The organism is Huintestinicola sp., assembly GCF_050874005.1.
GTDB lineage: Bacteria > Bacillota > Clostridia > Oscillospirales > Ruminococcaceae > Huintestinicola.
Window position 1 is genome coordinate 1 of sequence record NZ_JBNMJV010000026.1, and the last position, 41,791, is coordinate 41,791.

Sequence of the window (41,791 nt, forward strand, 5' to 3'; positions counted from 1 at the left end):
ATATTCTTTTACCGCTTTCAGCTTTAGTTCTGTTGAATACTTCTTGTTCTTATGACTTCTTCTTGGCATAAAATTACCCCCTTAGTGTAGTCTCGAAATTTTTGTTTTTTCGAGTGTCTACTCTAAGGGGATTATATCAAAATTCATCGGGCACTGCGCATTTTGTTGTTTGGGATAATGTGCGGGATAATAAAATAAATCCACGCAAATAACAAATTTGCGTGGATTTATCTGGCGCAGAAGGAGGGATTTGAACCCTCGCGCCGGTTTCCCGACCTACGCCCTTAGCAGGGGCGCCTCGTCACCACTTGAGTACTTCTGCATAATGGTAACAAATTTAAATATTATGTTGGTTATGTTGGCGGAGAGGGTGGGATTCGAACCCACGGTCCCTCTCGGGATCACCGGTTTTCAAGACCGGCTCCTTAAACCACTCGGACACCTCTCCGGATGACGATATTCATAAGCAACAAATTTATTCTATCATAAAATTTTGATTTTGTCAAGCTTTTTTTTGAAAAAACAGAAATTATTTTTATGACGTTTTTTTATTGCGCTTCTGCCTTGCAATTTGCGGAATGATGTGGTATAATATAAATTAGATAATTGTCCGCTTATGCGGTTTGTATTATATGAATTGGAATTGGATGTGAGCATACTTTGGATATCAGTATTCCCGTTAATGTGAAAGATGTCCTTGAACGTCTGGAACAGGGCGGTTTCGAGGCATATATCGTGGGCGGCTGCGTCAGAGATTCTATTCTCGGTGTGAAGCCTAAGGATTATGATATTACCACAAATGCGCTCCCCGACGAGATCATTGCCTGTATGGACGGGCTGAGAGTTATTGAAACGGGGCTTAAACACGGTACTGTTACTGTAGTTAGCAATGGGGAAAATGTGGAGGTCACCACCTATCGGGTGGACGGTAAATACAGCGATCACCGACGTCCCGATTCGGTCAAGTTCGCTTCTTCTCTTGAGCAGGATCTTGCTCGCAGGGATTTTACCGTAAACGCTATGGCTTATTCCGATAAGACCGGGATCATTGACGTTTTCGGCGGACAGCAGGATCTGTTCAGCGGCAGGATAAGATGCGTGGGGGAGCCTGCGGTAAGATTTGAGGAGGACGCTCTGAGAATTATGAGGGCGCTTCGCTTTGCTTCAACTCTGGGCTTTCGCATTGACCCCCTGACTGCTTCGGCGGTTCACGAGAAAAAGCAGCTCCTAAAGGAAATTTCCGCCGAGAGGATAATGAGCGAGCTTACAGGCTTTGTTATGGGCTCGGCTCCCTGCGACCTTATGATAGAGTTTGACGATGTTTTCTGCACCATAATCCCCGAGTTTGCCAAGTGCATCGGCTTCGACCAGCGCAGCAGATATCACGTTTACGATGTATGGGAGCACACCGCTCACGCTCTGGAAAACTCCAAGGCTGACAAGGAAGTGCGGCTCGCCATATTCTTTCACGACATTGAAAAGCCCACAAGCTGCCGCATTGATGAGGAGGGTCACGGTCATTTCCCCGGACACGAAAAGCGAAGTGCTGAGACTGCCGAACGAATTATGCGCCGCCTGAAATTCGACAACGAGACCATTAAAAACACCTGCGAGCTTATAAAATATCACTACATCACTCCCGTTGACGACAAGAGAGTGGTCAAGCACCTTATATCCGCTATGGGTCTGGGAATGTTCGACAAGCTGGCGGAGGTCATGAAGGGGGACAGCCGTGCAAAGCAGAGCTTCTGTCTTGAGAGGGTGAACACCCTTGACGCTATGAAATATCTTGCTCACGAGATAGTAAGCAATGGCGAATGCTGCACCCTTCACGGACTTGCAGTACGTGGCAGCGACCTTGAGGAAATAGGCTTCGAGGGCAAAGAGATAGGCACCGCTCTTGACGAGCTTCTTGTGATGGTAATTGACGAAAAGATACCCAATGACAGGGAAATTCTTATCGAAACGGCGAGAGGGTTCGGTCAGAGAGGCAAAAAGAGAGTTTTTGAACTGTGATATGTAAATATTTTCCGTTTTGCGGAATATAATAAAAAAACAGGGGCGGATGATTTCCGCTCCTGTCAGAACTATTTTTAAGTTTCGTCTCCGTTCTTTCTAAGCTCGGAGATTATGTCAAGAAAGCAGTCTACGTCGTTGAAGTCCTTATTTACCGAGGCAAAGCGGACGTATGCTACCTCATCGAGCTTCTTAAGCTGCTCAAGCACCATATCGCTTATTTCACGTGTGGATATCTGGGTTATCATATTGTTGGCGCAGTAGGTCTCGATACTGTCGGCAATGGCTATTATGGCAGAGCCCGGAACGGGGCGCTTCTTTACCGCAAAGGATAGCCCTCTGATAAGCTTGTTGCGGTCGAAGGGCTCATAGGTATTGTCCTTTTTATTTACCAGCAGGTCGGGTATCTCAATGCTCTCATAGGTGGTGAAGCGCTTGTCGCAGTTTGTACAGCGGCGTCTGCGCCGTTTCTTTCCGTCGATAAGACGGGAGTCGATGACCTTGGTATCTTCAAATCCGCAGTAGGGGCATTTCATAGGCAGACCGCCTTTCCAAATTCGTTGTTCAGCTTTATTATAACCTATTTTTCCGCCGATGTCAAGCGGAGGACAGTTAATTTCAAAGGAATGAAAACAGTGAAGAAGAAAAGAAAACAAAACGGCGTTAAGCTGTTTATCATATCTACGGCTATCTTATTTACGGCGGTGTTTTTTATGTCAGGACCTGTTTCTAATAAGGACGATGAAAAAAACATCTCAAAGCCTGCCGAGTCTGAGACAAAGGTCTCCGAAAGTGCTGTTTCCGAGCCTTCGGAAACGGATATCACATCGGGTGAGGAAGGCGTTTCCGATACACTCACCGAGACCACCGAGGCTCCGAAAGATCCTAAGCCCGATCCTACCGACGCAGATAACACCTGGGCGATGTTTCTTGTAAACTCCAAAAATCAGGTCCCTGCGGAGTATTGTGACGGTATTGAGACAGACCTTGTTTACGAGAGCTGGCGTGAATATTATCTTGATTCCCGTGCGGCAGAGTATCTCAAGCAGATGATTAAGGCTGCCGAGGAGGACGATATACATCTCGTGGTTATGTCCGCATATCGTTCTGTGGAGTATCAGCAGAACAACTTCGACAAGAGTGTTCAGGACAGGATAGACAACAGGGGAATGACTTACGAAGAGGCTTATGCGGACACTCTCAAAGAGGTCCAGCTTCCCGGATACAGCGAGCATAATGCAGGCGTGGCGGCAGATATTATGTCCAACGAGGAAACAAGTATGGAGGACGACCGCTTCAAAGACACAAAGGCATATGCGTGGCTTCAGGAAAATGCGGCGGATTACGGCTTCATTCTCCGTTATCCTGAGGGCAAGGAGGATGTCACGGGAATAATCTATGAGCCTTGGCATTACCGCTTTGTGGGAGTTTACTATGCAAAGCTCCTTTCCGACAAGGGTGTTACTCTTGAGGAATATTTTGAGGAAATGAACTGGGTGGACGAGGACGGCAAGGCTGTTTATCATCTTCCCGAGCTTGGATAATTTCTATTTGAAAGGAAGTTTTAAAATGAACAAAATGATCAATATGCCCGAGATAAAGCTTGGTATTGCTGCTGTGAGCAGAAGCTGCTTCCCTAAAAGTCTTTCCGAGGGAAGATGTGATGAGGTTTGCAGGGAATGCGAAAAGAGGGGCATTGAGATTTTCCGCTGTCCTACCGTTTCCGAGAATGAAAAGGATATGCAGAAAGCCGTTTCAGAGCTTAAAGAGGCAGGGGTAAACGCTCTTGTGGTGTATCTGGGAAACTTCGGACCCGAGACAACAGAGACTTTGCTTGCAAAGAATTTCGGTCTGCCTGTGATGTTTGCCGCTGCTGCCGAGGAGAGCGGAAAGGACCTTATTGACGGCAGAGGAGATGCATTCTGCGGAATGCTCAATGCAAGCTATAACTTAGGTCTCAGAGGCGTTAAGGCGTACATACCCGAATATCCCGTAGGCACCCCCGATAAGGTCGCTGATATGATAGGGGAGTTTATCCCTGTTGCAAGGGCTATTCTCGGGCTTTCAAAGCTGAAGGTCATTTCCTTCGGCCCCCGTCCTCAGGATTTCCTTGCCTGCAACGCTCCTATTGCACGTCTTTACGATATGGGAGTGGAAATTGAAGAAAATTCCGAGCTTGACCTTTTTGCGGCATTCAATGCTCACGCAGGTGACAAGAGAATTGAAGGCGTTGTGGCGGATATGGTTTCCGAGCTGGGTGTGGGCAACAAAATGCCCGGTATCCTTCCCAAGCTTGCTCAGTATGAGCTTACTCTCCTTGACTGGGCGGAGGAGCACAAGGGCGAAAGGGAATATGTGGTATTTGCAAACAAGTGCTGGCCTTCCTTCCAGACACAGTTCGGCTTCGTTCCCTGCTATGTGAACAGCCGCCTTACGGGCAGAGGAATACCCGTTTCCTGCGAGGTGGATATATGGGGTGCTGTCAGCGAGTACATCGGTCAGTGCGTTTCCGACGACTGCGTTACTCTCCTTGATATCAACAACACCGTTCCCGAAGATATCTACAGCGAGGAGATAAAGGGCAGGTTCGATTACAGCCTGACAGATACATTTATGGGCTTCCATTGCGGAAATACTGCTTCGGGTAAGCTTTCCTCCTGCGAGATGAAGTTCCAGAGAATTATGCGCAGAGACCTTGAGCCTGACAGAGAGCCTGATATCACAAGAGGCACTCTTGAGGGTGATATTGCTCCATCAAAGATAACCTTCTTCCGTCTCCAGTCCACGGCAGACGCTGAGCTTGCGGCTTATGCGGCTGAGGGTGAGGTGCTTCCTGTGGCAACACGTTCCTTTGGTGCTATAGGTGTATTTGCCATCAAGGAAATGGGCAGATTTTACCGCCACGTTCTAATTGAGGGACGTTTCCCTCATCACGGTGCTGTGGTTTTCTCCCACAAGGGCAAGGCGCTTTATAGTGTGTTCAGATATCTGGGCGTTAAGAAAATTGGATTTAATCAGCCTGCGGGTATGCTTTATCCCACTGAAAATCCTTTTGCGTAATATATGTGTTAAGGTGATTTTAATATGAAAAAGTTTTTAGGTGTTCTTTTTTCCGTTTTCGGATTTGTTTTAAATGCTATTGTTCTCTGCGGTCTGATGATCGTGGGCATTGATCTTGTTAACCGACATTCTGAGGAGAAAAAGGCTCGCTCGGGGGAAAAGTGAAATATTCTCTGTTTATAAGTTAAAGGAGATTTAAATTTATGGTAATTCTTGCTTCGGCTTCTCCCAGACGTCAGGAGCTTTTAAAGCTTGTTGTAAAGGAATTTTCCGTATGTCCTGCCGATGTGGACGAGACTTTGCCCGAGGGAATTTCAGCAGAAAATGCCGCCGAATTTCTTGCGGTGAAAAAAGCAAGGGCGGTTGCGGACAGCCCCGAGCATATGTACGACTCTGTTATCGGCTGTGATACGGTGGTGATACTTGACGGCGAAATTATGGGCAAGCCCCGTGATATAAACTGTGCTCGTGAAATGCTTACAAAGCTTTCGGGTCGGGTGCATAAGGTCATTACGGGGGTATGCATATGCAGCAGAGGAAAGCAGCAGAGCTTTTCCGAGGTCACCGAGGTGGAGTTTTATCCTCTTACCGATAATGAGATAGAGGATTACATCATAACGGGCGACCCTATGGACAAGGCAGGCGCTTACGGCATTCAGTCAGAGGGCTGTATGCTTGTCAAGGGCATTAAGGGCGACTTTTTTAATGTTGTGGGACTCCCTGTGTCAAGACTCAAGAGAGAGCTTGAGAAAATGGTGCTGTAATAAAAATGCAAGTCTGTCTCCGTGGGTCACAGGGACAGACTTGCATTTTTTATTCGGCGGTTTCCTCATTGTTAAACAGCTTTTCGATAAGCTCAGCAATATAAAGCCTTGCTTCATAATCGGATTCCTCGGAGAGCATAAGGATATCCTCCTCGGTAAGTTCACCGCCGTATTTTTCCATTATTTCCTCGTCTGTGAGGGCGGCTCCTGCACAGGGAACGCAGAGGGGCGGATACATCACGCACCACCAGTTATGTCCCTCGCCGCTGCCGATGGTCACACGCAGGGCGGTGTAATTCCCGGCGGGAACGGCAAAATCATTGTAGATACGTCTGTCAAAGGCCATTTCACGAAGTTCGCAGGTGACGGTATCTTCCGAGCCGTTGGCGGCAAGGGTATTGTCGGCTATTTCTTTTATCCTGTCAAGCTGCTCCGAAAGTGCCTGTTCCGCTTCTTCTGAGGTGGAGTATGGCTCAAAAAGCTCATCGGAGGAGGCAAGTATGGCATCACGGACAAGCAGCTTTAAGCGCTGATCTTCTTCGCTGTCCGAGTCTGCAAGAATGTGCAGGCGGATAAGGCTGTTTTCAAGGCTTTTTTCCGTTTGGGCGGCTGAATATATTCCCGTTACAAGCAGGGAAAATGCCATTGCGGCGGCGATGAGAGTTGTATCGGATATGTATCTTTTTTTCATAGGGATAAGTTCCTTTCGTTTTTTATTTATCCCTATTATTGGCAAATCTTCGGCGGTTAATCGGATCTTTGAAAATTTTTGTTTTTAATATGACATACAGCTGTCATATTAAAGGTGCTATTATTATTTCAGACACCGAAATTCATAATTAAAGTGAGGTAAGAGTATGAACGTTTATGAAAAATGCCCTGTGCTTGAAAATGAAAATTTCCTTCTGAGATTTGTGGAAGAAAACGATGCACAGGATTTGCTGTCTGTTTATTCCGATGAAAAGGCGATCCCGCTCTTTAACAGCGACAATTGTGATGGCGATGATTTTCATTACACCACTGCGGAGCAAATGAAAAAGGCTGTTGATTTCTGGTTTTATTCATACAGAGAAAAGTTTTTTGTGCGCTGGTCGGTGGTTGACAAAAAAACGGGTACTGTGGTGGGAACTATTGAACTTTTTAACCGCAGAGCAGATGACCATTTCAATAACTGCGGTCTGCTCAGGCTCGACCTGCGGAGCGAATATGAAAAGGCGGATATTATTTCGGATATTCTCGGGATAATCATTCCGCCTGCGTATGAGCTGTTTGAATGTGATATGATCGCATCAAAGGCAATTCCCGCCGCAAATGAGAGGATAGCCGCATTTGAGCGGTACGGATTTGCGCACACCGATGAAAAGCTTATCGGTCACGACGGGACGGCATACGGTGATTATTTTATACTGAGTAAATAACAAATGCCTCGGGAAGAAGCCTTTTCCCGGGGCATTTATCATCTTATTTAAGAAGTTCTTTAAATCTTCTCATAGCCTCTACCGTATTTTCGTATGTTCCGAAAGCGGTGAGCCTGAACCAGCCTGCGCCGTTTTTGCCGAAGCCCTCTCCGGGAGTGCCGACCACCTGAATGTTGTTCAGAAGATAGTCGAAAAATTCCCAGCTGCCCATTCCATTCGGGCACTTGAGCCAGATGTAAGGCGAGTTAATGCCGCCTGTGAACTTGATGCCAAGCTCGGTGAGGGCATCTGCCATAACCTTTGCGTTTCTTCTGTAATAATCAATTGCTTCGTGGGTCTGCTTCTGTCCCTCGGGGGTGAAGACCGCTTCTGCGCCACGCTGAATGGGGTAGGAAACGCCGTTGAACTTGCTGCCCTGTCTGCGTCCCCATATCTGTGCAAGGCTTACGTCCGAGCCGTCGGAGGCTTTAACGATAAGCTCCTCGGGGATTATGGTATATCCGCAGCGTGTTCCCGTAAAGCCTGCGGTCTTGGACAGAGAACACATCTCAATGGCACACTTTTTCGCACCCTCAACCGCATAAATGCTCCTGGGAAGGTCAGGGTCGGAGATGAATGCTTCATAAGCGGAGTCAAAGATTATCACCGCTTCGTTTTTTAATGCATAGTCCACCCATTCTTTAAGCTGAGCCTTGGTATAGACAGAGCCTGTGGGGTTGTTGGGGGAGCAGAGGTAGATTATATCTGCGTGAACGCTGTCATCGGGCATTGCCGCAAAGCCGTTTTCCTCGTTGGAGTCGGCATAGATGACCTCTCTGCCTGCCATAACGTTTGAGTCAACATAAACGGGATATGCGGGGTCGGTGACGAGAATTGTATTGCCGTCTCCGAAAATATCAACGATATTGCCGCAGTCTGCCTTTGCACCGTCGTTTACACGTATATCCGACAGATTAAGGGAAACTCCGAAGCTTTTGTAATAGCCTGCAATGGCTTCTTTCAGAAAATCATAGCCCGAGCCGCTGTCCTCATAGCCACGGAATGTTTCCTTGACGCCCATTTCGTCCGCAGCCTTCTTGATAGCTTCAACCACAACGGGAGCAAGGGGCAATGTAACGTCGCCGATGCCCATTTTGATAAGGGGCTTGTCGGGATTTGCGGCGGTAAATGCCTTGAGCCTTTTGGCAATATCTATAAAAAGATAATTTTTCTTCATTGTAAGGAAATTTTCATTGATCTTAACCATTGGTATTCGTCCTTTCGGGTTTGTTTATTAAGTGATTTATTATACGTCAATTTCGCCTGTGAATACGGTCTTTGCAGGACCTCGCATAAGGACTGTTCCGTCCTCTTTATAGGTGATGAAAAGGTCGCCGCCTCTGAGCTTTACGGTTATTTCCTCGCCACGCTTAAAATAGCCGTTTTCCACCGATGCCACCGCCGCAGCGCAGGCTCCCGTTCCGCACGCCCAGGTCTCTCCCGAGCCACGTTCCCATACTCTCATCTGAATGGTGTGGGAGTCAAGCACCTTTATAAATTCGGTATTAACTCTCTCGGGGAAGAGGGGGTGATTTTCATATTCCGGACCTATCTTTTCAAGCTCAAGCCCGTCCACGTCCTCCACATAGGTGACGGCATGGGGGTTGCCCATTGAAACGGCGGTTATGAAAACCTCTTTGCCCGAAACCTCGATCGGCTTATTTATAAAGCTGTCTCCCTCTGCATTCATAGGGATATCCGAGGGCTTGAGAATTGCCTTTCCCATATTAACAAGGACTGTTTTCACTTTTCCGTTTTCGGGGTAAAGGGTAAGGTATTTTATGCCGCTCCTTGTTTCAAGGGTGATCTCGGTCTTGTCCGTAAGTCCGTTGTCGTAAACGTATTTGCCGATACAGCGGGTGGCGTTGCCGCACATATTTCCCTCGCTGCCGTCGGCATTGAACATTCTCATTCTGAAATCTGCCTTGTCCGAGGGCATTATAAGCACAAGACCGTCGCCGCCTATGCCGAAATGACGGTCGCTCACTATCTGAGAGACCCTTTCGGGGTCTGAAACCTTTTCCTCAAAGCAGTTTACATAGATATAATCGTTGCCTATGCCCTGCATTTTTGTGAATTTCATAATGAAAGCACTTCCTTAATTGTATTCGTATGTCTTTAAAATGTCCGCCGCAACCTCAGAAAGGGTTATCCGCTGATCCATTGCACGCTTCTGCATCTGACGGTGGGCTTCCTTTTCGGATATCCTCAGATACTCGATAAGGACACATTTTGCACGATTTACAAGCTTAATCTCGTTTACCATTTCCGTAAGCGTGAGCTTTTCCTCTTTTAGTCCGTCAAGCTTTTCCTTGGTATGGACTGCGTTCCTCAGGGCGTTTATTATGAGCGCTCTGGGGGCGGATTTAGGGAGAATGAGAAGTCCTGATCTTGCAAGCTTTGCACACACTTCGTCATATACCTTTGAAGGCACGAAGGCGATAGTCTGGGTGTCGTAGCTTTTGGCAAGAAAAGCTGCTGTATCAGCTCCGAACCTGTCCTCAAAGGGCATTACTAAAAGAGCTATATCGTAGCTGTGCTCCGCAAAAAGCTCCCTGAGACTTCCGCCGTCGGTGACAGTAATGTCCGTTATGCCTGCCTCGGCGCACATTGATGACAGGCTTGCCTTTATATCCTCCGAAGCGGCGGCTATTACAGCTTTTACTGACGGCATAAGCAGGCTCTCCCTTCATACAGACTGCACCCTTTGCACAGTCCCAATGTATTTTTATTTTATCACATAAATACAATTTTGTCAATAGTATTTGCAGGGAAAATATTATTAACTTGCAAAAAATGCTTTGAAAATCTATTCGATTTGATTTTTTTCAAGCGAAACTGAAATATATCATTGCAAATCCTGCGAATTTCCGGCGATGATTAAAAAAGTATTAAAAACGCTGTTTCTGTTGACAAAACGATGAAAATGTGGTATTATTATCTTGTAACTGATTTGTAACTATTTTAAATGTTGATATGTCAACATAATTTCAGAAAGGCTGATAAAATGATCTGTAAAAAATGCGGCAGCGAATGCCCTGACGGAAATATATTCTGCGAAGCCTGCGGTGCAGAGCTTGAAGCTCCTGTTCTTCCCGATAATGTGGACGATAAGGGCCGAATGAAAAAGCAGGCAAAGCCGAAAAAGGAAAAGCCTCATAAGCCCAAAAAGGAGAAAAAGCAGCGCACTCCCGAGGAAAAGGCAGCTTTAAAAAAGAAGCTGAAAGCGGCAGGCGTATGTCTTTTACTTATTGTTATAGTAGTTGTGGTAGTGTTCCTTGTGCAGATATTCGGCACCAGCGACGGCTACAATGCCGCTCAGAGTATTCCCGTGGGAAGAAATGTGGCGTATGCCGAGTCTGAAACCGGACTTACCTTCTCCGAAAAGAGCGAGAACGGTATGATAAACAATATGACAAGCTTCGACTACATATGCATTTCCGAAAAGACCACAAAGGTAAGCGGTTCGGAGCAGCCTCAGTGGGTGATACTCCTTACCGTGGGCGAGGACGACCTTATTACCGCTGTTGAGTATTACGACTTCACTCAGCTGAAGCTCAACTGGAAGGGCAGAAAGATGGCTGAAATGCTTGACCAGAACTCCCTCGAGTACGGAATGAGCATCAAGAACGTTAACAAGAAGCTTGGTCTCAAGCCCTATTACATCAAGCGCACTATTTCCAACGACTCCACCTACTGCTACAGATATTATTTCACCGATCCCGAGCAGGGCTATGACCGTTCCTACAACTATTTCGTTGAATTTTCCGATGTGGAGATGGCGGTCAAGAACGTAAGCTACCGTGAAATAAACTATGCTGCGACCATTCTTGCGGCGGGTGAGACGGCTTCTCCCGCTTCCGACATTGACCCGGAGGCTTCCGCCGATGAGAATACCGACGAGGAAAATCCGGAGGAGACTGAGGAAGGCTCTGAGGAAACATAAGAATATAATTTATCGTTCGGGTCAGATGCCCGAACGATTTTTTTATCTGAGCGTGAGTACTGAAAGGGGAGTTCCGTCCATATCCTTGACGGTGAATTTATTGTCCTCGTAAATGACGTAGCTGCGTGGATTTCCGCCTTTGGGAAGGGATACGGAGCCTGTGTTCACGATATATATGCCGTCCTTTTCCTCTGCACGGTACAGGTGAGTATGACCGCTTATCACAACGTCTCCATAATTTAGCAGCGGCATATTATCGGGGTCGAAAAGATGTCCGTGGGTGCAGAAAACCATTCTGTCTCCAAGCCACATTGTCATATAGTCAGCCATTACGGGAAATTCCAGCACCATCTGGTCAACCTCGGCTTCGCAGTTTCCTCTTACGCAGAGGAGCGCCTTTTTGTGCTCATTCAGCATTCTTATGACCGTTTTGGGAGCGTAGCCCTCGGGGAGGTCATTTCTCGGACCGTGATATAAAAGGTCCCCTAAAAGAATAAGCTTCTTCGGAGCTTCCGCTTCATAGCGCTCAAAAAGCTTTTCAAGACAGGGAGCGGAGCCGTGGATATCCGAAGCAAACATAAGCTTCATAAAAAATTTTTCCTTTCCTTTGATTTTGGGTAATAGGTTTTCGTGGTAAAATTTCCGTCAAAAAAGGGCATATCTTACGCATATACCGCTTTTGGCACGTTTTAGGGGGTGAACAAACGCCGCCTTATCCGCATAAATTATTATAGTACGGCATTAGTGCAGGCTGGCGAGACGGGCGGCGGAAGATGCGGATCGACCGTCCTTGGGAGACCCGTCCTATCGGTACCGAATGTCGTTTTATATAAATCGTACCCGTCCGTGCCTGCGGACGGGTACATTTTAATCGGTAGAGACCTGAAAATAGACCTCATTTTCGCTTATAAAAGCGGAGTTTACGTCAATGGTGTATTTGAAATACAGCACGCCGCCCTCCTCCGAGAGACGGTTTATAATGCGTGATGTGGAAATGCCCAGAAGCATATCGCCGTACTCGGTTCCGTAGTGGCAGTGGTGGCGGCGGTTCTTTTCTATCACAAGATGGGACTCAGTCGAGCCGCTTCTCGTCATTGAGGCAAGGCTTTCACCGATGCAGGAAACGGTGGTAGTTGAGCCTGCAAAGCCCGTGGCTTCGCTGTCCTCGTAGGATATCTCCCAGCCGGCTGCGTTTCCCAGCTTAATGGGCTTGAAAGTTCCCTGAGTGATAAGCTCCATAACATCGGGAGGCCCGTTTTTGGAGTCCGAAACGCTTTTGAGCGTAATAGTTACTTTTTTTTCTTTTCCTTTTGCCGACGGCATTTTTTTCATTCCTTTTATTTCTGAGATATATCGTCTATGGATATCTGGGTGACTTCGCCCATAAGCTTACTGCCGATAAATGCGTGAGCGTTTGTTTCAAAAAGCTCTTTGCTGTCGCTGGTGAAGTAGGAAACAGTACCGCTTCCCTCACGTTCGGAGAGCATATTCCTGCTTGCAAGCATATTCATCGTGTATTTAGCCGCTTCCGCACCCGAGGAGATAAGCTTCACATCCTCGCCCATATACTCTGCAATTGCATCGTACAGAATGGGATAATGGGTGCAGCCTAAAATGAGAACGTCCACATTTTCGTCCTTGATGGGCTTTAAATACCGCTCGGTCATCGTTTTTACCACGATGTCCGAGGGGTCTGTAATGCCGTTTTCAACCATTGGAACGAACATCGTGCAGGCATTTCCGATGACAACGGCGTCCTGTCTGATGTTGCGGATAGCCTTGCCGTATGCGCCCGAGCGGATAGTGGCGGCGGTGCCGATAACGCCTATCCTGCCGCTTTTGGTGGCGGCGCAGGCTGCCTGTACCGCAGGTATCACCACCCCCGTGAAGGGGATATCTCCCGCAAAATCCTTCTGCTTGCCCACTACTGAGGAAACTGTTCCGCAGGCTGCGATTATCATTTTGACATCAAAGCTCTTGATGAAATTCACGTCCTGACGGGCGTATTCGAGAATAGTCTCCCTGCTTCTTGTTCCGTAGGGAACACGTGCGGTGTCACCGAAATAGATGATATTTTCCGAGGGCATAAGCTTCATAAGCTCAGTTACGCAGGTAAGTCCTCCGAGACCCGAGTCAAATACACCTATCGCCTTTTCACTGTTATCTGCCGAGAAATCTGCCATAATCCTCTTATGACCGTCCTTTCCTGAGAGATCATATTAGTTCCTTTCAAAAGCAAGCTTTATCAGCCTGTCAAGCAGCTCGCCGTAGGGTATGCCAAGCTTTTCCATAAGCTTCGGGTACATACTGATGGAGGTAAAGCCCGGCAATGTGTTAAGCTCGTTAAGATATACCTTTCCGTTGTCCGCAAGGAAGAAGTCAACTCTTGAAAGACCGAAGCAGCCAAGTGCCTTGAAAGCCTTGACGGCGGTCTCACGTATCTCTTTTGAAGCTTCGGTGGGGATATCCGCAGGGATATTCAGCCCCGAGGTGCCAAGTATGTATTTTGCGTCATAATCATAGAAATCATTGCAGGAGAGGATCTCGCCCACGTCCGAAGCAAAGGGGTTATCCGTACCGAGAACGGCACATTCCAGCTCTCTGCCCTTGATATATTCCTCGACTATGACCTTTTTATCGTGAGTGAAGGCAAGCTTTACCGCATTTTTCAGGTCTTCAAAGCAGGTCGCCTTGTTGACGCCCACCGATGAACCGCTGCAGGCAGGCTTTACGAAAAGGGGATAGTCAAGCTCACTTGCAATGCGTTCGCATACCGCTTCAAGATTGCCCAGATCCGACTGTCTTACAACTCTGTATCTTGCCATATTAACACCGTTTTTCTCAAGAACGGTGTGGGTGTATTCCTTGTCCATACAAGCGGCGGAGGCAAAGCAGCCGCAGCCCACATATGGGATACCCGACATATCCAAAAGTCCCTGAAGCGTTCCGTCCTCGCCGAATTTTCCGTGAAGAACGGGGAATACAACGTCTACCTTTACAATGGTGATACGGTTATCGGTTATCTTTGCAATGCCCCTGTAAAGAGGGTCGGGGAGAATTGCTGCGGGAACGCAGTCGGGGTCGCTTTCCCATCTGTCCTCCTTGATGCAGGAGATGTCTCCGGGATAGAAAAACCATCTTCCTTTGCGTGTGATACCGATGGGGATTATCTCATACTTTTCGGGGTCGAGGTGGGATATAACGTTTGAAGCTGAGATCAGCGAGATATCGTGCTCGTTTGACATTCCGCCGAAAATAACGGCGACTCTTGTTTTTGCCATACGGCTCATTCCTTTCGATTTGTGCTGTACTAAATAATATTCTGCATTTTAAGTGATTATGCCTTTGCCTGACGGGAAAGCTCCCTTATCTGCTCGGAGGTGAAGGTGTATTTCTTGCCGCAGAAATGACAGCATACCTCGGAGCTTTCTTCCTCATCTGCCATTGCGTCAAGCTCGGCGCTGCCTATGGAAATAAGCGCTCTTTCCACTCTTTCCCTTGAGCAGTCGCATTTGTAACGGGCGGTGAGATCGTCCATTACATTAGGCTTTAAGCCCTCAAGCACCTTCATAGCCATTTCCTCGGCGGTAACGCCCGAGGAGAGCATCTGTGTGACTGAGGGGAGAGAATTTACATTTTTTTCAAGTATATCAATGCAGCTTTCGTCCGCAAAGGGGAGAAGCTGTACCAGATATCCACCTGCCGCCTTTACGGTAAGATCGGGATTTACCAGAACTCCCAGACCGCAGACGGTGGGTATCTGCTCGGAGGTAGCAAAATAGCTTGCGATATCCTCGGCTATCTCACCCGAAACGATAGGCACCTGACCGCAGTAAGGCTCTTTAAGACCAAGATCCTTTACCACCGAAAGGGTGCCTTCCTTTCCCACAGCACCCGAAACGTCCAGTTTGCCGAATTTGTTTAAGGGTATCTCAACAATGGGGTTGCAGACATAGGATTTAACGTTTCCGAAGCTGTCCGCAACGGCGATAAGTGCGCCTGTGGGGCCGTTTCCGTTCATTCTCAGAGTAAGAGTGTCCTTTTCACCCTTGAGACCTATTCCCATAAGGGAGGCGGCAATGGTGAGACGGCCGAGTGCTGCGGTAACTACCGCAGAGGTCTGATGTATTTTCTCAATTTCCGAAACTATATCCGTTGCGTCAATGGCTGTTGCCACAACGGAAGCGTCCTCGGATATGGTTCTGACAATTTTTGCCATAATGGGTTGCTCCTTTATAAATTATGCGCCGGTATGGCAGGCTTCTTTGCGGCAAATACCAGCTTTTCGCTGTCATTTCGGGGCGGCTCGAGGGAGTCGAAATCATAGACCGCTTCAAGGGTCATACCCGAATCTGCAAGAGCCTGTTCGATTATTTCCCGAGGAAAGGCAATTTCCGAAAGCTCGTCGGTGTATCTGGTAAATAAGCCGCTTTCGTTTTTCTCAAAAATGTCCAGCGAAATGTCCACTTGACAGTCGGGGGAGCTATCATTGAAGCTGTTCTGCCATACGCAGTAAACGTCCTCAAGGTCATAGACGAAGGTGTTGTTCCCTAAGATATTCCTGTGCTTGTAAGGGGTGTTCACATCGAATATGAACAGTCCTCCCGGCTCGCAGAAAAGGGAAACACGATCAAAGGTCTTTCGGATATCATCAAGACTGCCCAGGTGATTTAAGCTGTCGAGGGCGCAGAGGGTAACGTCTATGGTGCCGAACATATCAAGCTTTGTCATATCCTGACAAAGATACTGAATGGGCAGACCGCTCTCAAATTTCTTGTCCATAGCGCAGGAGAGCATTTCCTCCGAAGCGTCGGTGCCGATAACGTCATAGCCCAGCCTTGCCATTTCCTCGGACAGGCTGCCCGTTCCGCAGGCAAGGTCTAAGAGAATACCTTTTTTTCCCCCGTGGAGACTTATGAGCCTGTCAAAATACTCCGCTCTCGCCTTGTAAGAGATATTTTCGGTGAGGCGGTCGTAAAAATACGCAAATGCGCTGTAGCCGCTCAATGTCAGTCTTTCCCTTCTGCGCCTGTGTTCACGCCGAGTATCTCGTCGGTGGTGGTGTTTTTCAGGCGGTCGAATACGATACGGTAGCCCTCGCCGCTGTACTTGCTGTTAAGTGTGCGGTTAACACGGCTGATGGTGGCGGTGCTTGCTCCTGTGCTTGCCACGATGTTGTTGTATATCTTCTTCTCCGAAAGCATTTTTGCAACAAGCATTCTCTGGGAGAGGGATTTCAGCTCAAGAGATGTGCAGAGGTCGTCAAGAAATTTTGCACACTCCTCCCTTGTTTCAAGGCAGAGGATAGCGTCATAGAGAAAGCTCAGGCTCTTTTCGTCAGCTCTGTTTTCATCCATAATTTATACAGTCCTTTCGGTAAAATATTTTTCGCTTTTATACGAACTATGCCGTACTTCTATTTTAGCACTCTAAAATATAAAAGTAAAGGGGTATAGGCATATTTTAATATTTTTGTAACATTTTTTCAGTCTTTAAGATCGCTTATCGGCATCGTCTGAAAATTTGCACAACCTGTCCCGAATTATCCCTCACGAAAATAGTCGAATTTCCGAAATGAAAAAACCGACCCGAATTGTATTGACGGCGGAGCAATATTGGTTTATACTTATTATGTATAGCTGTCAGCTTCCGCAGGGACTCGGGGGCGGGCGTACCACTTCTATTAAAAGGAGCCTTTTTACATTGAATACAATAGTTTCCGCTTCTATCCTGAGCGCAGATATCTGCCGTCTCGGAGAGGAGCTTGACAGGATAAAGCAAAGCGGCTGCGACCACGTTCATTTTGATGTTATGGACGGAGTTTTCGTGCCAAATATCAGCTTCGGAGTGCCTGTTCTTGCGGGTGTGCGCAAGCATACGGATATGTTTATCGACGCTCATTTAATGATAACAGACCCCCTGAAATACGTGGGCGTTTTTGCGGACAACGGAGCGGATATGATAAGCTTTCATCTTGAGAGCAATTCAGACCCTGCCGCCGTTATCCGTGAGATAAAGACACGTGGAATTAAGGCAGGAATTGCCATCAAGCCGGGAACACCCGTAAGTGATGTTCTTCCCTTTGTAAGCTCTGTGGATATGGTCCTTGTGATGACCGTAGAGCCCGGCTTCGGAGGACAGGGCTTTATGCACGAGACGCTGAGCAAGATAAGTGAGCTTAAAGCATACATCGACAAGGAATGTCCCGGCACTCACATTCAGGTGGACGGCGGCATAAACGCCGAGACCGCAGCTCTTGTAAGAGAGGCAGGAGCGGATATCCTTGTGGCAGGCTCCTATCTTTTCAAGGCGGAGGATATGGCTGCTGCCGCCCGCTCAATGAGATAAGCCCGACAGTATTTCAACCGCATTTTTGGAAATAATCACCTTGTCGTGTTCGGACAGCTTTGCAAGAGCCGCTTCGTCCGCAGGAATTAGTGTTCCCGTTTCGGAAAGACTTTCGCAGAGCAGTATATCGTCGGGCAGGCGTATTATGAGCCTTAAATAGTCCTGTCCGCCCGTAACAGCGCTTTCGGGGCAGGAAATGCTCAGAGACTTTATCTTTTTGCATACCCTTATAAGCTCCTCTGCGGAAGCTGTGGTTATTATCATCGGGCATACTCCGCCCGACTGCGGCTTTCGTGTCATAATAAAAACGCACCCTCCCCATCTAACGGGAATTATCTCAACAGATACGGTGTATTTCCCCTTTTCGGGAAAAGCCCTTCCCACCAGTTCGGATATGAGCAGCGAGGCTTTTGGGGAGCCTTCGTGGAGCTTTTCCGCACAAAGACCGAGCAGGCACAGCTCACTTTCGGATATGACTGCTCTTGCTTTGTGTTCTCCCGTTCGTTCTATCCGCAATAAAACACCACCTTTACATCAAGGATTATATTTATATGAAAAAGAAAGAACCCGGTATGCTCACTACCTTTGTCCGTGAGGGCAGGGGAGAAAAAAGCCGCCGCCCCGATGATTTCGGCGCAATGGTCAATATGCTTCTTGTGCTTCTGGTAACGGCGGCAATGTCCGTATATTACTACGGAATGAGAGCGGCTTTGCTGTGCATAATATGCGTCGGCGTCTGCTGGGGGCTTGACGTTCTCTGCCTTATTATTCAGAGAAAAAGCCTGCATATACACGATGTTTCGCCCATAATAACGGGGCTTGCCATTGCTCTTATGATGCCTGCTTCCGTGCCGTATACCATTGCCGCCGCTGCCTGCGCCTTTGCCATTTGCATTGCCAAGCATCCTTTCGGCGGTCACGGCAAAGAGATAGTAAACTGTGCTGCGGCAGGATATATTTTTGCGGAGCTTTGCTTCCCATCGGCAGTATTGTCATACCCTAAGCCTATGACGGAGCTGCCCCTTACCAATGTTATAACAGACGGGCTTTACCCCTCCTTTACCTCGGCGGCAATGCGCTCCACATCTGCCTCATACACGGATATCGAACTGCTTATCGGCAATTTTACGGGACCTATGGGCTGCACGTTTACGGTGCTCACCGCTGTGTGTGCTCTGTATCTCATATCCCGTAAAGCGATATCGGGAACGGTTTTCTTTACCGAGCTTGCCATAGTTATGGGCTGGAGCCTTGTGGCAGGGGGGGCTTTCAGAGTCAAGACCTCTCTTGTGGGCGGTATGCTCATTTTCGGATTATCGGTGCTTTCCTGCGATAACAGTATCGTTCACAAAACTGTTCCCGAAAAAATACTTTTCGGCATTGTTTCTGCTGTGATACTTATTGCCGCAGAGGAAATATCCCGCCTTGAAAATCCTGTGGTCTATGCGGCGGTGCTTTCTGCGCCCTTCGGCAGGCTTACGGGCAAATTCGGAGAGCTTGCACGCCGCAGGAAAAGGGCTAAAAACATTTTCGGAAAATATGCCGATGATATCAACGAAACTATTGCAATGACAGGGGGCGGCGATGATGGAAACGACTAAGAAAAAATGGTCATTTTCTGAGGGACTTTTCACTCATAATCCCGTTTTTGCGGCGGGAATGTCCCTTGCCCCTGCCATAATGATAGCAAACACCTTTCGGGGAGCGGTGACTTACGCAGCTGTGTTTTCTGCGGTAACGCTGATGTCCCTGATGATATCCTCTTTTCTGCCCAGAAAGCTGCCCTATGCTATGCGTATAATATTATATACTTTTATTGCCGTGGCGGTGTATATCCCATTCTGTATTTTTTTCGAGGGGCGGTTTGATTACGACCTGTCAAAGCTTGGCGTTTTCCTGCCTATGATAGTTTCGGGCGAATTTATCACCCGAGCCGCAGAGCTGAGATTTTTCCGTATGGAAAAGGGCAGAATGATACTTGATGTCATATCCCACATTTTAGGCTTTTGCTGGGCGGTCATATTCCTGGGCTTTGTGAGAGAGCTTTTCTCCACAGGCGGAATTGACGGAACGCTTTACGGCATAGGATTTACTATCCCCATTCTGAACGCTCCCTGCGGCGGATTTATCCTTATCGGTCTTATGGGCGCATTTATCAGATCGTTCAAAAAGGAGGGGCGTGACAAATGAATGACCCCGGCTTCTTTCAGAGTCTGCTGACCTCAGTTCTGATGTCGGTCATAGCCGAAAATTTCGTTTTTGCCAGGGCTTTCGGCGTTACCCCTATGATTGCTGCGGCTAAAAACAAGCGAAATCTTCCCGGAGTATGCGCAGGAGTTTCCTACTTTACTGCGGCGGCTTCCATAGCAATGTGGGGCGTTTCACAGCTCCCTTTTGCGGCTGACCGGGACAGGCATTATCTTGTGGCGTTTTACGCACTTATCGTGGGCGGCGTTTATCTCGTCACCCTTTTGTGTGCATTTTTATTTGTAAAAAACAAATTTCCGAAAATAAAAAAATATGTGCATATCTCGGCGTTTAACAGCGCAGTTATGGGTACAATATTTCTGAGCGCTTCCGGCTGCGAAACATTCGGCGAATATCTGCTTTTCGGACTGACTGCGGGACTGGGATTTACGGCGGCTTCATATATGCTGTCGGGAGTTTACGCACAGCTTTATTCAGAGGACGTTCCGAGAGCATTCAGAGGCTATCCTGCGGTAATGATATTTTCGGGAATAATGGCAATGGCGGTGTACGGCATTTTAGGTCACGCACCTGCTTATATATAATAGAAATATATAATTTTGAAAGGACATCAAAATGAAAAGAAAAAAGAAAATTTTCAAGCCCAAAAGGCATTATAAGATAAAAAGAAGAAACGAAAATGCGGTGAAGATAATCGCAGGTGCAGCAGCTGTTGCGGCGCTTATTTTCGTGGGCTACAGCGTTGCGGGACCTATCGGAAGATACATTGCCTCCCGTCCCGACAGAACAGAGTCAGAGCCCTGGACGCCCTCGGAGACCGATAATGTTTCCGACAGCGTTCCTGCTGAGACCGATATTGCTTCACAGACCGCAGGCGGCGTTCAGACCGAGAGCCTGCCTGCCGTAAGCGAAACTTCTTCCATAGCCGGTGAAACAACACAGGCACCTGCCGTTTCCGAGACAGAGCCTATCGAAACTGCCCCTGCAGCTGTTATCAGAGAGGGCGGAGCGGCATATTACATTGACCCCGACAGTATGTCGGACGCCGACAGCCTGAACGCCGCTCTTGACGAGCTGAGCGCCAGCGGCTGCAGCGCTGTCATATTCCCCGTAAAGACCGAGGGGGGAGTGTTCCACTATGCCACAGGGCTTGATTTTGTGGACACCGTTATTGACGGAAACGACCCTGTTGTTTCAAATCTTTCCGCATCGGATATCGTAAATGCTGCCGAAAGCAGAGGACTTCGCCCTGTTGCGCTTGTTTCCGTGCTTTACGACAACAACCGCTATGGTGATTACCGTGACGGCTCCTACAGGAGCGAGGACGGTGACACCTGGCTTGACACATCTCCCGACAAGGGCGGCAAGCCCTGGTTATCGCCTTTCGATGAAACGGCACAGGAGTATCTTTGCGACATTGTTACAGAGCTTGGCAATGCAGGCTTTACCGAGGTCATTTGCGATGATTTCATCTTCCCCGAGTTCAGGTCTTCGGATATTGATATGCTGGGCGAGGAGGTTTCCCCCTACAGCGACCGTTACCACGCTCTCACTTCTCTTGCGGTGATGATGAACAATGCAGGAAACGAGTCGGGCACAGAGGTAATGCTCAGAATTACGGCTAATTCCGTTATCAAGGGCTACAGCGAGCTTTTCTATCCCGATGAGCTTGATGGCTGCCGCATAATGATAGATTACTCGGAAAACAACATCAGCCGCACTATGGTGGCAGGAAACGAGGAAGTCATTCTCGATGATATGGATATGTACGAGAAGATAACCGCAGTATACGGCGAAGTTTCCTCACGCTGCGGCGACCTGCCCGTATATCCTATGCTTGACAGGGAGTCGATGTCTGCGGACGATTTTGACGAGGCTGTGAAGGCGCTTACCGCTATGGGCTATGACAAATATTACGTTTATTGATCGAAAGGCGTTACATAGATGGAAATAAATTACATTCAGGCGGTAAGAGACATTTTTGCCAAAAGAGAAGCGCCCCCCTTGTGCTGCGTTCACAGCTATGGCTGTCAGCAGAACGTAAGCGACGGGGAGAAGCTTAAAGGGCAGCTTTGTCTTATGGGATGCGGCGTTACAGACGATATGACCGCCGCAGACATTATAATCCTCAACACCTGCGCCGTTCGTGAAAACGCTGAGCTGAAGGTCTACGGCAACATCGGAGAACTGAAGCGCCTCAAGGAGCAAAAGCCCGATATGTTGATCGCTGTAGGCGGCTGTATGGGTCAGGAGCCTAAAACGGCTGAGAAGATAAAGAAGTCCTACCGCCACGTAGATATCGTGTTCGGCACATTTGCCGCAAAGGAGCTGCCGAGGCTCATTTACGAGGCTCTTACCAAAAAAGAGTTTATCGTTGACACCGCCGAGAGAAACACCGAATGCTTTGAGGATATCCCTGCGGTGAGAAGCGAGAAATACAAGGCAGGCGTTTCCATAATGTACGGCTGCAACAATTTCTGCTCTTACTGTATCGTTCCATACGTAAGAGGCAGGGAGCGGAGCAGGAGCCCCGAAAAGATAATCGAGGAGATAAAAAGGCTCGTTTCGGACGGCTGCAAAGAAATTATGCTCTTAGGGCAGAATGTCAATTCCTACGGCAGGGGACTTGAGGAGAAAATTGATTTTCCCGAGCTGCTAAGGCGCATTGACAATATTGACGGGGATTTCAGAGTGAGATTTATGTCCCCCCATCCCAAGGACGCCACAAGGGAATTTTTTGATGTAATTGCCGAAAGCAAAAAGATTTGCAAAAGCGTTCATCTGCCCCTCCAGTCGGGCAGCGACCGCATTTTAAAGGAAATGAACAGGCGTTATACGGCGGAGCAGTATATGGATATGGTTGAATACGCCCGAAAGGTAATGCCGGGTCTTTCCATATCCACCGATATTATCGTGGGATTTCCCAACGAAACTTACGAGGATTTCAGCCGGACCCTTGATATTGTTAAAGCGGTAAAGTACGACAACATTTTCTCGTTCATCTATTCAAAGCGGACAGGCACAAAGGCTGCCGAGATCATCGACCATACCTCCGAAGAGGACAAGGGAGAACGGTTCCGTGAGCTGCTTGCCGTTCAGCGTGAGATATCCGAGGAGCATTACAAGCGATTCTTAGGAGCGGAATTTGACGTGCTTTTCGACGGCACATACAAGGAAGAATTTATCAGCGGCAAGAGCGGCGAATTTATCATCACCCTTGTGAAAGGCTCTCCCGAGCTTATCGGAACGATGAGAAAGGTTAGGGTCACAAAGACACATAACTGGGCTGTTGAGGGTGAACTGATATAAAGATAACGTAATCTTAATTCAGGCGTTTTCCGGAAAAGGAGAACGCCTTTTTTGATATGTTAATTTTCTGTAAACTCTGTAACGAACATCACCTTCCGGCGTTTAATCTATGAAAAGGAAAGGAGGTATCCAAGTGAGGCAGGAAGAACAGTACAAGGAATATGCCGACAGGGTGTACAAATATCTTATGAGCCTCAGCGGAGGAAATAACAGCCTTTCCGAGGAGCTTACCCAGGAGACCTTTTTCCGAGCCATAACCCACGCCGAAAGCTTTGACGGCAGAGTGCAGATGATCACCTGGCTCTGCGCCATTGTGAAAAATCTTTATATTTCCCATCTTCGCAGGGAAAAGCGGAGGGAGGACTGCGAGCCGGAGGATATCCCCGTTGATACGGACATTTCGGGAAGAATGGAGCAGAGGGATATATACAAGGCTGTTCACCGTCTCCCCGAGCCGTACCGTGAGATAGTGCTTCTGAAAATTCACACGGATATGAGCTTTGCGGAGATAGGGGAGATATTCGGAAAATCGGAGACCTGGGCGAGAGTGACCTTCTTTCGAGGGAAAGAACGGCTTAGAGAAATTCTGAAAGGAGAGGATATTTTATGAAAACGGACTGCGATATCATCAGAGACCTGCTTCCTCTTTATTCGGACAAGGTAAGTTCGGAAAGCAGCAGGCGGCTTGTGGAGGAGCATTGCGCCGAATGTGAAGAATGCAGCGAAATGCTTCTCGCAATGTCCGCTGAGCTTCCTCGGAAGGAAAAGGCAGGAGAGGCAAAAAATCCGCTGAAAAAAACCAAAAGGCATTATCTGAAGCTTGCACTTATAACAGCGGTGGTGGCGGTGCCGATGGCTGTTGTTATCTGCGTTCTCGGAGCGATAACAATAAATGAAAATGATCACAGCAGGCAGATAAGCTGGTCGTCCATATCCGCAGAGCGTGAAATGAAAGATTTTGGAAACTTGCTTAAAAAAGGAAATTACCGCAAGGCTCTTTCAATGGTGGGCTTCAAGGGGCTTGACGGCGTTAACAGAAAAAACGAGGGGGAGCTGCTTGAGGTCTATACGAAAATATTCGGAGATTTCTTCTCGCAGTATCCCATATCTGATGTTGAATGTAATGCAAGCTATTCCGTCTCTTTGATGAAGGGCGAGCTTGATCTTTATCTTGATGAGAAATATACCGAAAATATGCCTTTGGAGGTGTACATTGCCTTTGAAAGGGACGAGACGGGGGACTGCTTTATCACTCAGGCAATGGTGCATTGTTATGATACTTCCGATAAATACGAGGGCAGAGAAGATGAATGTTGGGAAATTTATGATAAATTTATGGTTCCCGAGTATCCGGGAAATGCGGCTCTTGAAAGAATAGAAGGTGCTCTTAAAGGAAACGGTTTCTGCGGCTCTGATAATACTCCGCAGATATTTACTTCCGAGTACAACAAAAGGAATAACGAGATTTACAGAATTTATGACAAATATATCGCCGAGGGCGACTGGGAGAACACCGAAACGGAAGAATGCAAAGCCGAGCTTGCACCTGTGGTCGAAGCCCGGGATGAATATCTGGCACATTACAGCACAGATGTCAAGCGGCTTTTCACCGAGGAATACACCCTTATATCAGTCGAGGGCGAGGAGGCTTATTACTCCGACGAGGCCTATCTTGAAAATTCCATATATGCGCAGGGCAAAGGCTGCTTTAAGCAGAGATTTACTCTCAATATGGAGACAAAGGAGGGGGAGAGCTTCTTCGTAAAATTTACCTCAAAGGTGCAGTATTATGCGGATATCCCCGAGGACATAGAATTTTCCGACAACGCCCCCGAAGCGTTCAGAGAAGGATTTTGTAAGCTTTTCTGCTGAATCAGATTATGGGTTATTCGACAGACTGACCGAGCCATCGTACTTTAATGTACGGTGGCTCGTTTGTGTTATAAACATATTTCTGAAAGCCTATTGACAAACTGTAACTCAGATGATATAATTATATATAGAGAGATTATACAATTTATACTTGCGCAGCCGTCCGGAAGGCTTGCAGGTATTTAAGGAAACGCTGATCAAATCGTTTCTCGACGCTCTCAGTAACGGATTTTCGAGCGTCGGAAACGATGCCTGCGGCTTGATTAGCGCTTCCTTGATCCCAAGGAGTGTACACTAAAATGAATATCAACATCAGCAATGCAAACGGTGAGGCGATCTATTTGCAGATCGTAAACCAGATCAAGGCGCTGATACTCGAGGGCAAGCTGAAAGAGGGGGAAATGCTCCCATCTATGCGAAATCTTGCTGTCGAACTCCATATCAGCTTTATGACTACCAAGCGTGCTTACGAGGAGCTTGAGCGTGACGGCTTTATTGAATCGTTTACAGGCAAAGGCTCATTCGTAAAGGCACAGAATTTAGAGCTGTTCCGTGAAGAACAGATCAAGCAGATAGAATCCCTGCTTATGGAGGCAGGCGATAAAGCACGAAAGACAGGTATCACTATGCAGGAGCTTCACGAATTGCTGGACCTTGTAAACGGAGGAGAATGACTATGGTTTCATATGAAAACGCAATTGAGATTTCAGGGGTTACAAAAAAATACAGCGGCTTTACGCTGGATAACATCAGCTTCAATGTGCCGAAAGGCTCGATTATGGGATTTATCGGTCAGAACGGCGCCGGCAAAACCACCACGATACGCAGCCTGCTGAACATCATAAGCATTGACGAGGGAGAAATAAAGCTGCTGGGTCTGGATCATCTTCGGAACGAAACTGAGATCAAGGAACGAATTTCCGTTGTTTTTGATGAATTGCCGTTTCACGATGTTTTGAGTGCAAAGGATATGGCACGTATATTTGAGGGGATTTATCCCCGGTGGGATAACGCTGTTTATACTCAGTATTTAGAGCGCTTCGGACTTCCGATGAAAAAGAAGATAGGCGAGTTTTCAAAGGGTATGAAAATGAAGCTTCAAATAGCCTGCGCCCTTTCTCACAATGCCGAGCTGCTTGTAATGGACGAGGCTACCACAGGACTTGACCCTGTTGTGCGAGATGAGATACTGCACATTTTTATGGAGTATCTACAAGACGGCGAGCGCTCTATTCTGATGTCCTCCCACATTACCTCCGACCTTGAAAAGATCGCAGACAGCGTTATCTTCATTGATAAGGGCAGGCTGCTGATCTCGGGATATAAGGATGATATTCTCGAATCCCACGGTATTCTCAAATGCGACAGATCGGAGCTTGGAAATATCGCCCCGGAAGATATTGTAAGCATTCGTATGAATACCTATGGTGCAGAGGTCATGCTCCGCGACCGACAGTCCGCGTCCTACAAATACAGCGGTGCCATCATCGACCCCGCAAGCCTTGACGATATTATGCTTTACTATGTTCACAAGGACGAAAGGGAGTGGACTGCATGACAAAACTCCATTCACTTGTTTACCGTGAGCTAAAAGCCTGTCAAAAGATGTACATACTGAGATTTGCGGTACTGCTTGCATTTTGCTTTTTTATGATGGGAGCAATATTTTTGCTTACACATGTTATAGAGCAGATGCCCGAGGATACGATCAGATCATTTACACAGATGTTTTCCATGCTTGTTGTGGTATATTCGGCGGCGGTTTTTTCGGGGGACAGTGTTTTTGTAAGCAACCTTAAAAGCGGCTGGCACAATTATTCCTATGCCCTGCCCGTAACTGCTGCCGACCGAGGTGCGGCAAAGCTTATCTGCTTTATCGGAACGGTGAGCATATCTTCCCTTTTAGGTTTAGGCTGTGTTTTCATAAACTGCTGTATTGCAGGAATGCAGTTTCGGATAGAATATGTTGTTCTGCTGTTCATTGTCATTGACATTATTCTGCTTTTCAGGATAGTCATGGACCTTTTTGTGCTTAGGGCAAGAAACACCGATGATACGTTCTTACAATAAGGATACTCGATAGACAGTCAGAACGTATCGCCAAAAACACGAAAAAACAAGCGAAGGATTTGTCACCGCTAAACGGGGGCAAGTCCTTTGCTTGTTGTGTTACTCAGCGAGCGTTCTTTTTGTCATCTGCTGCTCAATACTTCAATATCATTTCATTCAAAGGTAATATCCTCAGTACCATGAAAAGCGGCTAAATCTTGTAATGCAAGTTCTTTTGTAAGAATAAAGAACAAACAAAGAACCGGTTTACGTTGTATTTCCGTTTTTATTAATTCGTATCGACGGTAATATTTAACTTTCCCAAAAATCAACCGCCCAATGTTGAAAAAGCCACGCAGTCATGGGAAAACAGGCAGAAAAAATTGAAAAAAGGAAAAATAGTGCAACATCATCTCCAATATGTTATAATGTAAATAACCACATAACATCAACAAAGGAGCGTTACACTACCCCAATGAGCGTACCTAAGATAAGATTAATACAATAGTATATACGGCAGCACGCTACATAGTTCTTTTATCATTGGTTACTCCGATATACTATCTCCAATCTATCACCCAGCCTGCTGAGAAGCTCATTGCTTATCGTTCCGGCAGCGTTGGCGGCTTCGGGAGCAGAAACAGAACTACCGGCCTCCGCAGAAATGATCGTCGAAACATCTCCGACCCTCACATTTTCAATATCGGTGATGTCCACAACAAGCTGATCCATGCATACATGCCCGATGATTGGCGCAGTCTTTCCGTTGACTTCGACCCTGCCGTTTCCGCAGGACAGACTTCTCGGAACGCCGTCAGCATAACCCACAGGAAGTATCGCAATAATGCTATCCCGCTGTGCTGTGAACTGCCTGTCGTAGCCGACAGTTTCGCCGCTCGGAATGCTTCTAATCAGCACAATTCTCGTTTTGAGCGACAGAACCGGGCGAAGCTCAAGCAGCAGCTTTTCATCCGAGGAAAGGCTGCTGCGGACTCCGTACAGCGCTATTCCTGCCCGGACATAATCGCATTTTAGCTCCGGGTAATTCAGCAGCCCGTAGCTGCTCTGAACATGAACCTTTCCCGGATTTATTCCATCGCTTTCCAGTATGCTTAGTGCGCTGTAAAACCTGCTTATCTGCTTACGGGAGAAATCATCATCCTCCGGCTTCAGCGAATCGCAGCAGCACAAATGGGTGAAGATACCGCATACGTTGAGGTGTTTCATGGAGAAAACTCTCTCTATATCCTGTATACTCTGTGCGTCTATTCCCAAACGGTGCATTCCGGTGTCCAGCTTGATGTGAGCGGACACCGGAATATTCTGGGCTTCCAGCAGTTCAGCATAGTTGAGGTCAATTATGGTCTGTATCAGCCGCCAACGTTTCAGTTCCTTAGAACGATACGGCGAGGTGTAGCCGAGTATCAGTATCTCCCCGGTAATGCCGTATTTCCGCAATGTGATACCCTCGTCAATAGTTGCAACGGCAAATGCTGTCACTCCGGCTCTTTCAAGAATTTCAGCGGTCTGCAATGCTCCGTGTCCGTATGCTTGAGATTTAACCACCGCCATAAGCCGACAGCCCGGTGGCATTGCACTTTGGAGTACAGCGGCATTGTGACGGAGATTATCCGAGTTGATTTCAATCCACGCTCTGCCCGTTTTATCGGAAGTGACGGACGACTTGTGCAACCTTTCATATAAAGCGGCGGCGAAAACAGCGATAATCGCCGATCCAACGCATACCGCAATAAAATGCACCATGCTGTTTTCAATAAACTGCCTCTCCATATGAAGCAGCTTTGCCGCAAACCTCACAGCAATTATTACCAGCGGGTGAATAATATAAACGATAAGCGATACCAACCGAAGCCTTGCCATTCTTTGCCCACGCAACGAGTATAATTCTCCGAACAGAAAATACATACAAATAGGTAATAACAGATACATACTGTCATGCCGCTGAACCTGCCGGAACCGCAGCAGCATTCCCTCCGCCAGCAAAAATGCCGCCGAAGCTGCCAGACCTATCATATTAATCCAAAGAGAATGCGGCTTCTTTTCTGCGAGATAACCACCCAGCACAAAAAACAGCGGTGCAAAGAACAGCCCGTTTCTGGTGTATTCCATTATCTGAAACAATGCCTCATAAAACGAATTCCCTGCGAAAAAACCATTGTAGCTGTCGCCGCCCAGACCAATAAGGTACAGCACCTCGGTAAGTATAAATGCCCCTCGGAAACCCATCTTACGTACCGCCACCCAAGCAACAGCAGCCCCCAGCATTGCCGCCGGGAGATACCACAGGTGATAGAATGTTCCGTCAAATATCAGGTCTTGAATCAGCTTCGGCAGGAGATCGGGAGCGGCGAAATACCCATTGTAAATGTTCACCGGAATGTAAAGGAGTATTCCCGCTGCATAGATAACCGCCGTTTTTTTGAGGAACGTTCTGAGCCTATCCGCATTTTCAGCGTATCTTGTAATCAAGAAAAATCCCGATGTCATGAAGAAAAACGGAACGGCTGTACGGGCGATTATCCTTGTCAGAACAAAATCTGCGGTTTCGCTGAATGAAAGCAGCGGCGAGGTGTGAATTGCCACTACCAGAAACGCAGCGACCACTCTGAAAACGTCAATTCCGGGGTAGGAGCTTACTCTGTTTTCACGCATTATTATCCCTCCATAGAGTGACAACATAGCCGTCCGTGTTATTGCCGGAAACCTGATATGCAGTGCTGTTGACCGATATTTCTGTTTTCGCCGGGGCATAGAAAACCTCTGCTGTAATCCCTTTGTAGCTGTAACGCAGCGTACAGTCCTGCCGGAATGTTTTTATGTATTCCGTGTATTCTTCAAGGGTGATTTTCTTTTCGACAATTATCATTGAGTGCGGAAAGCCCACATAACGGAAATGCCACGGCTCGTGGGAAATACCGGTGATATTCTCCTTCCCAGCAGGGTAACGTTCAATAAATCCGAACTCCGGAGCGGCTTTGCGGAATTCCTCGCAGATACCGCTGTATGGGAAATCCGGGCGGATAAAATCAATATTATCAGTGTTCAGCGCAAGGTCTATCGCAAGCCCGGTCTGGTGCTCGCTGTGGTCGGGAAGTGCAACGTATTTCTGCGTGAAATCAGCTCCGTTTTCTGTTAGCGAATTCTCATAAATCGCTGTCTGCTCTGCTTTGGAGCGATAGCCGCTTACCGGTACTATCATGTTTCTTGCACCGATTTTATCAAGAATAAGCTGTAACTGTTCCGCTGCACAGCTTTCCATAGTTATTTCGGCAAATCCCGTTACGGAAGGAGCAATGTCAGTAGGAACGCTTCGAAGCGGATATTCTGCATTCACAAGAATAAGGCTTCCTGTGTATATTTGGTTTTGTTCAAGAACAACGGTTTTCATTTCAGATATTCCCCGATAAGCCTGTCCAGCATGTCCGCAAACGACAGACCTATTCCTTTCATCATGCTTGGAAAGCGGCTGTGCGCCGTAAAGCCGGGGATAGTGTTCACCTCGTTGAATACTATCCTTTTTTCGGGTGTGTAGAACATATCCACCCTAGCAAAGCCTGAGCAGCCAAGAGAGCGGTATATCAGCTTAGCCGTTTTCTGTATGCGTTCTTCCTCGGCTGGGGTTATCCTTGCCGGCATATAAATGCGGGAGGTTTTAAGCGTATATTTCTCGGTGTAATCAAAAAATCCTCCGGACAGCTCTATTTCGTCAACTCTGCCCACAGTAAGATTGTCTGTTCCCATGACCGCACACCCCACCTCAAAGCCGTCAATATTCTCCTCAACAATGACCTCGCTGTCATGCTCAAATGCGGTAATTACAGCCCTTTGCAGCTCTTCTGCTGAATGCACCTTGCTGATACCAAAGGACGAACCGGAACGCACAGGCTTCACGAAAAGCGGAAAGTGGAATTTCGCCATGACATCATGCAAAGCCGCGTCCATGCCGCTGCGGGTAAATGTCAGGGATTCCGGAACTGCTATCCCAGAGGCGGAAACAAGCCGGTGCGCCCTCGTTTTGTCCATGCACAGCGCAGAGGAAAGCACTCCGCAGCCGACAACGGGAATTCCCGAAAGCTGAAAAAGCCCCTGCACCGAGCCGTCCTCGCCGTTCTTTCCATGAAGCACCGGGAAAGCAATATCAACGCCGACATTACGTATTTTTTCGCCGTGGAACTCAATAAATCCTCCTGCACCTCTGTTTGTCGGAAATACTGCCGGAAACAGATGTTCAATGTCCTCCCACCATGAATTATCGGCAATTCTTTCGTATTCCCCGGTGTAGTGGAACCACTTTCCCTCCCTCGTTATTCCTACCGGAATGACCTCGTATTTCTCTGTGCCGAGATTTTTCAGCACCGAATAAGCGGATTGCAGCGATACCTCATATTCTGTCGAACAGCCGCCGAAAATTACTGCTATTTTTGATTTTTTCATATATTTTCCCTCTTTCCGGGCAGAAAAAACTGCCCCTGACACCTTTATTGTATCAGAAGCAGTGATGATATTTTTTTGCATTCTCTGTCGGAAAGCATATTTTTTCCTATGGAATTTCTTACAATTTTCCTACAAAACCGGGATTGTTACTGTAAACTCTATCAGCTCGTTTTCGCTTATTGCGGTAATGCTGCCGCCGTGAAGCTCGGTTATCTGCTTTGCTATTGCAAGCCCCAGACCTGCGCCGCCGCTGTTCGTGCCTCTCGAGGGGTCAAGCCGGAAGAACTGCTCGAACAGGCGTTCCAACTTTTCCGGCGGTATTGTATCGCCGTGATTTACAAACTGCACCACCGTGGAGGTGTCGGACTGCTCGGCGGTAATGCTTATCTCGCTGCCCTCAAAGCTGTAAAACACCGCATTCCGCAGCAGATTATCGAACACACGCTGGAGTTTGTTCACATCGCATTTCAGCATAATGTCCGGCGCGGCGGTGAGAGTGCAGTGAAGCTGCTTTTCGTTCAGCATAGGCTGGAACTCAAAGACAAGCTGTTCCAGCATACGGGTGAGATTTATGCGGCTGAACTGAAGTTCAATATTCGACAGATTGAACCGGGTTATCTCGAAAAACTCGTTGATAAGCTCCTCCAGACGCTCTGCCTTGTCAAGTGATATTGAAAGGTACTTTTCCCGAAGCTCTGGGGATATTTCCTGTTCGTCCCGCAATAGGGTGAGATATCCGATGACCGAGGTGAGCGGTGTTTTCAGGTCATGGGCGAGGTACACGATAAGGTCGTTTTTGCGCTGCTCGTTTTCTTTAGCGACCTGTGCGTTATGGAGCGAGGTTTCCCGGGCGCGGTTAAGCTCGTCCTGTACGCTTTTGAGCTTGTCCGACAGGATTATCTGTTCATCTGCGGGATTAGCAAGACTTTCTGACGCAGAAATTACCTCGTCAAGATACCGCAGGGGGCGGCTCATGAAGAAATAAGTTATTATTCCCCAGCCGGCAATAAACGGAACGGCGAGGAAGAATACAAAAAATCTCTGCACGAATTTGAGGAACTGGTACACCGGGTCATCATACTGCCAGTAGAACTGTCTTACAAACCAGTACGCTGCGGCGAAAAGCGCGAAAAACGCCACAGTAAATATCACCAGCGCCAGAATGTACTGAACAAAGATACCACGGGTCAGCTTAGTTCTTCTGCTTGATTTATTCAATTGTATAGCCTACCCCCCACACGGTTTTTATGAATTTCGGGCTGCGAGCCGGCTCGTGCAGTTTTTCCCGGAGCCTGCCGATATGCGCCATTACGGTGTTGTTGCTGTTGAGGTATTTTTCGCCCCAGACCGCTTCAAACAGTTCCTCCGACGGAACAACTCTGCCCTGATTATCACACAGATACCACAGGACAGAGAATTCCAGTGGGGTGAGGGTGACTTCTTTGCCGTAGAGAGTGCATTTATGGTTGTCCCGGTTTATGTACAGACCACGGATATCGTACTCGTTTTTTTGCTCCTGCGACGAGGGATTGTTGTAATTCCGACAGCGGCGAAGCTGAGTCTTTACCCGTGCGACTACCTCTAACGGATTAAAAGGCTTGGTTATATAATCGTCTGCGCCAATGGTGAGACCCATTATCTTGTCGCCTGATTCTACTTTTGCTGTCAACATTATCACCGGATAAAAGTGATTCTCCCGTATTTTTCGGCAGATGTGAAATCCGTCAATATCCGGCAGCATGACATCCAGAATCGCAAGGTCGGGTTCGCTGTTTTCAAGGTATTCCATAGCGTCCGTGCCGTTGTAGAATTTCCGGACTGCGTAGCCATCGTTTGTAAGGTAGACCTCAATAAGGTCGGCGATCTCTTTTTCATCGTCTACTAAGAGTATTGTTCCGTTCATTTTGTCACTTCCATCAATTGATTATAGTTTATTTGTGGTAACATCTGCTTTATAAGATCCTGTAATAATGCCACAGTCGTTCACCTCATTTTTTCGTTTGAGTTTATAATTTTCTGTGATAGCTTATACCACGCTCCTTGCAGAAGGTGATGACTTCCTCTGCACATCATTATTGTAAAAATTCGTATTCTCCTTATAAGCAGAGACCGTTTTGTTGTAGTTTGCCCTTCCGAAAAAAATCTTAGCAACAAATCTGACTGCCTCAAGAATCTCTCCAAGGCTTTGATTTATCAGATTCGGTGTTGGATAAGGCTCAATGCTTACCCATGTCTTGCAGCCTGCCTCGTGAAGAGCTTTTAGTGCGGCAAACCTGTCAGCATATGATGCTGCACCGGGTTCGTTCTCCTCCTCAAAATCTAATTGTCGAGCAAATGAACCACCCGATTTATTTCATTATACCCCAAAGCAAAAATATAGTCAAGCAGCGAAAATCAAAAAATTGCAAATCCGATAACGTGGGTAAAAACGCAGAAGATGTTGATCTGCAAAATCAGCTTGTCGAGCTATATGAAGAAGTGCAAATTTGAATCGGGAGTTTTCTTCCCAAAAAGCTCAAACCGTCGAAATTGAGAAACGTTTACCCGGCTTACGAACAAATTTCTTGTCATTTAGAAATTTTGAAATTGCATAAAAGCTCTTATAAGTTTTTTGAAGCAAACCATAAATGTGGGTGTTGCCAAAAAATCGGAAATCTCTTGTCAAGCAAGCGGTAAACGCATTGCATTCAAAAGGTTGAAAAAAGAGGTTGGCAAAATGCCGCAAGTGCAGAAAAGGTACATCTTTTTCCCGTCAAGCTACGCTTACGGCTTGTTAGGGGCTGTCTGCCCCTAAAACCCGGAAATGATATTTTTGGAAATATCGAAACATAGAATTTTTATGCCGACGTGCAGCTATGGGCTGCGAAAGGACGACCATCCTTTCTATGCTTGCTGTCCTGCAAGCATAATGCCTATATACCGCTATCCGAAAAGAAAACTGTACAGTTTTTCTTCGCTTGCGGGCTTTCACCCATAAAGTCATATGACTTTTCAACGCTTGCGGATATCTTCCTCACAAATCCTATTCAACCGGGTTGAAACTCATTTCCGCCACTTTTTCACTGGTTCACTTTTACCACAATCGTCGGACGTTGCAGGAAAGCTCATCAACCACTCCGCATATTCTTCTTCGGTGATGATTTTTTTACTCAGCTCTTTTCTGCGAAGCTGCCACTCTGCGAGAAATTCATTTAGCAGATGATTGTGAAATTGAAGTGCAGGCTGTAGATTTCCTAATTCGTCGGAAACTGAGATTATAGAAAAATTGTTGGCGTGATGTTTTTTCGATTCCTGCTCCAGATCAAAAAGCAGATGAATGAAAGTTTCTGTATTTTCCAAATTCGGATTTTTCAAAGAATTGATATTAACGTCAAGTACGGCAGCTATCTCCGACAGTAATTCCGATTTTGGCGTTCTTGTGCCGCTTTCATATTGTGCGATTCGGACATCGGCAGAGTTTTCATCAAAGCCGAGTTTCATTCCGAGTTCCTTTTGAGTAAGTCCACGAAGATTTCTTGCGTTTTTGATTTTTTCTCCTATGTTCATAATGACCCTCCCGAGATTTTTCTATATTTTGATTTTACCATATTTTCAAAGTGTAATCAATGTCACTAATCAAAAAAGTTAAAGAATTTTTTTGAAAACTCTTGACAAAAGCAAATTTGTGTAGTATAATCATGTTAAACATTTAAGATTAGTCAAAATAAATACGACTAACTTTTTCAAGAAATTGAATAACGGCGTCCCAAAGGAGCGGGGCGGAACAGCGAAAGAGAGCTAAGAGCAAATCTGCGGATTTGTTTCTTGGCTCTCTTTTTTGTTTAGTAGAAAGGAGCAGCATAATGAAAAAGAAAAATCAGGCAACAATTGAGCAAACCTTCAGCGAAAGAACTCCAGACAAAACCAAAGAATATGTGATCGGTAATACTATTTATATCGTCAATTCTTTCTTTGCTGAAAATGGAAAAATAACGGTCAAGGACATTGTAGAACGCCTTGCTGTCAGAGAAACTAACAAAAACATTGCGTAAAATTATGGACAACTCAGAATGATTATGATATAATAAGTATAACGTTCTGACTGTCGGAAAGGTAAGGTTAAAATGATTAGACAGTCAAATACAGAAAAAGTAACAGCCCTCTATTGCAGGCTCAGCCACGATGATGAACTGCAAGGTGATTCCAACAGCATTATCAACCAGAAACAGATACTTTCCGATTATGCGGTTAAGCACGGACTCGCAAATTATCGCTTTTATGTTGATGACGGTATCAGCGGCACTACTTTTGACAGAGAAGGCTTCAAGAATATGATTGCCGATGTGGAAAGCGGTGAAGTCGGAACTGTTATCGTTAAGGATATGTCCCGTTTTGGCAGAGATTATCTAAAGGTTGGTTACTATACAGAGATAATGTTTGCGGAATATGATGTGCATTTCATAGCGATAAACGACGGTGTGGACAGCGAGCATGGGGACAACGATTTTACTCCGATACGGAATCTTTTCAATGAGTTTTACGCAAAGGACACATCAAGAAAAATCCGTGCCGTCTGGAAAGCAAAGGGCAATGCAGGCGAGAGAATTGCTTCCGTTCCCGTTTACGGATACAAAAAGGATCTGCTTGATCCCAAGCACCTCATTATTGATGAAGAAGCTGCACCAATAGTTCAGCGAATTTATCAGATGTGCCTGTCGGGAATGGGACCGTATCAGATTGCAACTACATTGGAAAGCGAAAAAATACTTTGCCCCTCATACCATATTAATAACATCGGTATGAGTCATAGGACAGACCTCGGTAAAAATCCGTATGGTTGGAACACTTGCTGTATTGCCGATATTCTTGAACGCAAGGATTATCTTGGACACACTACAAACTTCAAATACAGAAGAAAATCATACAAATCCCATAAGGTGATCAACATTCCTGAGGAAGAACAGGTTATTCTCTACAACACACATGAGCCGATCATCACTCAGGATGTGTGGGACGCTGTTCAGAAAATTCGTGCTTCAAAGCGAAGAAAGAACAAGTCGGGAGAAACAAATATCTTTTCGGGTATAATCTATTGTGCGGATTGCGGTGCAAGGCTTTTTTATCATCATAAAAAAGATAAGCCGGGGCAATGTCATTTTCAGTGCGGTACATATTCATATCACGTCACGAAAGATGAATGTTCAACGCATTATATACGCGAAAGTGTTGTAAATGAGATAGTGCTTTCGGAGCTGAATCAAATTATTCGCACCGCTAATTGTGATGAAAATTCACTTGCGGAATTGCTGTCAAAGAACAATGAAACGGCGTCACGCAAGCAGGCGGCAAAGCAGAAGAAGGAGCTTGCAGCCGCACAGAAAAGATATGATGAGCTTGACCGGATGTTCAATCGTTTGTATGAGGATAACGTCAACGGTAAAATCTCCGATGAACGTTTTGCGAAAATGTCTGCTTTATACGAAAGTGAACAGGCAGAACTTGCCGATACTATCAAGAACATTTCCGAAAGTCTGAATAATGATAAGACCGAGCAGGATAATATCAGACGGTTTGTTTCTGTTGCGAAAAAGTACACCGAATTGACCGAGCTTTCAACGGAGATACTGCACGATTTTATTCAAAAAATCGTTGTTCACGCTCCCGATAAGTCAAGCGGAAAACGTGTTGTTCAGCTTGATATTTACTACAATTTTATAGGCAAGATAAATGGTTGAAAAGAAAAATCCGAGCCGTTTGAATTGATGGCTCGGATTGATGAGATGGGTTTGTATCCTTATTGCAGCTGCGCTGAATATAAGAAAATGTATGATACGGGAGGTATGGCGTTCTTAGCCTGCGGAGTTATCATTGGCTTTATGATACTCAAATGCATAGGCTTTGATTTTGGGGCATTATTTACTTCCGACAGCACCGAGCCGTTATTTTTTGATATTTCAACGCTTACGGGCAAAATGCTGCTGTGGCTCATACCCCTTACTGTTGTTCTTTGTGCCGGTCAATTTGCTGTTATCCGTCATCACTTGGAGTATGCATATCCTGACGGCGTAAAGATAAAAAAGGCAAATGTTAAGGCAGAAACAGCGGCAGATATTTGTGCCCCCCACTGCGAGCCTGTGGGCTTTCTTTACAAGGAGATCAGACAGAATACAAAAAGCATCATTACCGTAATACTTCTCCCCTTTCTGATACTTGTCTTTCTGACCTGCTGTCTTGCTATCTTTTCTCTGAGCGAGGATTACGGCGGTGAGAACTGGATAATAATTACCCTTACCTCCGACCTGTTTCGCATTTTGTCCATAGCACTTGGCTTTTTTAGTGTAAGCGGCTTGCTGCTAAGCGTTTTTCACGGCGATGACAAAAAGCTCTGGGCATATTTTATTGCCTCTGCGCCAAAGGGTGTGGAGAGGTTTTTGTACACAAAATATGTGGTTTCCTTTGCAATGTGCGGACTTTATTTCGTTTCAAGCTATGTTGCCGAAACTATCCTTGCTTCTTTGAGCTGGGCTGTTCTTGAAAATGAGCTTATGAGCTTTACGATCATATCTATCATTGTTTTCTTCATGCTTATTCTTATGAATTCCTTTTCGATTCCCATGATGCTTCGTTTCGGAGAAAAGAAGGGCAGCATTATAAATGTTATCATAATGCTTTGTCTTGCCATTGCGGCAATACTTATACTGTCGCTTGTTCCCATGGAGATACAGGATAAGATATTTGCGTGGCTGGCAAGCTTCCTGACAAATGACTTTACCGATCTTACAGTGCTGCTGATGGGATTATTTCCCGTCGTTTCCATGGGAGCATATATTCTGTCCTACAAGATATCCTGCAGGATCTTTATGAAGGGAGTGAGCGAGTATGACAAATAAAAAGCTTGAAGCCAAAAGGCTTATCATATTTCTTCTGTTGGCGTTCGGAATTTCCTGGGTGCCTGCAATAATCCTTAACGTCACCGTGGGTTTTCACAATTGGTTTGAATCCTACAAATATCCCTTTTTTGCTCTTATTGTAGGCAATGGTCCTGCGCTTGCCAACGTCATTACCCGCAAGCTCACCCATGAGGGCTGGCATGACAGTATGCTGCACCTGAAATTAAAGGGAAATATAAAATACTACCTGATCGCAGTATTAACACCGGCTGCTATGGGCATTTCCGAGGGTGTTCTCGCAACAATTATATACGGCAATGCCGATTTTTCCGATATAGGCGGAGGTATGAACGGTATGCAGCTCATCGGAAATGTGTTGCTGACACTTTCTGTTGTTCCGCTTATGGCTTTCAACACCTTTGGTGAGGAATTCGGCTGGCGAGGATATATGAATCAGAAAATGGAGCCGCTGCTGGGCACGGCGGGTACTGTTATAGTCGGAGGTATCATCTGGGGACTATGGCACGCAGAGCTGACGGTTGTCGGACATAACTTCGGCACGGAATATGACGGCTATCCCTATCTCGGTATTCTGGCTATGTGTATTTCCTGCACATTCCTGGGTATGGGGCTTATGTGGCTCACAAAAAAGACAGGTTCAATTTATCCTGCCGCAATTATGCACGCTTCCATAAATTTCGGAGGAAAAGGCATCGGACAGCTTTTTATAAGCGGTATACCCGAGAATTATTCGCCGGCAATTACAGATGATCTGATCGTCTCGATCCCCAGCTTTTTGCTCGGTCTGGTGTTCCTTATACTTATGCTTCGTGACAATAAGAATGAAAAGAAAATGTAATTGATATCCTGTTTTCTATCCTTTTTATTATATCATTTTTTTTATGACCTTTTCATATCCCCGTGATTTGAAATTTCCAATACTGCCAAGAATGATTAAATTGAAATGGGACTGCTGCAGTATGCGCTGCAGCAGTCCCGGACAAAATATTGAAATAGCGGACAAACAGCGGACAAACCCAAAAATCAGACAAAAAGAAAACTCGCAAACAACGTACCTGCGTTGTTTGCAAGCACATTAGATGGTGACCCGTACGGGAATTGAATCAAGTTCCTGCTGTTTTCTATCTTATCGCAATATATCAGAAATGGCTATTTTACGTGGTTTTCCGACTTTCGCCCTGTTCTGATTTTGTGTAAAACATCGTGATTTTTCATATCAATAAGTCCCAAATAAGACCCAAATAAGACCCAAGACCAATGCATATTTCTGCCAAAGATCTGCTGCCGATCGCTCGGCGGCTTTTCTTTATTATGCTTAATATTTCCTTTCCCTAGAGTTGCTATGAAATCCGTTGCTGTTTTCCGCAGATCATAATCGGTGATTACTTATGAATAGATTAACAATGCTCTTGGTAATATCTGAAAATCACTGCTTTGTTTTTGAAATGGATACGAATAATGTTCAACCTTTAAACCGAAAGCTATTAGTTCATATTTTTGATTCATAGTACTAAGAAAAAGCAGTGTTACATTGGCAATTTATCTATAAGTTCCAACGGCTCTATATCTTGCCAAACACAATGATCTGCTACAAGCTGCCTGTTCTCGCTAGGCAAGTTTATAAAATCAATAATGTGCTCATTCGGGAAAAGACTGTCGCAGTAGCAAGGAAATACTCCCTCCGGTACAATTCCGATTCGTTCGGTTTCAAGTAATCGGCTTACCAGAGCATGCCCATCGACAAGTGATACCTGATATCCTGCTTTACGAATAGCCAAATAGAATTTTACAGTTTCAATTGTTCTGGTAAGTGCAGAACCCGAAATGACAAGCTTGAACCCATCCTCATAGTGCCTAACATATAGGGAGATATGAGTGGAATTACCGCCTCTGCATACTTCCCACGGGTGACCATATTTATCTTTGAATTGAAGCCACTTAATAAACTCTTCTTCAGAGGAAGCATCAATTTTTCCTAAACCATCATCTCTTCCATCAGCGTGATGGTAATACTGTTCTTTTGCCGAAAGGTCTGTGTCAGAATAATTGTTTGCCTTATATCCAAGAGCACATAGTTCGAAAAAGTCATTAGCGGTGAGATGAGGTATTCTTTCAGAACTATCAGATGGATGCTCATTCACCAAAGAAACAAACTCGTTAATTTCATCTTGCGTTATGTCTTCAAAGAAATCAGTGCGACACTGCGGGAATATGTCCCAGTAATCCTTACGAATTATCGTTCCGGTTCTGTGGTTGAAAGGCAGCGAGGAATTTATTATTTCATTGTACGTGCCGGCGTGAAGTTCAGAAAGACTTTTTTTGATTTGTTCCAATATCCATCCGGTTAATTCAGAAATATCTTCTTTAAATGTGAAGTCCTTTTTCCGAGGATCTACTTCAATTACAAGTTCATGATTGAGGAATATCGCCCTATATCCGCAGTCTTCACGTTCAACTGTGCAAAGAGCATACCAAACAGTATCATTTGGGTAGTAAGTGTTCCACAGTTCCTCGAATTCACTTCTGCTCTCGACCTCTCCTTCTTCAAGAAGTTCATCGTAGTCTCCAAAGGCTTCAATAGGACCTCTATCTGCGGTTATCCATAAGTCATGAACATCATTGTCATCCCTTATTGGCTTAATCTGCTTCATTAGCATAAATATTTCGTCTATGTTCTTAACAGATTTATCATCAAACGGGATAGCACACTCATTTTGATGCCTATAGCGGTGCGCAAGGAAATCCAAATTGCCATCAATGACGGGTGCGTACATAGTTATTCCTCCGTTTCTTTACAGCTGATATCAAATTCATCAGCAATATTTCTCATAACCTCAGTTATGTGTTTGCAAAGGGTCATCAAGCCATTCTTGTCTAGATTTTGCATAAAGCGTTCCTGCTCCTCTGAAGTTAAATCGGAAAAACATCTATTTACCGGTTTTCCATCTCGAATAACTCTCGAATATACCCCGTCCAATTCTCGCGGAACGGGGTATTTTTTATTGGCAGCTTGTTCAATATTAATCATTTTGATTACCTCTGTATATGTTGTATATGTCATCAGTTGATTCAAACGAATTGAAAAGAAAGTGCATTTTTTCAATTCGTTTGTCTGTGTGGTAATGGCCGCAGAACCAAGCCCTGTATTCAAGACGTTCCTCAATGTTTCCGAGCCAAACCTCTGTAGATTTATCAACTGTGGATTGATCAACTTGTGATAAAAACATTTCAATTGGCTCGTATCTGACAGGGCAAGTATGAGAGAGAACTACATCAATTGTATTGTTCTGTATTTGCTGTTCCACATATTCCTTTATCTCGTCAGATGGTTGCTCGTCAGAAAACCATTTCATATTATTGGCTAAACGATAGAATTTGTCAATACTATAGGCACCGCCTACGACAAGGTATTTCAAT

At 46.1% G+C, this 41,791-nt stretch carries 43 protein-coding genes, 2 tRNA genes and 1 pseudogene; 22 read left to right on the forward strand and 24 right to left on the reverse strand.

Going from position 1 to position 41,791, the window contains the following annotated elements:
* Positions 1–232: 232 nt before the first annotated feature.
* Both ACR0QN_RS09355 and ACR0QN_RS09360 read right to left on the reverse strand, forming a co-directional pair.
* Positions 233–322, reverse strand: a tRNA-Ser gene (locus tag ACR0QN_RS09355).
* Positions 323–359: 37 nt separating this feature from the next.
* Positions 360–448, reverse strand: a tRNA-Ser gene (locus tag ACR0QN_RS09360).
* Between the two features lie 212 nt (positions 449–660).
* On the opposite strand from ACR0QN_RS09360, the gene ACR0QN_RS09365 reads away from it, so the two are divergent.
* Positions 661–2,016 carry a CCA tRNA nucleotidyltransferase gene (locus ACR0QN_RS09365; RefSeq protein WP_432650947.1) on the forward strand — a complete coding sequence of 452 codons (1,356 nt, stop codon included), beginning with the start codon at positions 661–663 and terminating at the stop codon, positions 2,014–2,016.
* Positions 2,017–2,093: 77 nt separating this feature from the next.
* Here ACR0QN_RS09365 and nrdR read toward each other — a convergent pair whose 3' ends face one another.
* Positions 2,094–2,552, reverse strand: a complete 459-nt coding sequence (nrdR, locus tag ACR0QN_RS09370; protein ID WP_432650948.1) for a transcriptional regulator NrdR — start codon at positions 2,550–2,552, stop codon at positions 2,094–2,096.
* 99 nt (positions 2,553–2,651) lie between these two features.
* Between nrdR and ACR0QN_RS09375 the strand changes: the two genes are divergently transcribed.
* Genes ACR0QN_RS09375 through ACR0QN_RS09390 form a run of 4 tightly spaced genes read left to right on the forward strand, consistent with a single transcriptional unit; the run spans position 2,652 to position 5,840 of the window.
* Positions 2,652–3,560: a M15 family metallopeptidase gene (locus ACR0QN_RS09375; RefSeq protein ID WP_432650949.1), complete on the forward strand. Its 909-nt coding sequence runs from the start codon at positions 2,652–2,654 to the stop codon at positions 3,558–3,560.
* 34 nt (positions 3,561–3,594) lie between these two features.
* Positions 3,595–5,076, forward strand: a complete 1,482-nt coding sequence (locus ACR0QN_RS09380; RefSeq protein WP_432650989.1) for an L-fucose/L-arabinose isomerase family protein — start codon at positions 3,595–3,597, stop codon at positions 5,074–5,076.
* Positions 5,077–5,100: 24 nt separating this feature from the next.
* Positions 5,101–5,241: a hypothetical protein gene (locus tag ACR0QN_RS09385; RefSeq protein ID WP_432650950.1), complete on the forward strand. Its 141-nt coding sequence runs from the start codon at positions 5,101–5,103 to the stop codon at positions 5,239–5,241.
* 38 nt (positions 5,242–5,279) lie between these two features.
* Positions 5,280–5,840, forward strand: coding sequence for a Maf family protein (locus ACR0QN_RS09390; protein WP_432650951.1), 561 nt, complete (start codon positions 5,280–5,282; stop codon positions 5,838–5,840).
* Positions 5,841–5,889: 49 nt separating this feature from the next.
* Here the strand turns inward: ACR0QN_RS09390 and spoIIR are convergent, their stop codons facing one another.
* Positions 5,890–6,531, reverse strand: a complete 642-nt coding sequence (gene spoIIR, locus ACR0QN_RS09395) for a stage II sporulation protein R (protein WP_432650952.1) — start codon at positions 6,529–6,531, stop codon at positions 5,890–5,892.
* A 166-nt stretch (positions 6,532–6,697) separates the two neighbouring features.
* On the opposite strand from spoIIR, the gene ACR0QN_RS09400 reads away from it, so the two are divergent.
* On the forward strand, positions 6,698–7,258 hold the full coding sequence (locus ACR0QN_RS09400; protein WP_432650953.1) for a GNAT family N-acetyltransferase: 561 nt from the start codon (positions 6,698–6,700) through the stop codon (positions 7,256–7,258).
* A 43-nt stretch (positions 7,259–7,301) separates the two neighbouring features.
* Here ACR0QN_RS09400 and ACR0QN_RS09405 read toward each other — a convergent pair whose 3' ends face one another.
* The 3 genes from ACR0QN_RS09405 to ACR0QN_RS09415 are packed head-to-tail and all read right to left on the reverse strand — an operon-like array spanning position 7,302 to position 9,971.
* Entirely contained in the window at positions 7,302–8,504 is a 1,203-nt protein-coding gene (locus tag ACR0QN_RS09405; RefSeq protein WP_432650954.1) for an LL-diaminopimelate aminotransferase, read from the reverse strand.
* A 39-nt stretch (positions 8,505–8,543) separates the two neighbouring features.
* Entirely contained in the window at positions 8,544–9,380 is an 837-nt protein-coding gene (dapF, locus tag ACR0QN_RS09410) for a diaminopimelate epimerase (RefSeq protein ID WP_432650955.1), read from the reverse strand.
* Between the two features lie 15 nt (positions 9,381–9,395).
* Positions 9,396–9,971, reverse strand: a complete 576-nt coding sequence (locus ACR0QN_RS09415; protein WP_432650956.1) for an ANTAR domain-containing response regulator — start codon at positions 9,969–9,971, stop codon at positions 9,396–9,398.
* Positions 9,972–10,304: 333 nt separating this feature from the next.
* Here ACR0QN_RS09415 and ACR0QN_RS09420 point away from each other — a divergent pair, with 333 nt between their 5' ends.
* Positions 10,305–11,243: a zinc-ribbon domain-containing protein gene (locus ACR0QN_RS09420; protein WP_432650957.1), complete on the forward strand. Its 939-nt coding sequence runs from the start codon at positions 10,305–10,307 to the stop codon at positions 11,241–11,243.
* A gap of 42 nt (positions 11,244–11,285) precedes the next feature.
* Here the strand turns inward: ACR0QN_RS09420 and yfcE are convergent, their stop codons facing one another.
* The 7 genes from yfcE to ACR0QN_RS09455 form a co-directional block, all read right to left on the reverse strand.
* Entirely contained in the window at positions 11,286–11,831 is a 546-nt protein-coding gene (gene yfcE, locus ACR0QN_RS09425) for a phosphodiesterase (protein WP_432650958.1), read from the reverse strand.
* 279 nt (positions 11,832–12,110) lie between these two features.
* On the reverse strand, positions 12,111–12,566 hold the full coding sequence (locus tag ACR0QN_RS09430) for a DUF1934 domain-containing protein (protein ID WP_432650959.1): 456 nt from the start codon (positions 12,564–12,566) through the stop codon (positions 12,111–12,113).
* Between the two features lie 14 nt (positions 12,567–12,580).
* Positions 12,581–13,426 carry a glutamate racemase gene (gene murI / locus ACR0QN_RS09435; protein ID WP_432650960.1) on the reverse strand — a complete coding sequence of 282 codons (846 nt, stop codon included), beginning with the start codon at positions 13,424–13,426 and terminating at the stop codon, positions 12,581–12,583.
* Positions 13,427–13,462: 36 nt separating this feature from the next.
* Complete coding sequence (locus ACR0QN_RS09440; protein WP_432650961.1) at positions 13,463–14,524, reverse strand: D-alanine--D-alanine ligase family protein; 1,062 nt, start codon at positions 14,522–14,524, stop codon at positions 13,463–13,465.
* A 56-nt stretch (positions 14,525–14,580) separates the two neighbouring features.
* Positions 14,581–15,462: an Hsp33 family molecular chaperone HslO gene (gene hslO / locus ACR0QN_RS09445; RefSeq protein ID WP_432650962.1), complete on the reverse strand. Its 882-nt coding sequence runs from the start codon at positions 15,460–15,462 to the stop codon at positions 14,581–14,583.
* A gap of 14 nt (positions 15,463–15,476) precedes the next feature.
* Positions 15,477–16,250, reverse strand: coding sequence for a class I SAM-dependent DNA methyltransferase (locus ACR0QN_RS09450; RefSeq protein WP_432650963.1), 774 nt, complete (start codon positions 16,248–16,250; stop codon positions 15,477–15,479).
* Between the two features lie 2 nt (positions 16,251–16,252).
* On the reverse strand, positions 16,253–16,600 hold the full coding sequence (locus ACR0QN_RS09455) for a YerC/YecD family TrpR-related protein (RefSeq protein ID WP_432650964.1): 348 nt from the start codon (positions 16,598–16,600) through the stop codon (positions 16,253–16,255).
* Between the two features lie 346 nt (positions 16,601–16,946).
* On the opposite strand from ACR0QN_RS09455, the gene rpe reads away from it, so the two are divergent.
* Positions 16,947–17,591, forward strand: a complete 645-nt coding sequence (gene rpe / locus ACR0QN_RS09460) for a ribulose-phosphate 3-epimerase (RefSeq protein WP_432650965.1) — start codon at positions 16,947–16,949, stop codon at positions 17,589–17,591.
* On the opposite strand, the gene ACR0QN_RS09465 is transcribed toward rpe, so the two are convergent.
* Positions 17,580–18,107: a hypothetical protein gene (locus ACR0QN_RS09465; protein WP_432650966.1), complete on the reverse strand. Its 528-nt coding sequence runs from the start codon at positions 18,105–18,107 to the stop codon at positions 17,580–17,582. The two genes, rpe and ACR0QN_RS09465, sit on opposite strands and share 12 nt — an antisense overlap.
* 35 nt (positions 18,108–18,142) lie before the next feature.
* On the opposite strand from ACR0QN_RS09465, the gene ACR0QN_RS09470 reads away from it, so the two are divergent.
* The 10 genes from ACR0QN_RS09470 to ACR0QN_RS09515 all read left to right on the forward strand — a co-directional run bounded on the left by ACR0QN_RS09470 (position 18,143) and on the right by ACR0QN_RS09515 (position 27,050).
* Entirely contained in the window at positions 18,143–19,192 is a 1,050-nt protein-coding gene (locus ACR0QN_RS09470) for an RnfABCDGE type electron transport complex subunit D (RefSeq protein ID WP_432650967.1), read from the forward strand.
* Positions 19,176–19,781 carry an Rnf-Nqr domain containing protein gene (locus ACR0QN_RS09475; RefSeq protein ID WP_432650968.1) on the forward strand — a complete coding sequence of 202 codons (606 nt, stop codon included), beginning with the start codon at positions 19,176–19,178 and terminating at the stop codon, positions 19,779–19,781. Before ACR0QN_RS09470 ends, ACR0QN_RS09475 begins: the two co-directional genes overlap by 17 nt.
* Entirely contained in the window at positions 19,778–20,383 is a 606-nt protein-coding gene (locus tag ACR0QN_RS09480) for an Rnf-Nqr domain containing protein (protein ID WP_432650969.1), read from the forward strand. The genes ACR0QN_RS09475 and ACR0QN_RS09480 overlap by 4 nt, the downstream gene beginning before the upstream one ends.
* A gap of 31 nt (positions 20,384–20,414) precedes the next feature.
* Complete coding sequence (locus ACR0QN_RS09485) at positions 20,415–21,725, forward strand: putative glycoside hydrolase (RefSeq protein ID WP_432650970.1); 1,311 nt, start codon at positions 20,415–20,417, stop codon at positions 21,723–21,725.
* A gap of 18 nt (positions 21,726–21,743) precedes the next feature.
* Complete coding sequence (miaB, locus tag ACR0QN_RS09490) at positions 21,744–23,108, forward strand: tRNA (N6-isopentenyl adenosine(37)-C2)-methylthiotransferase MiaB (protein ID WP_432650971.1); 1,365 nt, start codon at positions 21,744–21,746, stop codon at positions 23,106–23,108.
* A gap of 133 nt (positions 23,109–23,241) precedes the next feature.
* Positions 23,242–23,718 carry an RNA polymerase sigma factor gene (locus tag ACR0QN_RS09495; RefSeq protein ID WP_432650972.1) on the forward strand — a complete coding sequence of 159 codons (477 nt, stop codon included), beginning with the start codon at positions 23,242–23,244 and terminating at the stop codon, positions 23,716–23,718.
* Complete coding sequence (locus ACR0QN_RS09500; protein WP_432650973.1) at positions 23,715–24,980, forward strand: hypothetical protein; 1,266 nt, start codon at positions 23,715–23,717, stop codon at positions 24,978–24,980. The genes ACR0QN_RS09495 and ACR0QN_RS09500 overlap by 4 nt, the downstream gene beginning before the upstream one ends.
* A gap of 299 nt (positions 24,981–25,279) precedes the next feature.
* Positions 25,280–25,654: a GntR family transcriptional regulator gene (locus tag ACR0QN_RS09505; RefSeq protein ID WP_432650974.1), complete on the forward strand. Its 375-nt coding sequence runs from the start codon at positions 25,280–25,282 to the stop codon at positions 25,652–25,654.
* Positions 25,655–25,656: 2 nt separating this feature from the next.
* The gene (locus ACR0QN_RS09510) at positions 25,657–26,538 is read left to right on the forward strand and encodes an ABC transporter ATP-binding protein (protein WP_432650975.1); all 882 of its coding nucleotides are present in this window, start codon (positions 25,657–25,659) and stop codon (positions 26,536–26,538) included.
* 110 nt (positions 26,539–26,648) lie between these two features.
* Entirely contained in the window at positions 26,649–27,050 is a 402-nt protein-coding gene (locus ACR0QN_RS09515; RefSeq protein WP_432650976.1) for a hypothetical protein, read from the forward strand.
* 519 nt (positions 27,051–27,569) lie between these two features.
* Here ACR0QN_RS09515 and vanT read toward each other — a convergent pair.
* The 6 genes from vanT to ACR0QN_RS09545 all read right to left on the reverse strand — a co-directional run bounded on the left by vanT (position 27,570) and on the right by ACR0QN_RS09545 (position 35,030).
* Positions 27,570–29,702: a serine racemase VanT catalytic subunit gene (vanT, locus tag ACR0QN_RS09520; protein ID WP_432650977.1), complete on the reverse strand. Its 2,133-nt coding sequence runs from the start codon at positions 29,700–29,702 to the stop codon at positions 27,570–27,572.
* Positions 29,695–30,438 carry a M15 family metallopeptidase gene (locus ACR0QN_RS09525; protein ID WP_432650978.1) on the reverse strand — a complete coding sequence of 248 codons (744 nt, stop codon included), beginning with the start codon at positions 30,436–30,438 and terminating at the stop codon, positions 29,695–29,697. Before ACR0QN_RS09525 ends, vanT begins: the two co-directional genes overlap by 8 nt.
* The gene (vanG, locus tag ACR0QN_RS09530; protein WP_432650979.1) at positions 30,435–31,484 is read right to left on the reverse strand and encodes a D-alanine--D-serine ligase VanG; all 1,050 of its coding nucleotides are present in this window, start codon (positions 31,482–31,484) and stop codon (positions 30,435–30,437) included. Before vanG ends, ACR0QN_RS09525 begins: the two co-directional genes overlap by 4 nt.
* A 129-nt stretch (positions 31,485–31,613) precedes the next feature.
* Positions 31,614–32,702 carry a vancomycin resistance histidine kinase VanS gene (vanS, locus tag ACR0QN_RS09535; protein ID WP_432650980.1) on the reverse strand — a complete coding sequence of 363 codons (1,089 nt, stop codon included), beginning with the start codon at positions 32,700–32,702 and terminating at the stop codon, positions 31,614–31,616.
* Positions 32,695–33,387 carry a VanR-ABDEGLN family response regulator transcription factor gene (gene vanR, locus ACR0QN_RS09540; RefSeq protein ID WP_432650981.1) on the reverse strand — a complete coding sequence of 231 codons (693 nt, stop codon included), beginning with the start codon at positions 33,385–33,387 and terminating at the stop codon, positions 32,695–32,697. Before vanR ends, vanS begins: the two co-directional genes overlap by 8 nt.
* Before the next feature lie 1,139 nt (positions 33,388–34,526).
* Positions 34,527–35,030, reverse strand: a complete 504-nt coding sequence (locus tag ACR0QN_RS09545) for a helix-turn-helix domain-containing protein (RefSeq protein WP_432650982.1) — start codon at positions 35,028–35,030, stop codon at positions 34,527–34,529.
* A gap of 296 nt (positions 35,031–35,326) precedes the next feature.
* Here ACR0QN_RS09545 and ACR0QN_RS09550 point away from each other — a divergent pair, with 296 nt between their 5' ends.
* From ACR0QN_RS09550 to ACR0QN_RS09565, 4 genes are all read left to right on the forward strand, one after another.
* Positions 35,327–35,515, forward strand: a complete 189-nt coding sequence (locus tag ACR0QN_RS09550; protein ID WP_432650983.1) for a hypothetical protein — start codon at positions 35,327–35,329, stop codon at positions 35,513–35,515.
* Between the two features lie 72 nt (positions 35,516–35,587).
* Entirely contained in the window at positions 35,588–37,198 is a 1,611-nt protein-coding gene (locus ACR0QN_RS09555; protein WP_432650984.1) for a DUF4368 domain-containing protein, read from the forward strand.
* A gap of 27 nt (positions 37,199–37,225) precedes the next feature.
* A complete protein-coding gene (locus ACR0QN_RS09560) occupies positions 37,226–38,353 on the forward strand; it encodes an ABC-2 transporter permease (RefSeq protein ID WP_432650985.1) in 1,128 nt (375 codons plus the stop codon).
* Complete coding sequence (locus tag ACR0QN_RS09565; protein ID WP_432650986.1) at positions 38,343–39,212, forward strand: CPBP family intramembrane glutamic endopeptidase; 870 nt, start codon at positions 38,343–38,345, stop codon at positions 39,210–39,212. Before ACR0QN_RS09560 ends, ACR0QN_RS09565 begins: the two co-directional genes overlap by 11 nt.
* A 688-nt stretch (positions 39,213–39,900) precedes the next feature.
* On the opposite strand, the gene ACR0QN_RS09570 is transcribed toward ACR0QN_RS09565, so the two are convergent.
* The 3 genes and pseudogenes from ACR0QN_RS09570 to ACR0QN_RS09580 all read right to left on the reverse strand — a co-directional run.
* Positions 39,901–41,148: a hypothetical protein gene (locus ACR0QN_RS09570; protein ID WP_432650987.1), complete on the reverse strand. Its 1,248-nt coding sequence runs from the start codon at positions 41,146–41,148 to the stop codon at positions 39,901–39,903.
* A gap of 2 nt (positions 41,149–41,150) precedes the next feature.
* Complete coding sequence (locus ACR0QN_RS09575; protein ID WP_432650988.1) at positions 41,151–41,402, reverse strand: hypothetical protein; 252 nt, start codon at positions 41,400–41,402, stop codon at positions 41,151–41,153.
* A pseudogene (locus ACR0QN_RS09580) lies at positions 41,395–41,791 on the reverse strand (hypothetical protein); the annotation flags it as partial. The pseudogene ACR0QN_RS09580 and the gene ACR0QN_RS09575, both read right to left, overlap by 8 nt.

Coding starts and splice junctions, on each gene's coding strand:
- nrdR (WP_432650948.1), bottom strand. CDS start 2,552: ATGAAATGCCCCTACTGCGGATTTGAAGATACCAAGGTCATCGACTCC.
- ACR0QN_RS09380 (WP_432650989.1), top strand. CDS start 3,595: ATGATCAATATGCCCGAGATAAAGCTTGGTATTGCTGCTGTGAGCAGA.
- ACR0QN_RS09385 (WP_432650950.1), top strand. CDS start 5,101: ATGAAAAAGTTTTTAGGTGTTCTTTTTTCCGTTTTCGGATTTGTTTTA.
- ACR0QN_RS09390 (WP_432650951.1), top strand. CDS start 5,280: ATGGTAATTCTTGCTTCGGCTTCTCCCAGACGTCAGGAGCTTTTAAAG.
- spoIIR (WP_432650952.1), bottom strand. CDS start 6,531: ATGAAAAAAAGATACATATCCGATACAACTCTCATCGCCGCCGCAATG.
- ACR0QN_RS09400 (WP_432650953.1), top strand. CDS start 6,698: ATGAACGTTTATGAAAAATGCCCTGTGCTTGAAAATGAAAATTTCCTT.
- ACR0QN_RS09405 (WP_432650954.1), bottom strand. CDS start 8,504: ATGGTTAAGATCAATGAAAATTTCCTTACAATGAAGAAAAATTATCTT.
- dapF (WP_432650955.1), bottom strand. CDS start 9,380: ATGAAATTCACAAAAATGCAGGGCATAGGCAACGATTATATCTATGTA.
- ACR0QN_RS09415 (WP_432650956.1), bottom strand. CDS start 9,971: ATGCCGTCAGTAAAAGCTGTAATAGCCGCCGCTTCGGAGGATATAAAG.
- ACR0QN_RS09420 (WP_432650957.1), top strand. CDS start 10,305: ATGATCTGTAAAAAATGCGGCAGCGAATGCCCTGACGGAAATATATTC.
- yfcE (WP_432650958.1), bottom strand. CDS start 11,831: ATGAAGCTTATGTTTGCTTCGGATATCCACGGCTCCGCTCCCTGTCTT.
- ACR0QN_RS09430 (WP_432650959.1), bottom strand. CDS start 12,566: ATGCCGTCGGCAAAAGGAAAAGAAAAAAAAGTAACTATTACGCTCAAA.
- murI (WP_432650960.1), bottom strand. CDS start 13,426: ATGGCAGATTTCTCGGCAGATAACAGTGAAAAGGCGATAGGTGTATTT.
- ACR0QN_RS09440 (WP_432650961.1), bottom strand. CDS start 14,524: ATGGCAAAAACAAGAGTCGCCGTTATTTTCGGCGGAATGTCAAACGAG.
- hslO (WP_432650962.1), bottom strand. CDS start 15,462: ATGGCAAAAATTGTCAGAACCATATCCGAGGACGCTTCCGTTGTGGCA.
- ACR0QN_RS09455 (WP_432650964.1), bottom strand. CDS start 16,600: ATGGATGAAAACAGAGCTGACGAAAAGAGCCTGAGCTTTCTCTATGAC.
- ACR0QN_RS09470 (WP_432650967.1), top strand. CDS start 18,143: ATGAAAAAGAAAGAACCCGGTATGCTCACTACCTTTGTCCGTGAGGGC.
- ACR0QN_RS09475 (WP_432650968.1), top strand. CDS start 19,176: ATGATGGAAACGACTAAGAAAAAATGGTCATTTTCTGAGGGACTTTTC.
- ACR0QN_RS09480 (WP_432650969.1), top strand. CDS start 19,778: ATGAATGACCCCGGCTTCTTTCAGAGTCTGCTGACCTCAGTTCTGATG.
- ACR0QN_RS09485 (WP_432650970.1), top strand. CDS start 20,415: ATGAAAAGAAAAAAGAAAATTTTCAAGCCCAAAAGGCATTATAAGATA.
- miaB (WP_432650971.1), top strand. CDS start 21,744: ATGGAAATAAATTACATTCAGGCGGTAAGAGACATTTTTGCCAAAAGA.
- ACR0QN_RS09500 (WP_432650973.1), top strand. CDS start 23,715: ATGAAAACGGACTGCGATATCATCAGAGACCTGCTTCCTCTTTATTCG.
- ACR0QN_RS09505 (WP_432650974.1), top strand. CDS start 25,280: ATGAATATCAACATCAGCAATGCAAACGGTGAGGCGATCTATTTGCAG.
- ACR0QN_RS09510 (WP_432650975.1), top strand. CDS start 25,657: ATGGTTTCATATGAAAACGCAATTGAGATTTCAGGGGTTACAAAAAAA.
- vanT (WP_432650977.1), bottom strand. CDS start 29,702: ATGCGTGAAAACAGAGTAAGCTCCTACCCCGGAATTGACGTTTTCAGA.
- ACR0QN_RS09525 (WP_432650978.1), bottom strand. CDS start 30,438: ATGAAAACCGTTGTTCTTGAACAAAACCAAATATACACAGGAAGCCTT.
- vanG (WP_432650979.1), bottom strand. CDS start 31,484: ATGAAAAAATCAAAAATAGCAGTAATTTTCGGCGGCTGTTCGACAGAA.
- vanR (WP_432650981.1), bottom strand. CDS start 33,387: ATGAACGGAACAATACTCTTAGTAGACGATGAAAAAGAGATCGCCGAC.
- ACR0QN_RS09545 (WP_432650982.1), bottom strand. CDS start 35,030: ATGAACATAGGAGAAAAAATCAAAAACGCAAGAAATCTTCGTGGACTT.
- ACR0QN_RS09550 (WP_432650983.1), top strand. CDS start 35,327: ATGAAAAAGAAAAATCAGGCAACAATTGAGCAAACCTTCAGCGAAAGA.
- ACR0QN_RS09555 (WP_432650984.1), top strand. CDS start 35,588: ATGATTAGACAGTCAAATACAGAAAAAGTAACAGCCCTCTATTGCAGG.
- ACR0QN_RS09560 (WP_432650985.1), top strand. CDS start 37,226: ATGGCTCGGATTGATGAGATGGGTTTGTATCCTTATTGCAGCTGCGCT.
- ACR0QN_RS09565 (WP_432650986.1), top strand. CDS start 38,343: ATGACAAATAAAAAGCTTGAAGCCAAAAGGCTTATCATATTTCTTCTG.
- ACR0QN_RS09570 (WP_432650987.1), bottom strand. CDS start 41,148: ATGTACGCACCCGTCATTGATGGCAATTTGGATTTCCTTGCGCACCGC.
- ACR0QN_RS09575 (WP_432650988.1), bottom strand. CDS start 41,402: ATGATTAATATTGAACAAGCTGCCAATAAAAAATACCCCGTTCCGCGA.